We start from the raw sequence: 56,128 nt of genomic DNA on the forward strand, positions 1-56,128 counted from the left end.
GTTAAGCCCGGTGCTTACTGGCCCGCCCGCCCCAAGTGCCGGGCCGCTGCTTCCGATAAGTGCCTCAAGTTCACCAGCGTAAATTCAATCAGGTACCGGTATTTTGAATCATTCGAGTAAATGCCCTCGGCATCGATTGATATCACAGGGCCGCCCGGCCCAGATTTGACCTCGCCATCAATCAGCGGTCGATGGAAGATGGCTCGAGAAGTTCCTTCCCGTTTGGCAGGCCTGACCAGCATCCGCATTGCGTTACCCCGTTATATCTGCCCTGTGCGCCGGGCGAAGCCTGCGGACATTCCGGAAAAGCCTGCCGCTCCACTATCGTTCCAGCCTGCTTGGCGCGTCAGACCTTTGCGCCATCGTCTAGGGACCTTAGCCCTACCTGCTTGCTTGTGCGGTCAATGCCATCGCCGAAACTGAAGCCGGTAGATCAAGCGGGATGACATCATGGCACGTGTGCGCGAGAAGTTCGGTGCTGCACTCGCACATTATCGCACTTACGATCTGATCATTACGTGCACAAAGATTTCCGAAATCAGAAGCGGCGACTCGGCCGAAGTGAGAGCACAAATCCCACGACCAGACCGACAATGAGGCCCAGCGGACCGGTTATGAAGATGCCAAGCAGCGGACCCTGGTTGGCATCAGGCGTGAAAATGATTGGCCCGACGCGAACCCGCCGACAAAGCCGATGATGCCCAGGATCACGCCCCAGCGAAACATGGTGGCGATCATGGGGATGTCTTCCGCAGCCTGACCCCGCCGCCGCCGCCATTCTCAGGGATGAACTCGACGTCGGCCGCTTCTAAAGCCGCTTGCACCGCAGCCATTGAGTGGCCTGGCGCCGTGGCCTCGGTCTCGATCCTGGTGACGGTGTTCCGGTGCACGCCAGATTTCTATTGGCCAAAAATTGGACAGGTGATGGGCCAATGTCGCTAAGTAATTGAGATCTCTGGTACGCCCAAGGGGAATCGAACCCCTGTTACCGCCGTGAAAGGGCGGTGTCCTGACCGCTAGACGATGGGCGCGCTCAGATGAAAGCGGCTTATACTGGCGTTGCGCGCAACCGGCAACCCGTCAGGTGCCGCCTTGGACAACTTTTTTCCAGCCCGCCAAATCGGCGATTTCATCAGCATCGGCAAGGTGTTGATATCTGTCCGGCCGCCCGCCATGCCAAGGTCTCCGCGAAAGAACTTCGCCTGAGTGACGACTTTGCCGCTAGCCGTCGTCACCGCCGCTGCGGCGCCGGCAGCGCCAGTTCCAGTCGCGCTCGGGGCCGACGTCGACGTGGACCGATTCGGTGTGGCAGTAGGTGCCGACGCCGCCGCGGCCGGGCATCGTCCTGATGTAGCTCGCCAGTTCCCATTTGGAGACGCCGGGCACCTGGATGTCGGCGGCGGCGCAGTACATGTGCAGTGAATTCTTGGCGCCGTTGGCGCGACGGTTGCGGGCCGGGTCGCGATAGCCCGAGGTCACCATCATTCTGCGGCCGTAGTGGCCCTCGATCGTCTTCAGCACGCGCACCAGCGACGGCTTCAAGCAGGCGACGTCGACGCTTTCGTTCTGCTTCAGCAAGCCATTGGGCGCGAGCCGCGCCATGCCGGCGGCGGACGCGACTTGGTAGGAGCCGCCCGAGCCTTCGTCCTCGTTGAGATCGACGTCGCTTTCGTCGTCGATGCCGGATTTTCGCTTGATCTCGAACAGGGCGGTCTGGCGCACGCCGGGCAAGGCATCGCTGCCGGTGATGTGGCCGGCTTCATCCCCCGTGGAAGCCAATTGTATCGGTTTTGCCGTGGAATCGGCCGAGGCCAGCGTGATGATCGGCTTTGCCGCCGCCGGCGCGGGCTTGGCCTGTACGGCCGGCTGCTCGCCCGATCGCGTGTTGATCAGCGGAGGAGGCGCCGCCGAAGCGGGCGTGGCGCCGAACATCGAGGCCAGGAAGCCTTTTTTCTTGGGCGCCTCGGCTTGCGGCATTTCCCCGGCGGTCACATAGACGGGATTGTTCATCGCCGGTGCCGCGGTCGGCTTCGTCATGCCGGCATCGGCGGCGGCGATCTTCTGGGCGACAGCATCGGTCTGTTGCGCCGTCTGGGCGGGCTGCTGCAGGGCCTGCGGTGTTTGTCCCGCGATGGTTTCAACGCCGGCCGGCATCGTCAGTGGAAACGCGGCCTGGGGCTTGGCCACCGGCACGTAGGCGACCTTTTCCGGCAGCGCCGTATCGCTTTCGCTCATCACGGTCGTCTGCGTGGTCGCCATCTGAGACGACGAATCGGCGCCGGCGGCCGGTTTGCCGGAGGAGGTGTTGATGTCCGATGCGGAGGCATTGTAGCCGGGCATTCCAACCGACATCGTCTGGTCGCCGGCCGATGTGCAGGAGGCCAGGAGCACCGAGCAGAGCGCTGCCACAATGGCGCGGCGTTCTCCCTTTGCGAGGCTCCATCCTGCTGATTTCAAAGTCAAATTCCCCCTCGATGTCCGGTCGGTATGTCCTTGGCGCGGAACCAAGATATCCGCGTCGAGGTGACCTTTGTCTCCGATCCGGAAACGAGACCTGTGTCAAATCCGCAAGCCTGGAGGTATTTTTGCAGAGATCGCCGAATTACGGCCGCTTGAAGGTTGACGACACCATTTCGCCCGCTTTTACCGGGCCGTCAACTCACCACACATTACAGTCCGTTACACACGCACCTTCACATAGGTGCCGGGAGCATCGCCCAAGGTTTTCATATGCTTGCCGGGTTTGCGGGCAGGCACGCGGGTGTTGTCCTTGGCCTCTATCCAGCTTTGCCAATGCGGCCACCAGGAGCCCGGATGGTCGGTGGCGGCGGCGATCCACTGGTTGAAATCGCCCGTCGGCGGGCCGCCCGTCCAGTACTGATACTTATTGGACGCGGGCGGATTGACGACACCGGCGATATGGCCGGAGCCCGCCATCACATACTCGACCTTGCCGCCGAAATATCTCGAGCCGAGGAAGACGGACAGTGCCGGCGCGATGTGGTCTTCCCTCGAGGCGAGGTTGTAGATCGGAATGGTTACATCGCCGAGCGAGACCGTGTGGCCCGCCAGTTCCATCGTGCCGCGCGAGAGGTTGTTCTCGAGATAGCAGTTGCGCAGGTAGAAAGAGTGGTTGGCGGCCGCCATGCGGGTCGAATCGGCATTCCAGTAGAGCAGGTCGAAGGGCAGGGGATCCTTGCCGCGCATGTAGTTGTTGACGACATAGGGCCAGATCAGGTCGCCGGAGCGCAGCATGTTGAAGGCGGTCGCCATTTTGGTGCCGTCGAGATAGCCCTTTTCGTTCATCGACTTTTCCACCGCCGCGACCTGTTCTTCGTCGACGAACACTTTCAGGTCGCCGGCAAAGGTGAAATCGACCTGCGTGGTGAAGAAGGTCGCCGACTTGATGCGGTCGTCACCTTCCTTGGCCATCAGCGCCAGGGCGGCAGCCAGCAGCGTGCCGCCGACGCAATAGCCGATCGCGTTGACGTCGCGCTCGCCGGTCGCCTTCTCGATCGTGTCGAGGCCGTATTGCAGGCCTTCCCGGATATAGGCTTCCCAGCTCTTGGCGCCGTGGCGTTCGTCCGGATTGATCCAGGAGATGACGAAGACGGTGTGGCCCTGCTCGATCGCCCAGCGAATGAAGGATTTCTGCGGGTTGAGGTCGAGAATGTAGAACTTGTTGATCCAGGGCGGGCAGATCAGCAGCGGTCGTTTCAGCACCGTCTCGGTCGCCGGATCATACTGGATGATCTCGGCCACATCGCTGCGGCCGACCACCTTGCCGGGCGTGGTGGCGATGTTCCTGCCGATCTCGAAGGGCGAATAGTCTGCCTGGCGCAGCTTCAGGTCGCCCTTGCCGGCGGCGATGTCCTCGGCCAGCATCTTCATGCCGCGCACCAGGTTCTCGCCGTTCGAGGCAACGGTTTCGCGAAACAGTTCCGGGTTGGTCAGGATGAAATTCGACGGCGAGATGGCGTTGGATACCTGCTTGACGTAGAAGCTGGCCTTATGGCGGGTGTGCTCGTCCAGACCTTCGGCGTGCTCGACCAGTTCGGACGCCCAGCGCGAGGTGACGAGATAGGCCTGCTTGAGAAAATCGAAGAAGGCGTTGCGGCCCCATTCCGGATCCTGGAAACGCTTGTCGCCGCGCTCCGGCTTGACGGCATCGTCGGCGCCCTCGGCGCTGGGGCTGACGCGCTGGATGGCGTTCGCCCAAACGGTCATGTAGCCGGCGAACAGCCGCGTCTGCGCTTCGAGCGCGCGTTGCGGGTCGGCAAGCCAGTATTCGCTGAGCTTGGAGAAGGTCTTGACCATGTCGACGACGGGTTCGGCGACGTGGTCGCGCACTTCGCCCCTTTCGCGCGGTTCGGCCCAGGCGGAAGCCGCCTTGCCGGCCTGCTCGACCATGCGCGCCATATTCAACGCGAAGCGTTCCGGATCCTTCACCAGATATTGCTCGACGGTCGAAGGCTCGTCATCTTCCGCTTTGCCCGAATCGGGTGTTTTGGACATGGTTCGCGGGGTTCCTCCCGAAGCGTTTTCTTGACATATTAACATGGGACATCCGGCAGGGTCCAATCTCGCTCTACCCCGGCTGCCAAGGAAACAATATGACGATTAAGATTGGCGAGACTGTTTTTTTTGACGCCGGACGCTTTTGCCGCATCGGTGCGGCGATCGTGCTGCTGGGCATTGCCGGGTGTTCGAGCACCAACACCAGCGGACCGGTGCCGTTGGCGACGGATGCGGGCCCGAAGGATACAGGCTCCTTTCCGAACCTGAACATCAAACCGCAAGTGGCGGCCCCACAGTTCACGGAAGCGGAGAGGAACGCCAAGCTTGCCGAACTGAAGGCCGATGAGAATGCGCAGGGCGCCAAAGTCGGCGCTGCCAACGTCTCCAATCAGGCGGCGCTGTCGGACCTGGCCAAGAAACACGGCCCCCAGACGTTGAAGCAGATCGAGGGCAAATGCGATCCCGCCCTCGACCCTACCTGCAAATGAGTATATAGCGCGCGCCCAACGCCTCGGATGTCCGGGGCCCTTCGATGTCTGGAACTGCCATGGAAGAATTTCACAAGGTCCGCCGGCTTCCGCCCTACGTCTTCGAGCAGGTCAACCGGCTCAAGGCCAGCGCCCGTTCGCGCGGTGCCGACATCATCGACCTCGGCATGGGCAATCCGGACCTGCCGACGCCAAAGGCCATTGTCGACAAATTGTGCGAGGTGGTGCGCGATCCGCGCACGCATCGTTATTCCTCCTCGCGCGGCATTCCGGGCCTGCGCCGCGCCCAGGCCGCCTACTATCAGCGCCGCTTCGGCGTGAAGCTCAACCCTGACACGCAGGTGGTGGCCACGCTCGGCTCGAAGGAAGGCTTCGCCAACATGGCGCAGGCGATCACCGCGCCCGGCGACGTGATCCTGTGTCCCAATCCGACCTATCCGATCCACGCCTTCGGCTTCATCATGTCGGGCGGCGTCATCCGCTCGCTGCAGGTCGAGCCTGACGACGGCTTCATCCCGGCGGTCGAGCGCGGCATCCGCCACTCGATTCCGAAACCGCTGGCGCTGATCCTCAACTATCCGTCGAACCCGACGGCGCTGGTCGCTTCGCTCGATTTCTACAAGGACGTGGTGGCGTTCGCGAAGAAGAACGACATCATCATCCTGTCCGACCTTGCCTATTCGGAGATTTATTTCGACGGCAATCCGCCGCCTTCGGTGCTGCAGGTTCCCGGTGCCATCGATATCTGCGTCGAGTTCACCTCGATGTCGAAGACCTTCTCGATGCCCGGCTGGCGCATGGGCTTTGCCGTCGGCAACGAGCGGCTGATTTCGGCGCTGACGCGGGTGAAGTCCTATCTCGACTACGGCGCCTTCACGCCGATCCAAGTGGCGGCGGCGCACGCGCTCAACGGCGACGGCGCCGATATCGCCGAGGTCCGCGACATCTACCACAAGCGCCGCGACGTGATGGTCGATGCCTTCGGGCGCGCCGGCTGGACCATTCCGGCCCCGGCCGCCTCGATGTTCGCCTGGGCACCGATCCCGGAGCCGTTCCGCCATCTCGGCTCGCTCGAATTCTCCAAGCTGCTGATCGAGCACGCCGACGTGGCGGTGGCGCCCGGTGTCGGCTTTGGCGAACATGGCGACGATTTCGTGCGTGTCGCGCTGGTCGAGAACGAGCACCGGATCCGGCAGGCGGCGCGCAACATCAAGCGCTTCCTGTCGAGCAGTGCCAAGCAGCCCAACAATGTGGTTCCGCTTTCCGCCCACCGGTAAATACAATTCCGATCTGATTTGAGGGACGTCGCCTTCCATGGCTGAAGCATTGCGTGTTGGAATTGCCGGACTTGGCACGGTGGGCGCGTCCGTGGCGCGCGTGCTGCGCGACAAGGCGGCGGAACTGACCCGGCAATGCGGGCGCGACATCATCGTGTCAGCGGTTTCGGCGCGCGACCAGAAACGCGACCGCGGGGTCGATCTCGGTTCGGCAACTTGGTTCGACGATCCGGTCAAGATGGCGCAGACGGCCGAGATCGACGTGTTCGTCGAACTGATCGGCGGCGACGAAGGCCCGGCGCGATCGTCGGTGAAGGCCGCACTCGAAGCAGGCCGCCATGTCGTCACCGCCAACAAGGCGCTGCTCGCCAAGCATGGCGTGGCACTTGCCGAGATCGCCGAGAAGAAGGGCGTGCTGCTCAACTACGAGGCTGCGGTGGCCGGCGGCATTCCCGTCATCAAGACGATGCGCGAAGCGATGGCCGGCAATTCGGTCACCCGCGTGTTCGGCATCCTCAACGGCACCTGCAACTACATCCTGACCCGCATGGAGGCCGAGGGCATCTCGTTCGACGCCTGCCTGAAGGACGCGCAGCGGCTGGGCTATGCCGAAGCCGACCCGACCTTCGACATCGAGGGCCACGACACTGCTCACAAGCTGTCGATCCTGACCAGCCTTGCCTTCGGCACGAAGATCGCGGCCAACGACATCTACATGGAAGGGATTTCCAACATCACCCAGGCCGACATCCGCGCCGCCGGCGATCTCGGCTACCGGATCAAGCTGCTCGGCGTCGCCCAGCGGACCGAAAGCGGCATCGAGCAGCGCGTGCATCCGACCATGGTGCCGACCGCTTCGGTCATCGCGCAGGTGCATGGCGTCACCAATGCGGTGGCGATCGAGACCGACATCCTCGGCGAGCTGCTGCTTTCAGGCCCCGGCGCCGGTGGCAATGCCACCGCCTCGGCCGTCATCGGCGACATCGCCGACATTGCCAAGAGCCGGCCGGGCTTCCAGCATGGACCCGTCTTCGGCCGGCCGGCGAAGGAGTTGAGGCCCTACAAGAAGGCGCAGATGCGCAGCCATGCCGGCGGCTACTTCATCCGGCTGACCGTGCATGATCGCATCGGCGTGTTCGCCGCGATCGCCAAGCGCATGGCCGACAACGACATTTCGCTGGAATCGATCGTCCAGCAGGCGATCGGCGGCGAGGCGGTGGCACAGAAGACGGTGATCCTGGTCACCCACGAGACGACAGAGGCGGCCGTGCGCAAGGCCGTCGACGGCATTACCAAGGACGGTCACCTGACCGACAAGCCGCAGGTCATCCGCATCGAGCGGGCTGGATAGCGCCGCCTGATCGCGCTTTGCTTGGTACCGGTCGGTGCCGGAGGTGGGATTGCCGGAACCAATCCTTGCCGGCGTCGTTCTCCTGAGGTCCCCAAAACCGAAGGAACCGCAATGGCCGAAGCATCGAAATCCGATAGCCCTCAAATCGACGATGTCCAGAAGACGCTGGAAAAGCAGATCGCCGAACTGCGCAAGGAGATCACCAAGATCAACAAGAGTATCTCGGCGCGCGGCGCCGAAATGCTCGACGATGCCAGCGAGCAGGCTTCCGATTTCTACGATACGGCGGCATCCCGCGCATCACGGACGGCACAGCAGTTGCGCAGCCAGGCCCAGTCGGTTTCGGAAGTCGCGCGCGAAAATCCCGGCACGACGACCGCCGTGGTTGGCGTGATCGGCCTGCTCGGCTTTCTCGCCGGCCTGGCCGTCGGCCAGTCGATGAACGACACGTCGCGCCGCTGGTATTGACGGCGCCGGTACTCAGCCGGCGTTGCCGGCTCGTTTCCCTGCTTCAGGAAATCATTTCAAGGAGGGTACCATGGCTTCGGCCGCGCTGATCGGCATCCTGATCACGTTCCTCGTCATCATTCTCGTCCTCTATTTGGTGCAACGCCTGCCGCTCGACGCCAGGATGAGACAGATCGCCCAAATCATCGTCATCATCATAGGCATCGTTTCGCTGCTCAAATATCTCGCGGTTTTCTAGGCTGCGAAGGGCAGGGAATTTCCCGTTTCATGCCGGCTTGGTCCCTGTCGACCGGGCCGGCATTTGTTTCAAAAATGCCGTTTAATCGATTGATACTGCTGGTCTTTCGATAAAACTTCCGGCAGGTCTTGCCGTTGTCATGCTCGTTTGACAAATAAGGCTCGCCTCTGGCGGGAGGTGGCATGCGAACGAGGATTGTCCGAATGAACGTGGCCCAGAACATCGTCGCCGGCCTTGACCGGATACTCACCATGGAACTGGTGCGCGTCACCGAACGGGCCGCCGTTGCGGCCGCCAGGCTGCGCGGCCGTGGCGACGAGAAGGCGGCCGACCAGGTTGCCGTGGACGCCATGCGCCAGGAGCTCAACCGGCTCGCAATCAAGGGCACGGTGGTGATCGGCGAGGGCGAGCGGGACGAGGCGCCGATGCTCTATATCGGCGAGGAGGTCGGCACCGGCAAAGGTCCGGCGGTCGATATCGCGCTCGATCCGCTCGAGGGCACGACGATCTGCGCCAAGAACCTGCCGAACGCGCTCGCCGTCATCGCGATCGCCGAGAAGGGCAGCCTTTTGTTCGCGCCCGACGTCTATATGGACAAGATCGCCATCGGCCCGGGTTATGCCGAAGGCGTCATCGACATCGATGCGTCGCCGGCCGACAACATCGCCAGCCTCGCCAGAGCCAAGGGCGTCGCTGTCTCCGACATAACGGCCTGCATCCTCGACCGGCCGCGCCACGCCAAGCTGATCGACGCCGTGCGCGCCACCGGAGCCGCGATCCGGCTGATTGGCGACGGCGACGTTGCCGGCGTCATTCACACCACCGACGCGGAAGAAACCGGCATCGATATCTATCTCGGCATCGGGGGTGCGCCGGAAGGTGTTCTAGCCGCCGCGGCGCTGCGTTGCACCGGCGGCCAGATGCAGGGCCGGCTGATCCTCGACACGCAGGAGAAGGTCGCACGCGCGGCCAAGATGGGCATTTCCGATCCGAAGCGCGTCTATCGGGCTGAAGACATGGCGCGCGGCGATGTGCTGTTCGCGGCCACCGGCGTCACCGACGGCAACATGCTGGCGGGAGTGAAGTTCGGCCGCACCACCATCACCACCCATACGATCGTGCTGCGCTCGTCGTCCCGGACCGTGCGCGAGATCAAGGCCCGGCACCAGGATCTGGATAAGTTCTAGACCAGCTTGCGAAGCCACGTCACAGTTGCTAGCCGTTCAGGGGCCAGCCTGAAGCTGGCCGCAAGGATTTGACGATGAAGGCGTTCGACCGACACGCGGAGCCGATTTCGCGTGCCATTACGAAATCCTATCGCAACACCCAGAATGTTTGTCGCTTTCTCACCCGCGAATGCGGCGATGCGTTCAGGTTCGATTGGCCTTTCATGGCCTGGCTCAAGGACGGTCGGGGAAAGACGATGGGGGACGCCGTCGACGAATGGATCCGGCGCCAGGCTGAAAAGCGGAAAGCGTAGTTTTTCTTGAATTGTCCCGTGACGTCTGCCGGCGTGAAGCTTGGTTTTGCCGGCCTTCGGCCTATCCTGCACCGAACTATGAGTCGGCAAAGCGCATGATGGGCGAAAGGCGCCTCTTCCTCGATGTCAGGCAGTCGGCCACCGGTCTCGCCTGGGAGCACCGGCTGACCGAACGGCAGGACATGATTGCGCTCGCCATCGCGCAAGGCCATGGTGTGCCCGACATCGTCGCGCGCGTGCTGGCCGGGCGCGGCGTTACCGCCGATGAGACCGAGCGGTTTCTCGACCCGACAATCCGCGACCTGTTGCCGGATCCGGCATCGCTGACCGACATGGACAGGGCAGCGGCCCGCATCGCGGCGGCGGTGATGGCCAAGGAAAAGGTTGCGATCTTCGGTGACTACGATGTCGACGGCGCCGCCTCGTCCGCCTTGCTGAAGCGGTTCCTGACGCATTTCTCGGTGCCGTCGGAAATCTACATCCCGGATCGCATTTTCGAGGGCTATGGCCCCAATCCCGATGCCATGCGCGAACTCGTCTCGCGCGGCGCGACGCTGATCGTCACCGTCGATTGCGGCACCAACAGCGGGGTCTCGGTCGATGCGGCCAATGCGGCCGGCGCCGATGTGGTGGTGCTCGATCACCATCAGGTTGGCGGCGCCTTGCCGGCGGCGATCGCCGTCGTCAATCCCAATCGCGACGATGACCTTTCCGGGCAGGGCCATCTGTGCGCCGCCGGTGTCGTCTTCCTTGCCCTGGTGCAGACTGCAAGGGTCTTGCGCGGCCTGACCGACGCGCCGCCGCCGGACCTGCTTTCGCTGCTCGATCTCGCGGCACTTGCCACCGTGTGCGACGTGGTACCGCTCACCGGCGTCAACCGCGCTTTCGTGGTCAAGGGGTTGCAGGTTGCGCGCCAGCAGAAGAATGAGGGGCTGGCGGCACTGGCGCGGGTCTCGCGCATCGGCGAACCAATCAGCACCTTTCATCTCGCCTATCTGATCGGTCCGCGCATCAATGCCGGCGGACGCATCGGCGATGCGGCACTCGGCAGCCGGCTGCTTGCGACCGACGATCCGGTCGAGGCCCGCACCATCGCCGAGACACTCGACCGGCTCAACCAGGAGCGGCAGCTGATGGAGCAGGAGATGCTGGCGGCGGCCCGTGTCGAGGCCGATGCCGAGCTTGCCGGTGGCAGCGGTCCGGCGATCGTCGTTACCGCCAGCAACAACTGGCACCCCGGCATTGTCGGCCTGCTTGCCTCACGGCTCAAGGATCACGCGCGCCGGCCGGCTTTCGCCATCGCCTTCAATGCCGTGGGCGTCGGTACCGGTTCGGGTCGTTCGGTGTCGGGCTTCGACCTCGGCCGGCTTGTGCGCGAAGCCGCCACCGCCGGGCTGATCGTCAAGGGCGGCGGCCATGGCATGGCGGCCGGCATCACCGTGGAGCGCGCCAGGCTCGGCGAGCTCAGGGCGTTTTTCGAGGAGCGGGCGGCCGCCGACGTGTTTCGGCTGCAGGACGAGGAAAGCCTCGCGATCGACGGCGCGCTTGCCGCCGAAGGCGCGACGCTCGGCCTGCTCGATGCGCTGGAAAAGGCGGGGCCATTCGGCGCCGGCCACGTGGCGCCGGTTTTCGTGCTGCCGCGGCATCGGCTCGCCGACGCCAGGCCGGTCGGCACCAACCACATCCGCTGCGAATTGCAGTCCGACAGCGGCGGCCGCATCCAGGCGATCGCCTTTCGCGCCGTCGACACCGTGCTGGGCGAATTCCTGTTCAAGAACCGGGGCAAGACGGTGCACGTCGCCGGCTCGCTGTCGGGCAATCACTGGAACGGCAACCGCACGGTGCAGTTCCGCATTATCGACGCTGCGCGGGCGTAGTCGCGCCCGAGGCCGTCGAATTCAGCTGGCCGGCGCATAACGCAGCAGCGTCACGCCCTGGCTCAGGCTTTCCGTGCCAAGCGGTCTCAGCGTCAGCGACTGGCCGGACTGGAAGTATGGCTTGCCGCCGCCAAGCACGACGGGATGCATGTAGAGCCTGAATTCGTCGACGAGACCGGCACGTGACAGCGAGGCGGCAAGATCGGCGCCACCGAGGATGACGAGCCCATCCGTCTCGGCCTTGAGAGACCTTACGGTGGTCTCCGCATCGCCGTCCACCAACCGGGCGTTCGGTCCGACTTCTCGGAGCGTGGTCGAGAATACGATTTTTGGCGTCTCTCGCCACGCGCAGGCAAAATCCCGCTCGACCTCGGTGTCGTCGGTCTCGCGGTCAGGGCTGTCCCAGAAGCGCATCATCTCATACATCCGCCGTCCCGCGAGGACGACCGAGGCCTGTCGCATCATGTCGTTGAAATGCTGGTGCAGCTCTGCCTCGGGAACGGGCAGGGCGATGTCCCCGTCCGGTCCGGCGATGTAGCCATCCAAGGATGTCAGCATGGAATAGACGATTTTGGCCATCGGCGTGCCCCCGTTCCATCTCTTGTAAACGAGCATAACCAATTGCGTTTCGCAATCGGTTTATCTCATGGAGGCAAAATGGAATTGACGCAAAGCCGGTCGAACGAAGCATCTCCTTGGACAAGAGATGGCAGCGGCAGATGGCAGCGGCGCCTTTCAAGCGATTGACGTATTCTAAGCCAGAACCGTCTGAAGCCGGGCCAGTTCGCCGATCTGCGCCATGGTCGCCTGGTAGCCGAGCTGGATCGCCTCGTCGGCGCGGTGGAACTCGGTCAGGCCGATATGGCTAAGCTTGGGCTGCAGCGACATGTCGGGCGGATCGCCGGCGAGCCTGGCGCGCGAAATGCGGTCCTGGATGATGTTGAAAGCCTCGACCATGACGCCGGTGATGCCGAGGCGGCTTTGATGCGACTGGTGCTCCGGGTCCGAGTGGCCGAGACGCGGCGCGTCCTTTTCGACAACCAGCTCGCCGGCGCTGTGTTTTATCACGGCGGCACGGCCGAACAGGTCGTAGTGAAGGTTGACCGCCACGACCAACGGCTGCTCGTAGGCGCGGCAGACCGACACCGGGACCGGATTGACCAGCGCGCCGTCGACCAGTACGCGGCCATTGCAATTCACCGGCTCGAACACGCCAGGCAGTGCATAGGAAGCGCGCATGGCTGTGATCAGCGAGCCGCTCGACAGCCAGATTTCGTGGCCAGTGCGGATTTCGGAAGTGACGGCGACGAACGGCTTGGGCAGGTCCTCGAAGCGAACGCCCGCCACATGTTCGCGCAGGCGCGCATCGAGTTTCATGCCGCCGAACAGGCCGCTGCCGCGCAAATTGAGATCGAGCAGACCGAAGATGCGCCGCCTCGTAAGGCTGCGGGCGAACTCTTCCAGCTCATCCAATTTGCCGGCGAGATAACAGCCGCCGACCAGCGCGCCGATCGAGGTACCGGCGATCATCGACACTTCGATGCCGGCCTCATCGAGCGCGCGCAGCACGCCGATATGGGCCCAGCCTCTGGCGCAACCACCGCCAAGGGCGAGCGAAATGCCTGTTTTCCTGGGAGATTTGGCTTCGGATGCGCCACCGGGCGAGGACAGGCCGTTGGCCTCCCTGACATCTGGTCTGTTACGCAATGACGCCCACTCGAGCATCATGATCTCCCTTGTCCCATGTCCTTTGTAGCGGAAGGACGTTTGAGAATAGTGAACATGGGTGGTTTGTGAATATTGAATGGTTCACAGAGGCTTCCGATACGTCTCTTCCGCATCGAACAGCGGCTTGCTGCCATCGTCGGCAAGGGTCCCCTTGCCATCGACCAGCCCCACCGTCCGATAAAAGCAAGAACGCCGGCCCGTGTGACAGGTTGCGTCGTGGCCCAACACTTTGACGCGCAACCATATGGCGTCCTGGTCACAATCCGTGAGCATCTCGACGACATGCTGGAGATTGCCCGAGGTTTCGCCCTTTTTCCAAAGTGCGTTGCGCGACCGCGACCAGTAGTGGGCGATGCCCGTTTCCAGCGTCAGCGCCAGCGCTTGCGCGTTCATGTGCGCGACCATCAAAAGCATGCCGTCGGCGGCATCGGTGACGACGACGGTCACAAGGCCCGAGGCATCGAAGCGCGGTGAAAACACCGCGCCTTCTTCGAGAGCCTTCTTGTCTGACGGAGCTTTTGGAAATTCCAGTGCCGACATCGCCGATGTATTTTCCTGGCCGGGTTATTTTCCTGTTTGACCATGATCTCTGGACAAACGTTTTCGTTTGTCCGCGAAAACCGGTTTCCACTTTTCGGGGATCATGGTCGGGCGATGCCGGTGACGGGGCTTATATCCCGCCGCCGCGCACCATGGTGACAAAACGAACCTGCTCCTCGGGCGTGTCCTTGAAGACGCCGGTGAAGGTGGAGGTCAGCGTGGTGGAGCCTTGCTTGCGGATGCCGCGCATGGCCATGCACATGTGCTCGGCCTCGATCATGACGGCGACGCCGCGAGGATTGAGCACGTCCTGGATGACGCCGGCGATCTGCGCGGTCAGGGCTTCCTGCGTCTGCAGGCGATGGGCAAAGATATCGACGACGCGCGCGATCTTGGACAGGCCGACGACCTTGCCGTCCGGCAGATAGCCGACATGCGCCTTGCCGATGATCGGCACCATGTGGTGCTCGCAATGCGAATGGAACTGGATATCCTTGACGATGACGAGATCATCATAGCCAGCGACTTCCTCGAAGGTGCGGCCGAGTTCCTCCGCGGGGCACATGTCGTAGCCGCCGAACATTTCGCGATAGGCCTTGGCCACGCGCTTGGGCGTGTCGACCAGTCCCTCGCGATCCGGATTGTCGCCGGTCCAGCGCAGCAATGTGCGCACGGCGGCTTCGACTTCGGCTTCGCTCGGCCGGTCGGTGACCGGCTTTTCCATGTAGGCGGACTGGGGCATGAGTTTCTTGATGACGGCATCCATAAAAAGGCGTCTCCCGTAGTTCCTCTCACAGGAGGAACGAGTTGAACGGACCACGACCTTTCGGTGTCGGAAACTCGCCCCGTTTCCAGCCCCGTAAGCGGCGTGAACTTCCCGGCAAGGACATTGGCTTGCGCAGCCTTGTCGATACCGATCTGCCAGCATTATATAAGGTCATGGCGAGCGAAAGGAAGACACGGCAGCGGCAATCGCTGTTCGCTTGGCGGCGACGGATTGGAAAATAATGATCAACGATGTCTACAATGCGAAAATTCTCGGTTTTGCCGGAAATATCGCGCGCATCGGCCGGCTCGATCACCCCGACGCGACCGCAAAAGCCCATTCCAAGCTGTGTGGGTCGACTGTCACCGTCGACCTCAAGATGCAAGACGGCGTGGTCACCGACTTCGCCCATGACGTGAAGGCGTGCGCGCTCGGCCAGGCCTCGTCCTCGATCATGGCGCAGCATGTCGTCGGGGCGAATGCCGAGGAATTGCGCGCGGTGCGCGAGACCATGCTGAAGATGTTGAAGGAAAATGGCGAGCCGCCCGACGGGCGCTTTGCCGACCTGAAGTATCTGGAACCGGTGCGCGACTACAAGGCACGCCATGCCTCGACCATGCTGACCTTCGACGCCGTGGTCGACGCCATCGGCCAGATCGAGAAGAAGCGCGCCGAAGAAGCGGCTTAGGTCTCGCTGGAAGCGCGCCTGCTTTCGGCGAATTCGCTTCTAACCCAGTCGGCGAAGGCCAAGGCCGGCTCCGAGAGATCACGCAGACTTCTGGCCACCAGCCAATAGGCGCCTGACGCGACGTCGATGTCGAATGGCTTGATCAGTGCGCCGGATGCGACTTCTCCACCGATCTGCAAGAGATCGCCGAGCGCTACGCCATGTCCAAGCAAGGCGGCCTGCTTTGAAAGCGATGCGTCCGCCAGCATGGGGCCTCGCGCGGGTACGGCATCGGGCGGCACGCCGGCTGCCTCGAACCAGCGTGTCCATCCCTGGCGATTTTCCTCATGCAAAAGTGTGTAGTTGGCAAGGTCGATCGGCTTCTCAAGAGGAGGGCCTGAGGCAAGCAGAGCCGGCGACAGGACTGGGGAGTCAACCGTCGAGGCAAGCCGCTCGGCCTGGCTGCGGGGCCACGAGGAAGCGTAGGCGCTGAAGCGAAGGGCGAGTTCAGGCTGACCGCTGCGGAATTCGATCAGTCTGGGATCGACTTCGAGGGAAACGTCGATATCGGGCCGCATCAGACGAAACCGGTTGAGCCGTGGGACCAGCCACACCGATGCCAGCGACGGCTCGACGCTGACACGAACCACGGACTGCGCCGGAATCGCGACCAATTCCGAAAGCAATTTGTCGATGTCGTCGAAACTCCTGACCAATTGGGAAAGCAGCCGCCGGCCTGCATCCGTCAGTTCGACGCGGCGGTGATGGCGTTCGAACAGGGGCTGGTGCAGGAAGGTTTCGAGCTCGCGGATCTGTCGGCTGATCGCCGCCTGCGAAACGAAAAGTTCTTCGGCCGCGCGGCTGAAGCTCAAAAGACGGCCGGCAGCCTCGAAACTCCTCAGTGCCGTCAGGGGAAGTCGTCCGCGCTTCATTCGTATAATCTCAAGTTATCCGAAGTGGAAATTATACTCGTTTGAAGGCGAAGGCCAGCGGCGGTCTAATCCATGTCGAAGGAGACACGGGTCATGATCCAGTTCCTGAGCATCTTCGGCGATGTCATGCGGATCGCAACGTTTCAGTGGCGCGAGGAGAGGCAGCACGCAAAGCGATGTGAAGAGCCGGCCAGCCTTGACCGGTGGACAGCTGCGGCCGACCGGCAGCCATGTCGCCGTTTCCGTTCGTGACAGCAAGGCGGTGGGATTGCGTTCTCCCGCACGAGCCCACATCTATCGCGTGGAAACGCGATACGGAGACAGCAGTGGGCGACCGGCACGGGCATGTGCATCCAGCGGAACCGCCGAGTCGCGGCCGCAATTGGCCCGGCCCGTGGCGCAAGACGCCTGGCCGTCTCCTCGGCACGTCGATCGTACGCCTCTACCAGCTGACGCTGTCCGGCTTTGTCGGCAACTCCTGCCGCCATCTGCCGACCTGTTCGGAATACGCGCATGAGGCGATCGCCAGGCATGGCCTGTGGGCCGGCGGCTGGATGGGATTTTTCCGGGTGCTGCGCTGTGGGCCATTCGGCACGCATGGCGTCGACCTCGTGCCGAAAGTGCTGGCGGATCGTTATGTCTGGTTCATGCCCTGGCGGTACTGGCGGATCGGCAAGAAACGCCGGGAAGTGCAGGGGTGATTGTGCCGATGCGCCAATGGGCCGTTTTTACGATCCGGTAGGGTTAACGCAAGCCTGCACAAAGACTGCGCATTTGAGACAAAATCGAGACAAGAGACCTCGCTAAGCCGCTCCCGAACATCCTTCTGGAGCGAGCAGCACATGCGCAATTTCGACCGTCTTCCCTTCATCTTCGCCGGCATCCTTTTCCTGCTTGCCTGGCTGCTGGGATTTCCGATGCGCGCGCAATCGGCGCCACTTGGCGATGTGCAGTGCACGCTGATCGCCGATGCGGCGAGCGGCAAGACGCTTTACCAGGATGGCATCTGCGATCAGCGGTTCAGCCCGGCCTCGACATTCAAGGTGCCGCTCTCGCTGATCGGCTACGATGCCGGGATCCTGAGCGGCGAGCACACGCCGGCCTGGGACTACAAGCCCGAATTCAAAGCGGTGAAACGGGATCAAAAGACCGTCGATCCGGTGATCTGGGAGCGGGACTCGATCATCTGGTACTCGCGGGAGATCACCCGCCGGCTCGGCAACGAGAAATTTGCCGGCTATGTCTCGAAACTCGGTTACGGCAACAGCGACGTGTCCGGCAATCCCGGCAAGGACGATGGCTTGACCCATTCCTGGGTGAACTCCTCGCTCAAGATCACGCCGGTCGAGCAGGTCGATTTCCTGCGCAAGCTGCTTGCCCGCCAGCTGCCGGTGTCGGCCAAGGCGTATGACATGACATCGGCAATCATCCCGACGTTCCAGGCCGGCGGCTGGACCGTGCAGGGCAAGACCGGCAGCACCAGGCTTGGCGGTGACGCGGACAAGGACAAGCGCTCGCTGGGCTGGTTCGTCGGCTGGGCGAAAAAGGACGGCCGCCAGATTGTCTTCGCGCGGCTGGTCGTCGATGCCACCCGCACCGACATGCCCAAGGGACTGAAGACCCGGACCGCGTTCCTGAAGGATCTGCCGCTGCTGGTGAAATAGATCGGTCAGGTGCTCCGGCGCGCACGGATGATGTGGCCGCCGGAGTTGGCTGTCCTTTCCATCGGAGTTCCGGAAAGGCGAGCGGCGATATCGCTGCTCTCGAGATCCTCGGTCTCGTCGAAGCCGAGGCCGCGGAGAGATTGTGCCAGTTCACCGGGAACGAAGAAGCTGATCCATGGCTCCCCAACAGCGGCAACGCGTGCCGCGTGGAAAGCCAGGGCAGCCTGGCCCGCCGCATCGCGGTTCTCGGCCGGTTCGCTGTAGTCGAACACCACCTCCGAGCCAGGAATACCGGCTATCCAGGACAGCGTCTTGAAGATCGCTTCCTTCGTCAGGTAGGGGACGACCCCCAACCAGATGAAGAAGCTCGGTTCGGTCGACTGCAAACCGGCCGCGGCCAATTCCGCTGACAGGCTCTGCCGCTCGAAATCGACCGGCACGAATGTTGTGGCGGATGGTTCGGCAAGACCAGCATTGGCAATGCATTTGCGTTTCCAGGCCTGCGTCGCCGGGTGGTCGACTTCGAACACGCTGAGATCCGGATACGGATTGCGCAGCGAAAACGTGTCGAGGCCGGCGCCAAGCACGACAAGTTGCCGAACGCCGCGACGAACCGCCGCCGCCAGCCAGTCCTCGGCGAACCGGGCGCGCGCGCTCACGAACAGGCGCATGCGCCGGCGGCGCTCGTCTTCCTGCTCAAGCTCCTGTGCCGTGGGAGCCGCTTCACCCAGTATCGCGATCGCGTAGGGATCGCGAAACAGCCCCGCCTGCGGTGAAAACTGATGGAGGGCCCTCATGCGTGCGACGCCAAGGGCGGTTCGGCTGGGTGTAGCGTCTTCCATGCTAATGATTCCAGTTGGTGTCGTGCCTTTTCGCAAGGCTCTGCGACATCTGTAGCGACGTTTCCTGACGGTTGCGCCAATTGCCGCTCTTTACCTGACGCGGCACTGCCTCTAAAACCCGCCCGCTGCCGGTTGTCCATGTGATTTGGCGCATCCGGCTTTACCCACGACCACCCGCGCTCGTTTGCGGGACTGGATAGGAGATACCCATGCTGAATTCCGTTTCCCTGACATTTCCCGATGGCTCCGTCCGCGACTACGACGCGGCGATGACCGGTGCGGGCCTTGCCGAATCGATCTCGAAGTCGCTGGCCAAGAAGGCCGTCGCCTACGCCATCGACGGCACTGTGCGCGACCTCAGCGATCCGCTCGGCAAGTCCGGCAAGGTTGAGATCATCACTCGCGAGGATCCGCGCGCGCTGGAATTGATCCGCCATGACACCGCCCACGTGCTGGCGGAAGCCGTGCAGGAATTGTGGCCGGGGACGCAGGTGACGATCGGGCCGGTGATCGAGAACGGATTCTATTACGACTTCGCCCGCAACGAGCCGTTCACCCCCGACGATTTCCCGGTGATCGAGAAGAAGATGCGCGAGATCATTGCGCGCAACAAGCCGTTTACCAAGGAAGTCTGGTCGCGCGAGCAGGCGAAAAAAGTGTTTGCCGACAAGGGCGAGCGCTACAAGCTCGAGCTGATCGACGCCATTCCCGAAGACCAGGATCTGAAGATCTACGCGCAGGGCGACTGGTTCGATCTATGCCGCGGTCCGCACATGGCCTCGACCGGCCAGATCGGCAACGCCTTCAAACTGATGAAGGTGGCCGGTGCCTATTGGCGCGGCGACTCGAACAACCCCATGCTGACCCGCATCTACGGCACGGCTTGGGCCGACCAGGCGCAGCTCGATGCCTACCAGACGATGCTGGAGGAAGCCGAGAAGCGCGACCACCGCAAGCTCGGCCGTGAGATGGACCTGTTCCATTTCCAGGAAGAGGGGCCAGGCGTCGTCTTCTGGCACGCCAAGGGCTGGAAGATGTTCCAGAACCTGGTCAACTACATGCGCCGCCGCCTCGACGAGCAGGGCTATCAGGAGGTCAACGCCCCGCAAGTGCTTGACAAGAGCCTGTGGGAGACGTCGGGCCACTGGGGCTGGTATCGCGACGCGATGTTCAAGGTGACGGTCGCCGGTGACGACACCGACGACGACCGCGTCTTCGCGCTGAAGCCGATGAACTGCCCGGGCCACGTGCAGATTTTCAAGCATGGGTTGAAGTCATACCGCGATCTGCCCGTAAAACTTGCGGAATTCGGCAATGTGCATCGCTACGAACCGTCAGGTGCGCTGCACGGGCTGATGCGCGTGCGCGGCTTCACGCAGGACGATGCGCATATCTTCTGCACCGAGGAACAGCTCGCGGCGGAATGCCTGCGCATCAACGACCTGATCCTGTCGACCTACGCCGATTTCGGTTTTGAAGAGGTCAGCGTGAAGCTGTCGACGCGGCCAGACAAGCGCGTCGGAACGGATGAGGCCTGGGATCATGCCGAGGCGATCATGGGCAATGTTCTGGAGACGATCAGGACGCGCTCCGGCAACCGCATCAAGACCTCGATCAATCCGGGCGAGGGTGCCTTCTACGGGCCGAAGTTCGAATATGTGCTCAAGGATGCCATCGGCCGCGAATGGCAGTGCGGCACCACGCAGGTCGACTTCAACCTGCCGGAGCGTTTCGGCGCCTTCTATATCGGCTCGGATTCCGAGAAGAAGCAGCCCGTCATGGTGCACCGTGCGATCTGCGGTTCGATGGAGCGTTTTCTCGGCATCCTGATCGAGAACTACTCCGGCCATTTCCCGCTGTGGTTCGCGCCGCTGCAGGTGGTGGTGGCGACGATCACGTCGGAGGCGGACGGCTATGCGACCGAAGTGGTGGCAAAGCTGAAGGCGGCCGGACTTCTGGCGGAGGCCGACCTGCGCAACGAGAAGATCAACTACAAGGTCCGCGAACATTCGCTGGCCAAGGTCCCGGTCATTCTCGTCTGCGGCAAGCGCGAGGCGGAGGAACAGACGGTCAATATCCGCCGGCTCGGCTCGCGCGACCAGCAATCGCTTGGCCTTGCCGAGGCGATCGCACAGCTGGCCGAGGAAGCGATCACGCCCGATCGCCGCCGCAAGCGCGCGGCCTGATCTGAACAGTCTTTCCGGTCATGGCGGTGGAGCGATCCACCGCCATTTTCATATCCCTGTCACGGCGACCCTGTAACGAGCCCCCATGCTCAAGCTGAAATTGCGCGAACGGCCCTTTCCCGAACTTTCCTACGCCAACCCGCGCCAGCCGGCGCTGGCGCGTTGGTTCATTCATTCGGTCGAAGGCCTGTCGGGCCGCGATCGTTTCGCGGCCCTCTATGATTTCTGGCGCCGCCAGGTGGTGCCAAGCGGCGAGCGGGTGTTCAGCCGCATGCTGGAACTGATCGAAGTCGGTGTGCGGACCGCCGATCAATGGCCGCCGGCGCAATTGCCCGACACACCGCTCGTGATCGTCGCCAACCATCCGTTCGGCATCGGCGACGGCATTGCCGTGCTGTCGCTGGCCGAGCAGTTGGGGCGGCCGTTCCGGGTGATGATCCACAAGGATTTGCTCAAGATCCGCGAGATGGAGCCTTATTCGCTGCCGATCGACTTTTCCGAAACCAAGGACGCGCTGAAGAACAACATGGCCGTGCGCCATGAGGCAGTGCGGCTGCTCAGGGAAGGCGTCACCATCGTGGTGTTTCCGGCCGGCGGCGTCGCCACGGCGCCAAAGGGGTTTGGCCGGGCGCGCGACCTGCCGTGGAAGATGTTTCCGGCGCGTCTCATTCAGGAGGCGAAAGCGTCGGTCATTCCAATGCATTTTTCCGGGCAGAACGGCAGGCTGTTCCATCTGGTCAGCGGGCCGATGAACATGGCCGAGCGCGATGGCCGTGTGGCCAAATTCGTCGGCAAGGCGTCGCTGACCTTGCGCACGTCGCTGCTGATCCGCGAGTTCGCACGGCTGTCGGGCAAGGCGATCGACGTACGCGTTGGCGATGTGCTGCGCTGGAGCGAGTTGGAGCCTTTGCGCGACCGCAAGCTGCTGCTCGAGCGCCTCTATCGCGGCGTCTTCGACCTGGCGCCGACACAGCCGCGCCGCCGGATTCCGTTCCTGCCGGCGCGAACGAAGCTGGCGGCCTAAGGCTAATCCGCGCCTTCTTCAGGATCCATCGCCGCGGCTTCGGTGGCGAGAACCTCGATCTCCTGGTTCTGACCGGCGACGACCGTGAAATCCTTCTGGTAGATGCGGTCGCGGTTCTTGGCGATGATGGTGTAGTCGCCTTCAGCAAGCACCATCGAGGCGAAGGCGCCGACGGTCTCCTTGATCGGATCGCCAGATTCGTTGAGCAGCGACCACGAGGTGTCGGCGATTGCCTCGCCGCCCGATTCGCGCACCAGCTTCATCGTGATCTCGGCGGCATGGTGCTCGACGGTGGCCTCGGTCAGCTTGCCGGCCTCGACGCGGATGTCGGAGCGGATGACCGCGTTGACCGCGCCGTAGGTCGAGACGACATGGTAGATGCCGGCGTTAAGCCGCACGACGCTGTTGGGCTCGACGTCGGGGATGATCAGCGCACGGTCGCCATTGGCCTCCGCCGTGCCCTCGTAGATCGAAAAGCGCAGCTTTTTCGGGGGAATGCGCACGCCGCCGGAGAGAACCGCGTCAAGCTTCAAGCCGCCGGCGTCGAGCACCAGGCTTTCGCGCTTGGCTTCCTTGCCGACCGTGATGCGCTTGGTGGCGCCGGCCCGGCCGTAGGACGCATGGACCAGATAGCTGCCCGGTTCGAGCTGGAAGACGGCGTTGCCGCCATGCGCGGAAGCGACCATCGGCAATTTGCCGTTGACGGCTTCAGGCTTGAAGACGCGCCAGACCAGACCACGGGTGATGTCGGCGCCTTTGTCGGTCAACTGGGCCGACAGAGTGATCGCGCCACCGCCGCCAAGCGCCAGCGGGGTTTCGCTCTTGGGCGTCGCATAGCTCGAAATTCCGGGAAGTTTCAGGTCGCTGACGCCGTCCTTTTCCTGTGCGGCAACCATGGTGACCGGCAGCAGGAACAGCGCGGCGCAGAGCCGGACCAGGAAAAGACGCAGTCGCCCCTCAAACATGCCTTGCGTTGAAGCCCATGGCGGTGGCAATTTCAAGGCTTAAGAGTCCGATCCACGACTCTTCAGTCCGGCGCTTGCGCGCCTGTGCCCGAGCCGCCCGACTTCCCGATGGTGCGCTTCAGCTCAAAACCGAGTGTCTAGGAGACTTGCGCCCATGGCGTCGCCGATCATCGACTTCCTGCTCACCCGAAATTCAGCGCCGATTCCGGAGCTCAAGGAGCCAGCGCCGAGCGACGCCGATATCGCAACGATGATCGCTGCCGCCACGCGCGTGCCCGATCATGGCCGGCTCGAACCCTGGCGCTTCATCCTCTACCGCGGCGATGTCCGTATCGAGATCGGCAAGAAGTTGGCCGACCTTGCCGAGCAGCGGGAAGGGCCGTTGCCCGAAGGCCGCCGCAACCAGGAACTGGCGCGATTCTCGCGGGCGCCGCTGGTGATCGGCGTGGTATCGGCGCCGAAGGAGAATCCGAAAATCCCGCAATGGGAGATGTTCCTGTCGGGCGGCATGGCGGCGATGAACCTGATGATTGCGGCCAATGCGCTGGGCTATGGCACCAACATGATCAGCAACTGGTATTCCGATGTCCCGGAGGGCAGGGCGATCCTCGGACTGGCGCCGCAGGAGCGTGTCGTCGGCTTCGTCCACATCGGCTCTTATGCCGGCCCGGCGCCGGAGCGGCCTCGGCCCGATCCCGCAAAGCTCTATGCCGATTACTCAGGGCCTTGGGCGGGCTGAATGTTCTACGAGCCATCGAAGGGGCACGGACTGCCGCACGATCCCTCCAAGGCGATCGTGGCGCCGCGCCCGATCGGCTGGATATCGACGCTAAACAAAGCGGGCGAGATCAATCTCGCGCCATACTCTTTCTTCAATGCGTTTTCGACGCGGCCGTTCATCGTCTGGTTTTCCTCGGAGGGAGAGAAGGACAGCGCCTCCTTCGCTCAGGAAACCGGCGAGTTCGTCGCCAATCTCGTCGGCCGCGATCTCGCGGAGAAGATGAATTACACCTCCGTCAACGCGCCGCGCGGCGTCAACGAGTTCGTCTATGCCGACCTTGCAATGGCGCCTTGCCGTCTTGTCGCGCCGCCGCGCGTGGCAGCAGCACCCGCCGCGCTGGAATGCCGGGTGACGGAAGTCTTTCGGCCGCGGGCGCTGGATGGATCGCCGACGAGCGCTGTCGTCGTCGCCGGCGAAGTGGTCGGCGTGCACATCGACGATGCCTTCTTGAAGGACGGCCTGTTCGACATCACCAAGGCCGGCAATGTCGCTCGTCTCGGCTACATGGACTATGCCAGCGTCGACGAAGTCTTTTCGATGCGCCGGCCGCGCTGGGGCCAGGAATAAGAGCCTTCCAACTTGTTTGCTACCGCGCCTTGCCGGCATTCGTTCGCCGCCTGGCCGTCATGACAGCCCGCACATAACCGGGCTCTCCGATGCGAATGCTTCCGTCGGGGAGGCCAAGTATGCGGTCCAGGGCGATCTCGTAGAGCCTGACGCGTTTCTCCAGGGTTTCGATCGCGATATCCATGTCGGCGTCGCTGCCGCCGGCGAATGCCTTGGCGACCACGTCATGCGTGGCCATGCCGAACTGCATGACGATGTCGGCGACCCCTTCCGGATCGAAGGTCCTGAAGGTGCCGACTTCGACACCTTGCCGGATGATCCTGACCAGCAGGGGCGAAAACGACGCGCTGGCGGCCAGATTGATGCGGTCGTAGCGTACAGGCGAAAACGCCTACCACTCGCGGTCCGCCATCGCGGCGGCTTTCTTGGTCGCGAGCGCGCGAAAAGCGATTTCCCTTCATTTGAACACAGGCTAAGAGAACGGCTTCGGCGATGCGTTGGGGTTGGCGCATCGACCTTGGGGATAGTGCGGGGCACCGGCAACATGAAGAAGCGAGACACGCTGGGGACCCGGCTGCGCTACGGGTTTGACAAGAGCATGGCCGCAGGACCGATCGCGCTGATCGGTTGGCTCGCAGTCGTTTCCCTGCTGATCATCATCGCCGCCGCAGCTTTGCTTGCGGTGACCCGCATCGCACCGGAGGGCGGCGAGCCGCTGAACTTTTTCGAAGCGTTCTGGGAATCGCTGATGCGCACACTCGATTCCGGCACGATGGGCGGTGATAGCGGCTGGGCTTTCCGTCTCGTCATGCTGGTCGTCACGCTAGCCGGCATCTTTGTCGTGTCGGCCCTCATCGGCGTGCTCAGCGCCGGCGTCGACGGCAAGCTCGATGAATTGCGCAAGGGCCGTTCGCGCGTGCTGGAGGCCGATCACACCATTATCCTCAACTGGTCGCCGTCGATCTTCGACGTCATCTCCGAACTGGTCATTGCCAATGCCAGCCGGCGCCGTCCACGCATCGTCGTCATGGCCAATATGGACAAGGTCGCGATGGAGGACGAAATCGCGGTCAAGGTCGGCAAACTGGGCAACACGCGCATCATCTGCCGCAGCGGCGATCCGACCGATCTCTACGACCTGGCCATCGTCAACCCGCAGACCTCGCGGTCGGTCATCGTGCTGTCGCCGGAAGGCGATGATCCGGATTCGCAAGTCATCAAGACGGTGCTGGCGCTGGTCAACGACCCGAACCGCCGCACCGACCCCTACAACATCGCCGCCGAGATCCGCGATGGCAAGAACGCCGAGGTCGCCCGCGTCGTCGGCGGAGCCGAGGTGCAACTCGTGCTGGCCGACCAGCTGATCTCACGCATCGTCGTGCATTCAAGCCGGCAATCGGGTCTCAGCGGCGTCTATTCGGAGCTGCTCGATTTCGACGGCTGCGAAATCTACACGACCGGGCAGCCGGAGCTTACCGGCAAGACCTTCGGCGAAGCGGTGATGGCGTATGAGCACTGTGCGCTCATTGGCCTTTGCGACCCGCAGGGGCGCGTCGATCTCAACCCGCCGTCGGATCTGGTGATCGGCAAGGACATGCGCGCCATCATCATCGCCGAGGACGATGCCGCGATAAAGCTGGGAGGTACCGGGATCAAGATCGACGCGGCGGCGATCCACGGTCCTCGGCCGATCGAGACGAAGCCGGAGCGCATGCTGATCCTCGGCTGGAACCGGCGCGGTCCGATCATCACCTATGAACTGTCGCGCTACGTCGCGCCTGGTTCGATCCTGACCATCGCCGCCGATGCGCCCGGGCTCGAGCAGGAAGTTGCCGGACTGACGGTCGCCAGCGGCAATCTGTCGGTCAAGTGCAGCGTCACCGACACCTCGAGCAGCGCAGCACTCGCGAGCTTGGACGTGCCTTCCTACGATCACGTGCTCGTCCTCGGTTACAGCGAAACCATGGCGGCGCAGCCGGCCGACACGCGCACGCTGGTGACGCTGCTGCATCTGCGCAAGATCGCCGATGATGCCGGCCTGCACATCTCCATCGTCAGCGAGATGATCGACGTGCGCAACCGGGAGCTCGCTGCGGTGACCAAGGCCGATGACTTCGTCGTCAGCAACCGGCTGGTCAGCCTGATGCTGGCGCAGGCATCCGAAAACCAACACCTCGCCGCGATCTTCGATGATTTGCTCGACGAGAAGGGCTCCGAAATCTACATGCGCCCGGTCGCGGATTATGTCGCAATCGACCAGCCGCTGACCTTCTGGACGATCGCGGAATCGGCGCGGTTGCGCGGCGAGATTGCCATCGGCTACCGGCGCATCCGCACTGGAGATGCCGACCAGCGAGCGCTGGGTGGCGTCATCGTCAACCCGCTGAAGTCGGAAGCGCTAGCCTACCAGCCGGAGGACCGGATCATCGTGCTGGCGCGGGACTGAGAGCAATTCCAGGAAGACTGTGAAACGGATTAAGCGGAAATCCCTGCCGCCCTTGCGCGTGCCAGAAGCCGTTCGGCCAGCCGCAGGTGCGGGCGGTCGAACATTTTGCCGTCGATGCCGACGACGCCGGGATCTCCCGCCGCCGCGAACGCCTCGACGATTGCCCGGGAGTGTTTCACAGCCTCCGTCGACGGCGTGAAGGCGGCGTTGATGACAGGCACCTGGTCTGGGTGGATCGCCATCTTGCCGGTGAAACCGTCGCGCTCGGCCTCGGCGCATTCCTCGGCGAAGGCCGCCACGTCGCGAAAATTCGGGAAAACCGTGTCGATCGCTGCGACTTCCGCCGCACCGGCGGCGAGGATGGTCATGGTGCGGGCGAAGCGGAATAGATCGGTGTAGCGGCCGCTGTCGTCGCGCGCCGATCGCGCGCCGATCGCCGCCGACAGGTCTTCCGCGCCCCAGGTGAGGCCGGCCAGCCGCGCGCTTGCGCCGGCATAGGTCGCGGCCGCGAGCACACTGGCCGGGGTTTCGGTGATGATCGGCAGGATTTTGATCGCCCCGTCCGCGAGGCCGTTCTCGGCCTCGCGAACCCTGAGCTTTGCCGAGAGCTGCTGCACATCCTGGCCGCTGTTCGACTTGGGCAGCATGATGCCATCCGGCTTCGCCGGCACGAGCGCGGCAAGATCGTCATCCGTCAGCCCGGTCGACAGGTCGTTGATCCTGACATAGATCGCCGAGCTGGTTTGCCCCCGGCGTCCGGCGATGAAGCGTGCCGCGATCGCGCGCGCCGTCGCCTTGTTCTGCGGCGCCACGGAGTCCTCAAGGTCGACGATGACCACATCGGCGCCGACGCCAAAACCCTTTTCCAGCTTCCGTTCGGAATCGCCGGGAACGAACAGCAGCGAACGCATCAGCCCGCCTTCTTCAGCATCATTGCTTGCCTGATACATTTGGCGACAAGGTCACCATGCTGGTTGTAGGCGCGGTGCTCGAATTCGACGATGCCGCGATCGGGCTTCGATTTCGATTCCCGCACCGAGACGACCGTGGTCTCGACGCGGATGGTGTCGCCATGGAAGACCGGGTGCGGAAACACGGTTTCCTTCATGCCGAGATTGGCGACCGTCGTGCCGACCGTGATGTCGTTGACCGAGATGCCGATCATCAGGCCGAGCGTGAACAGTGAGTTGACCAGCGGCTTGCCCCATTCGCTCTTGGCGGCGAAATCGAAGTCGATGTGCAGCGGCTGCGGGTTCAATGTCATCACCGAAAACAGCATGTTGTCGCTTTCGGTGATGGTCTTGCGCAGCGTGTGCTGGAAGACGTGGCCGACGACGAACTCCTGGAGATAAAGCCCGGCCATTTTCTGTCTCCTTCGCTGCTGACGGTTGATAAGCGCTGCAAATCGGCCCCGCAAGCCAGTTAATGAACATGGTGAACCGTTCGTAAACCATTTGTGCCTACGGTCATGACCGGGGCCAGAAACCTTCTGGCTAGGGGCGTAAGCAGACGGCATGGTTGTTGTTTCGCATTTCCTGAAGTGGATCTACACGGCCAGGGTGTCCGAGCGGGCCGCCGCGGCAAGCGCGCTGGCCCGTGCCTATATCAATTCCGAATTGCCGTTCGAGGACCGCTGCGCCGCCGAGGCCGCGCTGACGCTGCTGCTCGACGATGCCTCATCGAAGGTGCGGCTGGCGATGGCGGAGGCGCTGTCGATGAGCCATCACGCGCCGCTGCAGATTATCAGCGCACTGGCCTCCGACCAGCCGGAGGTTGCCGGCGTGGTGCTGGCACGCTCACCGCTGCTCACCGACGCCGACCTGATCAACCGCGTGGCGGCAAGCCAGAAGGCAACACAGACGCTGATTGCCGATCGGCCGCTGGTCTCAATGGCGCTGTCGGCGGCCATCGCCGAGATTGGCGAGGCGGAAGCCTGCGCTGTGCTGCTGGCCAACAGCGGCGCCGATATAGCGTCGCTCAGTTTCCGCCGCATGGCTGAGCGCCATGGGCATCTGCCCCTGGTGCGCGAGGCGCTGATATCGGATATCCGCCTGCCTGCCGACTGCCGGCACATGCTGCTCATCAAGCTCGGCGAGACATTGAAAACATCACCGCTGGTCATGGCGCTGATGGGCGCCGCACGTGCCGAACGCGTCATGCGCGACGCTTGCATCAAGGCCTCGGTGACGTTGATAGAAGGCACGCGCCAGGAAGAACACGCAGCACTCATCGAGCATTTGCGCCTGCGCGGCGATCTCACCGCAAGCTTCCTCATCCGCACCATCGCGCACGGTAAGGTGGATTTCTTCGGCTCCACGCTGGTCGCGCTCAGCCAACAGTCCGAACAAAGGGTGAGAGCGCTGCTCGCCGGCGGGCACGATGTCGCCCTGCAGGCGCTGTTCCGCAGCGCTGGCCTCGCCGCCGCCACGCATACGATCATCCTGCGGGCGCTGAAAATCTGGCGGGAGGTCGCCAATGGCAAGCGCGTCGCCGGCGTCCAGGAGGTCAGCTGGCTGATGCTCAAGGAATTGGGCGGCCAATCCGCGGATGGCGACCTCGCCATCCTGGTCAAGTCGATCCATCTCAATGCGCTGCGCGAGAACGCGCGCGGTCATGCGCTGGCGATCGCCGCGGCCTGAAGTCGGCGCATTCGGCCACTTAGCTTCGATCCCTGGCGAAAAAATCCGGGAAATCCTCCATTGCCGCGGCGATGATGCGCAGTGACGCCGCGATCTGCAGCATGTCGCCGGTGGCGTTTTTCTGGGCGATGGCCGCCGCATATTGGCGGGCGACGGCGATGGTCGCCGTCTGCGGATCGCCTGGGGCGCGGAAGAGCAGTTCGCGTGCCAAGCCTCTCAGGAAGTTGGCGATCGAGAGCGCGGTTTCGGGCGCAATGGCATGGTTTTGGCTCGTAGCGCGCAGCCTCAGGATCTCGAGGCCGACCGTGACGGCGACGACGCCGCCACCCAGAACGGCATCGCCCTTCCTGCCCGAATTCTGCACCAGCGGCATCAACTGGTTGATGCGGTCATAGGCGAGGCTTTCGAAAGCCGAACGCCTCGGCACACGCTCGTGCAGGCAAAGCCGCGCCAGATCCTCGCGCATGGCGCGCACGATGCGGTTGGCCGCGAGCCACGGATCGGCGGGCAGCACGACGAGGAAGACGCCGATCGCCAGCAGGATGCCGACCAGCACCGACGCCGAGCCGGCGAAGAACGGGCCGGGATCATAGGTCATCGCCTGATGCGGACTGAGGAAGGCGAGGAAGTTGATGGCGAAGGCCGTGGCTACGCCGACATAGCGCGGATTGGCCATGCCCAGCGCCGTCGGCACCAGGATTGGCACGACAAACAGCACGAACCAGCCGAAGCCGGGCAGGGCAGGCAGTGCGATCTGGCCGACGAGAAAGGCAAAAGGCAAAGCCAACAGCGTTCCCTTGAAGAAACCCCAGGATACCTGCACGGGATCAGGGCGGGCAGCAAACAGGCTCGACACGACGGCAACGAGAATGACGGTGCCGGCCGCTTCCGACCATTTCGTCGTCAGCCAGAAGGCCGCGACCAGCAGTGTCGCAAGGGCCGCGCGCACGGCGTTGCGCGCCGCGCCGGGATAATCGCGGTGTACCACGAGGGCTGGCTGCTGGCTGGCGGGACCTGGGCGACGCGTGACCGGCGCGCGCAAGGCATCGAGCCCGCGCAGCACCTGCTTCAGCGCCTCGGCGAAATCGGCGGCGATGGTGAGGCGGGTGATGGTGCCGAGCTTGTCGTCCTGCTGGTCGGCCGGGGCATCGGGCATCCGCCGGGCCCTGGCCGAGATCGCGTCGAGCCGCGCCACCCAAGGCGCGGTGTCATCCAGCGCGCCGGGTTTGGTCGCCAGTTCGCCGACAAGCAGCTGCAACTCCGAGCGCACCGGAATGAGCGCTGCGTTCTTCGGCGCGGCGTGCGAATGCAGCGCACGCGCGGCCGAGAGTGCCGACAGCAATTGCCCGATGGTGCGCCGCACGGGGTGGGCGCGCGGCGCGAAGCTCGCTGCCTCGAGCCTGGCATAGGCGCGCATCTCGCCAAGTGTCTGGGTGTCGGCGACCAGCTTCCTGTGCAGGCCGGAAAGCGTTGCCGGATCGCCGCTGGAGAACGCACCGCCGGCATAGGTCGCAAGATCGATGATGCAGCGCTTCAGCCGCGAGATGATGGCGTCACTGGCCAGCTTGGGCAGGATCAGCCGGCTTGTCAGGCCGGCGCAGACAATGCCGAGCACGATTTCGGCACAACGCGCGACCGCGAGGTCCACGACCAGATGCGGCTGCCCGAAAGCGGGCAGGCCGATGATCATCGCCGTATAGCCGGCAAGTGCCGCACCATAGGCTTCGGGATTGCGCAGCAGCGACGAGACGAAGGTGCAGATGCCGATCCAGACCGCGAGCGCTGTCACCAGCAACCAGGGGCCGGTGCCGAACGCCGTGGTGATGCCGATCGCCGCGACGCCGCCCACAAGCGTGCCGAGCAGCCTGTAAAAGCCCTTTGCCAGCACCATGCCGGCGACCGGCTGGGCAACGATGAACACCGTCATCATCGCCCATTGCGGGTGGTCGAGCTTCAGCGCATAGGCGACCAGAAGCGCGATCAGGCCGGCCGACACGGTGCGCAGGGCGAAAATCCAGTCCGAACGCGTCGGCTGCGTCAGCCCGGCCAGATTGGTGTCGAAATAGTCCTTCAGCCGCGCCCAGATCACATGCTGGTCTCCGTACCTGCACGGACAAGGTAGAGCAGTGGGCGGCTAGATATCCAGCACTTCCGCCTCGGCAAATTCGGCACGTTCTTGGATGAAGCGGAAGCGGGCCTCGGGCTTGGTGCCCATCAATGCGTCGACCGCGTCCTTGGTCGCGGCTTCGGCGTCAATGACGTCGACCCGCAGAAGCGTCCGCTTTTTCGGGTCCATCGTCGTCTCCTTGAGCTGCGCGGCCATCATCTCGCCCAGGCCCTTGAAGCGGCCAAGCTCGACCTTGCCGCGCCCGGTGAATTCGGTGCGCAGCAGTTCGTCCTTGTGGGCGTCGTCGCGGGCGTAGGCGACCTTGCCGCCTTGCCTGATCGAGTACAGCGGCGGCACCGCCAGATAGAGGTGTCCACCGCGCACCAGCGCCGGCATCTCCTGGTAGAAGAAGGTGATCAGCAGCGAGGCGATGTGGGCGCCGTCGACGTCGGCGTCGGTCATGATGATGACGCGGTCGTAGCGCAAATCCTCATCGCGGTACTTCGATCGCGTGCCGCAGCCGAGCGCCTGGATCAGGTCCGATATCTGCTGGTTGGCGGCCAGCTTGTCATTGCCGGCGCTGGCGACGTTGAGGATTTTGCCGCGCAGCGGCAGCACCGCCTGGCTGGCGCGGTCGCGTGCCTGCTTGGCCGAGCCGCCGGCCGAGTCACCTTCGACGATGAAGAGTTCGGCACCGGCGGCGGCGTTCTGGGTGCAGTCGGCCAGCTTGCCTGGCAGGCGCAGCTTGCGCACCGCGCTCTTGCGCGACACTTCCTTTTCCTGGCGCCGGCGCACCCGTTCGTCGGCGCGCGCGATCACCCATTCGAGCAGCTTGGAGGCTTCCTGCGGATTGTCGGCCAGCCAATGGTCGAATGGATCGCGGATCGCGGTCTCGACAATACGAATGGCCTCGATTGTCGCCAGCCTGTCCTTGGTCTGGCCGACGAATTCCGGCTCGCGGATGAACACCGACAGCATGCCCGCCGCCGAAATCATGACGTCTTCCGAGGTGACGATCGAGGCGCGCTTGTTGCCGACGAGCTCGGCATAGGCGCGCAGGCCCCGCGTCAGCACATTGCGGAAACCGGCCTCGTGCGTGCCGCCTTCACCGGTCGGGATGGTATTGCAGTAAGAATTGACGAAGCCGTCGCCGCCGAACCAGGTCACCGCCCATTCGAGCGAGCCATGGCCGCCTTGCTTGTCGCTCTTACCGGCGAAGATTTCACGCGTCACCTGGAAATCGTCGCCCAGCGATGCCTTGAGATAGTCCTTCAAACCACCGGGAAAATGAAATTCCGCCTTGGCCGGCGTCTGGTCCTTTTCCTTGATCAGCGACGGATCGCAGGTCCAGCGGATCTCGACACCACCGAAAAGATAGGCCTTCGAACGCGTCATGCGGTAAAGCCGCGCCGGCTCGAACGCGGCGCCCTTGCCGAAGATCTGCTCGTCGGGGTGGAAGCGGATCTTGGTGCCGCGCCGGTTGTGGACTTCGCCAAGATGCTCGAGGCCGCTGACCGGGACGCCGCGCGAGAATCTCTGCCGATAAAGCTGGCGGCCACGCGCGACTTCGACCTCGAGATGGTCCGACAGCGCGTTGACCACGGACACGCCGACGCCGTGCAGGCCGCCTGAAGTCTCGTAGACCTTGGAATCGAACTTGCCGCCCGAATGCAGCGTCGTCATGATCACTTCGAGCGCCGGCTTCTTGAACTTCGGGTGTGGATCGACCGGAATGCCGCGGCCATTGTCGGTGACGGAGAGATAGCCGTCGGCCGAAAGCTCGACATCGATAAAGGTGGCGTGGCCGGCAACCGCTTCGTCCATCGAATTGTCGATGACCTCGGCGAACAGATGGTGCATCGCCTTGTCGTCGGTGCCGCCGATATACATGCCCGGCCGGCGCCGCACCGGCTCCAGGCCTTCGAGCACCTCGATGTCGGCGGCGCTGTAGCCCTCCGAACCGTCGCGGCTTGCCGCCGGACGCTTGGCCGCCGCCTGCACCAGCGGATCCGCCGGGCGCGCGGGTGTGCGAACCGGCTGCGGTTGCTTGTCCAGATCGCCGAAAAGGTCGTTGTTGTCGTCCATGCCTGCCATAGGTCCGGTGCTGCGAATCACCCGCCGATACTGCCACGCTTTTCAGCGCCAAGCGACGGAGGTTCCTGTTACGTTCGGGGATCCGGCCCGTCTTATCCTAAAACCATTCGATAACCAAGCGGGCGGAAATAGGTCGAATGCCGTCGTTCTGCGTTCCTGATTCTTTAACAATGCCACGTAGCGTGAGCCCAACATAACAAGAAACTACGGGCATCAGGGGTTTGGGCGTGAGGGGCAAGGCCATAACGATGATCGGTATCGCCGCCGTTTTCGGCGCGATCTCGATCTTTGCCGCGGATTTCTGGGTCAAAAGCCAGGCCGATGCCCAGGAGAAGACAGCCTCGATCGTCGCGCCGGCCCCGCCCAAGATCGAATTCAAGACCATCGTGGTGGCCAACGCTCCGTTGCGCTACGGCATGGAACTCGACCGCACGAAGCTCATCGAAATTCCCTGGCCGCAGGATTCGCTGCCGCAAGGCGCCTTTGCCACGATCGATGGGCTGCTCGGCGAAGGCGGCCGCGTCGTGCTGTCGCCGATCGAGGTCAACGAGCCGGTGCTGCTGACCAAGCTATCGGGGCCGAACGGCCGCGCGACGCTTTCCAACATGCTGACGCCCGGGATGCGGGCGGTCACCATCCGCACCGATGAGATCGCCGGTGTCGGCGGCTTCGTCACGCCGGGCGACCGCGTCGATGTCGTGCTGACGCGCGATGCCGGTGAAATCCAGGAGGTCGCCAAGAACGCGCAAGGGGCGGCCGGTTCGACCATCACTTCCGAAATCGTCGTCGCCGACGCCAAGGTGCTGAGCGTCGGCCAGGGCGCCGACGAGCGCCAGACAGCGCCGCAGATCGCCAATTCCGTGACTCTCGAGGTGACGACCGAGGGCGCCCAGAAAGTGGCGCTTGCCCGCACCGTCGGCACGCTGTCTCTGTCGCTTCGCTCGGCCAGCGAAGGCGGCGACGGCAAGAACGGCGTCACCACCATCTCCTCCTTTGGCGGATCGGTGGCGTCCAAGGCGCAGGCCACGGCCGGCTCGTTATTCGATGCCATGACCAAGGAGCCGGAGAAGCCGAAATTCAAGACGGTCATCGTGACGCGTGGCACGAAGGCCGAGGAATACCAGGTTCCGGCGCGGGACCAGAAGTAAAAGGCCGGTGGGGACCGGGTGGGACGGGACAATGCTGATGCGTACCCTATATGGAATGACGGGCCGGACGTGCTTCGTGCGCGCCCTGGCGATGGCGGTTTCGCTGGCCGCGGGCGCGATGCTCGCCTTCGCCAGCGCGGCCAGGGCGGACAATGACATCGTCTATGTCTCGGCGACCAAGAATGCGTCGATCAAAGTCGCCAAGGGCAAGCCCAAGACGATCATCACGAGCGCGGCTTTCTACCAGATCGTCATCGGCGATCCCGAGATCGCCAACGTCAATCCGCTGACCGATAAATCCTTCTATGTGCTGGGCAACAATCTCGGTACCACCGGCATCGCGCTGTTCGACGACAAAAAGCAGCTTGTCGGGACCGTCGACATCGAGGTGACGCTCGACACCGACGAACTGGCGAACACCATCCGCGCCAGCGTGCCGGACGCCAAGATCAAGGTCGGCTCGGCCAATGGCCGCGTGGTGCTGTCGGGCGAGGCGGACGATGCTGTCGCCGCCGAGAAGGCAAACAAGATCGCCACCCGCTTTTCCGGCAACGAGGAGGTGATCAACTCGGTCAACATCTCGTCGTCGCAGCAAGTCCAGCTCAATGTCCGCTTCGTCGAGATCAACCGCCAGGCGGGTCAGGATCTGGGTGCAAAATACAGCGCCAATTTCGCCTACGGCTTCGGCGGACGCGATGTTTCGCTCGATCCCGGCACGGTGCCGGCGGCGGGAACCGGTGAAATCATCGGCCGGCTACTATCCAATGGCGTCTCCATCGATATCGCCATCAAGGCGCTGGAAGAGCGCGGCCTTGCCCGGCGGCTGGCGGAACCGAACCTCATCGCCCGTTCCGGCGAGACGGCGAGCTTCCTGGCCGGCGGCGAATTCCCGATTCCGGTTTCGGAGGACAATGGCAAGATCTCCGTCAGTTACAAGAAATACGGCGTCAGCCTGGATTTCAAGCCGACCGTGCTCAAGGACGGATTGGTCAGCCTGGACATCGCGCCGGAAGTCTCTTCGATCGACGCGTCGGCGTCCTACAACATCGGCAACATTTCGGTGCCGGGTTTCATTGTGCGCCGTGCCAGGACGTCGGTCGACCTGAAGAACGGCCAGAGCTTCATGATCGCGGGGCTGCTGCAGTCGCAGAACGACATCACCACTTCGCGCATTCCCGGTCTCGGCAAGATGCCGGTGCTTGGAGCGCTGTTCTCGTCGAAATCCTACCAGCGGCGCGAGACCGATCTGGTCATCATCGTCACGCCCTATCTGGTCAAGCCGGTCGATCCGTCGAAGAAAATGGCCGTGCCGACCGACGGCACGCAACCGGCCAGCAACGCCGACTACTTCCTCAACAACACGGAGGAAGTGAAAGGGTCGGATACCAACCGCGCCCTGGCTATGGCTGACGGCGGCGCCGCACGGGCCGCTCCCGCCACCACGGTCGGGCATTTCCTCGACCTGCCGAAGGACTGAAGCCATGCGTCTGATCCTGAGATCGAGCGTCGCCTTGCTGCTTGCCGGTTTCGCCGGCGGCTGCACCAGTGACGACTATGTGCGCAGCGAAGGCGTGACGTCAGGCGCCGGCGACGCCCAGGCCGCCAACACCGTCATGCAGATGGTCGACCCGTGGAAGTACGGTGTCCAGAACACCAGGCTTCTGGTGCCTGCGAAGCGTGGCGATGCCGCACCCGTCACGCCCGATCAGGCGGCGGGCGCGAAGGCAGCGCAAACAAGCACAAGCGACTGAATAAAAAGACAATCGACCAAGGCGATCGACCTACAGGCGGCAAGAATGGCAAACGGCATCAAGACCAAGAAGATCCTGCTCGTTTCGACGGACAGGACCTTCGTGCAGGACACGCGGACCGCGTTCGCCGCTTCCGAGATCATCCAGCTCTCGACGGTGGACAAGAGTGTCACCGAACTGCGCGGCGAGGTCCAGGAGACCGACTTCGGCGTCATCATCGTCGACATGGACGCGGCGAGGCTGGAGGAGGTCGAGTCGCTGCAGCGCATCATGCGCCGGCTGGAAGGCAAGGCGCCGGTGGTCGTGGTCACCCAGGAGTTCAACGCCGCCGCCGTGCGCATCCTGGTGCAGCTCAAGGTCGCCGACTTCCTGGTCAAGCCGATCACCACCGCCGACCTGGTGCGCTCGGTCGTGCGTGCCCTGCAAGGGCCGGGGCGCGAGGAGAACACCGAGTCGCAGATTTACACTTTCATGCCGGCCGCGGGCGGCGTCGGCACCACGACGCTGGCGCTGCAGACGGCTTTCCAGCTGCATCACTCGGTGACGCGCGGTGCCTCGACCTGCGTGGTCGACCTCAATTTCCAGCAAGGCGCCTGCGCCGAATATCTCGACCTCGAGCCGCGTTTCGACATCACCGAGATCGAGAACCAGCCCGAACGCCTCGACCGGCAACTGCTCGACGTGATGCTGTCGAAGCATGCGAGCGGGCTTTGCGTGCTGGCGGCGCCGACGCATCCCTCGGAAATGCGCTCATTCAAGACCGATGTCGTGGTGCGCATGCTCGATCTCGTGTCGGCCTACTTCGACAATGTCGTCATCGACATGCCGCGGACCTGGTTCCCCTGGACGGAAACCGTGCTGCTTGGCTCCAACAAGCTCTACATCGTCGCCGAGATGACGGTGCCATGCCTGCGCCACACACAAAGGCTGATCCAGGCGGTCTACGAGACGGTGGGCAAGGAAGTGAAGCCGAACGTCATCGTCAACCGTTTCGAGCAGAAGATGTTCGACAACGGCATCAAGCAGGCGGACGTCCAGGAAATCCTGGGCGAGCATTTCGTCGGCGGCATCGCCAACAACTACCGGCTGGTGCGCGAGGCGGTCGACCGCGGCGTACCGCTGCACGAGATCGATCCGAACGCCAATGTCGTCAACGACCTGAAGCGGATCATCCTTCCGGAAGAGGCTGTCGCGATCGGAGCCAAGTCGAAATCGCTGTTCGGCTTCGGCAGAGGCCTGTTGAAGAGGAAGGCCGGATGACCAGCCGTTTTTCCACCCTGCAGAACCGCGATGCGCGCCCACAGCGCCCGGCGGAATCAGCCCCGGTCGCGCATCATGCGGTCGTCATCCCGACCAGTCGAAAAGCTTTGCCGGCAAAGCCGGAGACGGCACCTGCAAAGAATGCCAACAAGGTGCTCGACGCCCGCGTGCGCATCCACAGGATGCTGTTGGAGGAGATCAACCTTGTCGCGCTGGAGCGTTTGCCCCGCGACGAGATGCGCCGGCAGGTGCATGATTTCGTTTCGGAAAAAACCCGCCAGGAGCGGATGGCGATCAACACCGCCGAACTCGACGCACTGGTCGACGACATCGTCGACGAGATGGTCGGCCTCGGTCCGCTGGAGCCGCTGCTCAAGGATCCCGACATCAACGATATCCTGATCAACGGCCACCAGAACTGCTTCGTCGAAAAGAAGGGCAAGCTGCAGCAGGTCCACATCCCGTTCAAGGATGAGGCGCATCTCCTGCGGATCATCAACAAAATCGTCGCGGCCGTCGGCCGTCGCGTCGATGAATCGCAGCCGATGGTCGATGCGCGCATGCTGGACGGCTCGCGCTTCAACGCGGCCATCCGCCCGGTTGGTGTCGACGGGCCGCTGGTGTCGATCCGCAAATTCTCCAAGAACAAGCTCGGCCTGCACAAGCTGGTCGAATTCGGCGCCATCACCCAGAACATGGCCGAAGTGCTGGCGGCGGCGGTTCACGCCCGCAAGACGACGATCATTTCGGGCGGCACCGGCACCGGCAAGACGACGATGCTCAACGCGCTGTCGGCCTTCATTCCGGAAGACGAGCGGCTGATCACCATCGAGGACGCGGCCGAACTCCAGCTGCAGCAGCCGCACGTCGCGCGCATGGAGACGCGCCCCGCCAACATCGAGGGCCATGGCGAGTTGAAGCAGCGCGATCTCGTCAAGAACGCGCTGCGCATGCGCCCCGATCGCGTCATCCTCGGCGAGTGCCGCGGCGAGGAAGCCTTCGACATGCTGCAGGCGATGAACACCGGCCATGAAGGGTCGATGGCGACCATCCATGCCAACACGCCGCGCGATGCCATTTCGCGTCTCGAACAGATGCTGGGCATGACCGGCATGCCGATGACGGTGCAGTCGATCCGCAGCCAGATCGCCAGCGCCATCGACCTCATCGTCCAGCTGACCCGGCTTTCCGACGGCAAGCGCAAGGTGACGAGCGTTGCCGAGGTGACGGGCATGGAAGGCGACGTCATCCAGATGCAGGAGATATTCCGCTTCGTGCGCACCGGGATGGACGCCGACGGCAGCATTCTCGGCTATTTCGAGGCGACCGGCATTCGGCCGCGCTTCCTCGAGGATCTGCGCGCGATGGGCATCGAGTTTCCCGGACGATATTTCGAACCCGGCCGGCCGCAGGAGTAGATGGGGTGTTCGACGGACTGAGCGCGATCTATGTCGTCTATGCCGGGGCCGCGCTGACCGGCATCATGATCGCCGAGGCCTGTTATCTTCTCTATGCCGGCCGCAGCGACAAGCGCACCGCCATCAACCGGCGCATGAAGCTGCAGGAAAACAAGATCAGCCAGGAACAGGTGCTGATCCAGCTGCGCAAGGAGCGTGGCCTCGATGCCGGCACCTCGCTGTTCTCGCCGGATCGGTTCCGGGCGCTACGCACGCAGTCAGGCATGATCATGCCGCTGTCGAAATTCCTGATGATCACCTCCGGTGTGGCCATGGCCATGGCGCTGTTCGCCATCTGGTATGGGTTGCCGCTCTTGATGGGGCTTGTCCTGTTCCTCGTTCTGGTGCCGCTGGTGCCGGTGATGGTGATGCGCTTCATGCGCAAGCGCCGGCTCAAGCGTTTCGGCATGCAACTGCCGGAGGCCCTGGAACTGATCACGCGCGGCCTCAAGGCCGGTCATCCGGTGCCGGTGGCCATTGCCATGGTGTCGCGCGAAATGCCCGACCCGATCGGCACCGAATTCGGCGTCATCGCCGATGAGGTGACCTATGGTTCCGATCTGGTCTCGGCATTGAATTCGCTGTTCGACAGGGTCGGCCACGAAGACCTGCCGCTGTTCATGACCGCGGTCTCGATCCAGTCCAGTTCGGGCGGCAATCTGCGCGAGATTCTCGATGGCCTGGCGTTGACGATCCGCGAGCGGGGCAAGCTGCGCCGCAAGGTGCGAGCCATCTCGACCGAGGGCCGCCTGTCGGCCTACATCCTGACGGCGATACCGGCGCTGCTGTTCGCCGGCATCATGGCCATGATGCCGGGCTTCTACCGCGATGTCTGGGACGAGCCTAAAACCTGGTACTTGATCGGCGGGTCGGTCACCTGGCTGATGCTGGGCAATCTGATGATGTTCAAGATGTCGAATTTCAGGTTCTGACATGCGGGGCTTCATCGAATTCCTCGCCTCGCTTGCACCGACCTCATTGATGCCGGTGGCCATCCTGCTCCTGGCGTTGGGCACCGTGGCGGTCGGCTGGCCGATGGTTGCGGCGAAGGGCGACCGCAACGATGTGAAGCGCCGGCTCAAGGTCGACCATGGTCCCGTGGCCGCAAGACCCGAGCCGGTGCAGAAGAAGAACGCCAACGTCGTGCGCGAGAAGGCGGTGAAGCGGGCGCAGGAATTCTATGCCAAGAGCGATCCGGAAAATGTCGCCCGGCTGCGCATGAAGCTGATTCAGGCGGGCTATATGGAGCCGCGCGCCGTCGGCATGTTCTTCATCATCCGCTTCTCGGCGCTGATCGGCGGCGCGATTGGCGCTTTCGTCCTCAACCATTGGCTGGCCAGTGCCGATGCGACGATGACCAGCCGCTGGGCGTTCATCGTCCTGTCGGGTGTGGCCGGCTACTTTCTGCCCGGTCTGGTGCTCTCCCAGAAGACGCGGGAGAAGATGCGCGAATACCGCAATGGTTTTCCCGACTTCATGGACCTGATGATCGTCTGTTCGGATGCCGGCATGAGCATGGAGGCCGGCATCGAGCGCGTCTCGAAGGAACTCGCCAGGACCTATCCGGCGCTCAGCCAGAACCTGCAGCTGGTGTCGCTGGAACTGAGGGCGGGCCGCGGCCTCGACGATGCGCTGAAGGCACTCGCCGACCGCCTCAGCCTGGACGAGGTCCGTTCCTTCGCCACGCTGCTGCAGCAGTCGAAGGAACTCGGCACCAGCCTGTCGGGAGCGCTGCGCGTCTTCTCCGACGAGATGCGTCACAAGCGCATGTCGCTGGCCGAGGAAAAGGCGCATGCCTTGCCGGCCAAGATGTCGATACCGGTGACCGTGTGCATCCTGCCGGTGGTGCTGATGATCGCGATCATTCCGATCATCGTTAAGATGACGGGTACGCATTAGGACCTGTCCTATTCCGAAGGAGCAGGATTTCGAACAGTACTGCATCGGGATCTGCAAAGTCAGCAAATGAGAGTCGACAAATGCAGAGCCGGGGCTGACAACCCATCATCCTGTCCGAACGCGGCCCTGCGATGCGAGGACTCATGCGAATTCTTCTGTGTACTCTCTCTGTCTCTCTCGCTCTCGCCGCCGCCAGCTTTTGGACCGCCCAGGCCGCGGCCGACGATTGCGGCGATGCCGCCGCCCTGGTGCAGCAGGCCTATCCCAAGGCTCGAAAGAGCGCCGACGGCGCCTCGTTCACGCTCGACCCCCATACCAGCATTGTCCTGCTCCCGCAGGATGATACACCGGGCGTGGTCTGCAAGGTCTGGCCCGCTCATGACGATCTGCTGCTGGCCTCCGTGCCGCTGATGGATAGCGCCAAATCCAGCGACGACGAGCATTATGGCGATATCGAGCTTCTGGTCGTCGACAGGAAGACCCTGCAGGTGCGCCAGCGCCTGCTTCAGCCCAGGCTGATGAACGATGATGCTATTGCGATCCGCAAGATCGAATTCGATACTGGCCGCTATGTCCTGGCGCCCGGCGTCACCGCCTTTGGGCTGCGTATCGACATGGCAAATCACTCGCAGCCCAATCCGTTCAGCGAGACCGATCTGCGGCTCTACGCCATTGCCGGTGGCGCCCTTCATGCGGTGCTCGACGGCCTTGTGGTGGCCAACTATGGCGGTGAAGGCGACACCAATTGCGCTGGATCCTTTCATTCGAGCCAGGTCAGCCTGACGATGAGCCCGGCGAGCCACCATGGCTATCACGACATTGTCGTGGTCGAGCGGTCGGATACGGACGACCCATCTGTCGACAAGAATGGCGAGTGCCAGTCCCATCCCGGCAAGCCTGTGAACCGCACCTACCGGCTGCGCTATGACGGCGGCCGCTATCCGGTTCCGGACGAGCTCAAGGCCCTGACGCCGTGAGAATGCACTTGCGTCTGCCGGATGGAGGTGTTGCCGCCCATTGGTTAACGGCTGGTATCCCCGAAACCAAATCTTAGATGCATTTCGGCACCGAAGCTTAACCGCCGTGCTGTAGTGTCCTTGCTGAAGAACGACCCGGCAAATCGGGCGACGGGGCAGGGCATGCGTCAGACAAAATTTGCGGCGGTCGCCACGATGGCGGCTGTCCTGATGATCACCGGGTGCACGACGAACAACAACGTCGACACGACCAAGACCACGGCCATCCAGCCGGCGGCAAAGGCCGTCGACAGCACCGATCTGGCGGAAGGCAAGGCGCAGTTTCGCGATGCCAATTATGGTCTCGCCGAACAGCATTTCCGCAAGGCCGTCGAGCTGAAGGCCGACAATGCCGAGGCCTGGATGGGGCTCGCCGCTTCCTATGACGAACTCGGCCGTTTCGACTTCGCCGACCGCGCCTATGGCCAGCTCCTGAAGGTTGCCGGCCGCAAGCCGCAGATCGTCAACAATATGGGCTATTCGCAACTGTTGCGCGGCAACAAGAGGAAGGCCAGGGCGCTGCTGCTCGAAGCCAAGGCCGGCATGGCCGACCCCACGGTCGTCGACGCCAATCTCGCCTTGCTGAACAAGGGGTGATGTTTCCTGCTCCGCGCCCGGCGTGGTGCGGTTTCGGGACAGATCACATCGACGGTTTGTAAACCCTATCCGCAGGTTGGATCGAGAGATCGGCTGAAAACCATGTCGGAGGGCTGCCGCTGACCTAGAATGCGGCACAACCGCCGACGCTCGAGAGGCCTCCACCCGAATGCTGGACTTCAGTTCGCTCCTGCTCGCAGCCGCGCTGTCGGGCACTTGCCTCAGCGTCACCATGTTCGCGATCTGGTTTACCGCGCCGCGGGCCAGCTTCGTCCTGACGGTGGCGTGCGGCATTCTCGTGCTCGTCGCGCATGTGATCCTGTTCTGGCAGTACACCAGGGATCCCGATCCGGTGCTCTGCCAGACCGCCCTGGCGCTGCTCAGCCTGGGGTTCCTGATCATCTGCCTGTCGGCCATGCAATATCTCGGCGTGTCAGACTACGGACGTGCCGTCGTGCCGACGCTCTGCGCCATGGCAGTCTGCGCGGCGGTGACCTTCCTCGGTCTTGACGGCATCGGCTTCGTCATCACCTACGCGACGGTGACGGTGCTGCTCTCGGCGATCGGGGCCATGTTCTGGATCAACGGCAGCCACGACCGGCGGATCCTGCTGGTGGTCTCGTTCCTGAGCGGCACCTGTGCGGTGTCGTTTGCTCTTTGCGGCATGGTCTTGTTGGGCAAGGGGCAGTGGACGCTGGGGGCGGCGCCCGACAACTGGGCCGAACGTCTGAATTCCGTCGTCGCAGTGGCCTGCATGACCGGCCTCGGCGCCTTGACGCTTTCCCTTCACCATCTGCAGGCGCAGATCGAGCTGAAGGCCGAGACGATGACCGATCCGCTGACCAGGCTGATGAACCGCCGCGGGTTGACGTCACTCTATGGCGAGCGGACTTTCGGTCCGTTCATGGCGATCGTCATGTTCGACCTCGATCACTTCAAGAGGACGAACGATGTCTATGGGCACCCGGTCGGCGACCAGGTGCTGTGCCGGTTCGCCGCCGTCATAAACAAGTATGCCAGGACTGGCGTCGATGCCTTTCGCCTGGGTGGCGAGGAGTTCGTAATCGTCATGTCGCGGATGACGGAAGAGCGGGCCTATGACCTCGCCAGCAGGATCGGCGTCGCCTTCGGCACCGAGGTCGTTCCCACTCCGCTCGGTCCGTTGCGCAGCACGGTCAGCGGGGGCATCGGCTTTGGCGGGGCTGACGGCAGGTCGCTCGATGACGTGCTGGCCGAGGCGGACGCCGCGCTTTACGCCGCCAAGCGCGCCGGCCGCAATTGTGTCGTCACCCGCAAAGCGATGGGCAAGGCCGAGCCGGTCGAGCCGGCCTTGCGCTCCGCGTAGAGCCTGTTCCATCCCGATGGAATCGGGATGGGGCTCTACTTGTTTGTCTGAGCATAATCTCTGGACAAACGGTTTCCGTTTGTCCGGGAAAACCGGTGCCCACTTTTCGGGATCATGCTTTGGCTATTCGGCCGCCCCCAGGTAGTCCAACAACGGCGGGCAGGAGCAGACCAGGTTGCGATCGCCGGCGACATTGTCGATGCGCGATACTGGTGGCCAGTACTTTGCCGCGGTGTCGGCGTCGCCCGCGGGATAAGCCGCTTCCAGCCGCGAATAGGGATGGGTCCACTGACTGGCCAGCGCCTCGGCGGCGGTGTGCGGCGCGTTGACCAGCGGATTGTCGGTCAGCGGCCATTCGCCCTTCGCCACTTTCGCTGCCTCGCCGGCGATGGCGATCATCGCCTCGCAGAAGCGGTCGAGTTCCCGCTTGGGCTCGGACTCCGTCGGCTCGACCATCAGCGTGCCGGCGACCGGGAACGACATGGTCGGCGCATGGAAACCATAGTCGATCAGCCGCTTGGCGATATCGTCGACGCTGATGCCGGCGCTGTCCTTGAGCACGCGCGTGTCGAGGATGCACTCATGCGCGATGCGATCGTGCCGGCCCTTGTAGAGCAGCGGGTAATACGGCGCGAGCCGTGTCGCCACATAGTTGGCCGAGATGATGGCGGTCTCCGTCGCCTGCTTGAGGCCAGCGGCGCCCATCATTCGGATATACATCCAGGTGATCGGCAGGATGGAAGCGCTGCCGAACGGCGCGGCCGACACGGCGTGCGCCGAACCCTCGGTGACGTGGCCCGGCAGATGGGGCTGCAAATGCGCCTTGACGCCGATCGGGCCGATGCCCGGGCCGCCGCCGCCATGCGGGATGCAGAACGTCTTGTGCAGGTTCATGTGGCAGACGTCGGCGCCGATGTCGGCGGGGCGGGCCAGCGCGACCAGCGCGTTGAGGTTGGCGCCGTCGAAATAGACCTGGCCACCATGTTCGTGGATGAGGGCGCAGAGATGGCGCGCGCCTTCTTCATAGACGCCATGCGTCGAGGGATAGGTGAACATCAGCGCGGCGAGATTTTTGGAATGCTCGTTGGCCTTGGCCCGCATATCGTCCATGTCGATGTTGCCGTCCTCAAGACAGCGCACGACGACAACGCTCATGCCGGCCATCGCCGCGCTGGCAGGATTGGTGCCATGCGCGGAGGAAGGGATCAGGCAGACGGTGCGATGGCCTTCGCCGCGCGAGCGGTGATAGGCGCGGATGGCGAGCAGGCCGGCATATTCGCCCTGGCTGCCGGCATTGGGCTGCAGGCTGACGGCGTCGAAGCCGGTGATCTCGGAGAGCCACCCCTCCAGCTCGCCGATCATGGCGCGATAGCCGACCGAATGGCTGGCCGGCGCGAAGGGATGCAGATTGGCGATTTCGGGCCAGCTCACCGGCATCATTTCGGCCGCCGCGTTGAGCTTCATGGTGCAGGAACCGAGCGGGATCATGCTGCGGTCGAGCGCCAGGTCCTTGTCGGCCAGCCGGCGCAGCAAGCGCATCATGTCGGTCTCGGAGCGGTTCTCCTGGAAAACCGGCTGGGTGAGGAACTCCTTGCCGCGCGGCTTGCCGGGCATCGAGCCGGCTTGGGCAGCGCCTGGCTTGGCTCCGAACAGGGCCGCGATCGCCTCGAGGTCCGCCTCGGTCGAGGTTTCGTCGAAGGCGATACCGATGTGGTCGGCATCGATGACGCGCAGCAGCCGGCCACCCTTTTCAGCGGCAGCCGCGATCGAGCCTGCCTCGCCCGTCACCTCCACCGTCACCGTGTCGAAGCGGCTGGAGCCGAGCACGGAGATGTTCGCTGCCTTGAGACCTGCGGCGAGACGGTTGGCGAGCCCATGGATCCTTTCCGCGATCGCACGCAGCCCGGCGGGGCCGTGCCAGATGGCATAGGCGGTCGCCATGTTGGCGAGCAGCGCCTGCGCGGTGCAGATGTTGGAGGTCGCCTTGTCGCGGCGGATATGCTGTTCGCGCGTTTGCAGGGCAAGGCGGTAGCCGGGCCGCCCCTTGCTGTCGGTCGACTGGCCGACCAGGCGGCCGGGCATCAAGCGGGTCAGCTTGTCGGAGACAGCGCAATAGGCGGCGTGCGGCCCGCCAAAACCCATCGGCACGCCAAAGCGCTGCATCGGACCAACGGCAATGTCGGCGCCAAGCTTGGCTGGCGCGTCGGTCAGCGTCAGGCCGAGCGGATCGGCGATGAAGACGACGATGGTGCCCATGGCACGGGCCTTTTCGATCGCAGCCTTGTGGTCGCCATAGACGCCCAATGTGTCCGGCCAGGAGACGAGCAAGGCGGCTGTGTTGTCGTCGATCGTCTCGCCGTCGATCTCGATGCCGAGCGGTTCGGCGCGGGTGCGCACGACATCCAGCGTCTGCGGGTGCGGGGTGCCGGCCAGCGCCACCTTGGTGCGCTTGTCGCGGTGGTGGCGCAATGCGATGCCCACCGCTTCGGCCACCGCCGTCGCCTCATCGAGCAGCGAAGCCGACGCCACCGGCAGGCCGGTCAATTCGGTGACCAGGGTCTGGAAATTGAACAGCATTTCCAGCCGGCCCTGGCTGATCTCGGCCTGGTAGGGCGTATACGCGGTGTACCAGGCCGGATTCTCGAACAAATTGCGCTGGATGACCGGCGGCACGTGCACGCCATGATAACCGGCGCCGATGAAGCTTTTCAGCACCGTATTCCTGGCCATGGTCGTCGACAATTCGGCCAGCGCTTCGGCCTCGCTGGCCGGTGGGGGCAGGGTCAGCGGCAGGTCGAGGCGGATCGACTGCGGCACGGCCTGGCTGATCAGCGTCTCGACGGAGGGAACGCCGATCACGGCAAGCATGGCTCTGACATCGTTGACATCAGGACCGATATGGCGGGCCGAGAAGGGGGTGAGTGCTGTGGTCATGGCAATACGTCCTGATATCAACCGATATGAGCTTTGTAGGCGGCCTCATCCATGAGGCTCTCGAGTTGGCCTTCGTCGGCGAGCTTCATCTTCCACAGCCAGCCCGCGCCAGTCGCCGCCGAATTGACCAGCGACGGGTCGGACGACAGCGTGCCGTTGGCCTCGGTGATCTCGCCATCGACCGGCGCGTAGACGTCGGAGGCCGCCTTGACGGATTCGACCACCACGGCGGTGTCGCCCTTGGCGAGCTTGCGGCCGGCCTCGGGCAGTTCGACGAAAACGAGATCGCCGAGTTGCTCCTGCGCATAGTCGGTGATGCCGACGGTGGCGATGCCGCCTTCGACGCGGAGCCATTCGTGATCGGTGGTGAAATAGGTCGTTGCCATCGGGGTCATCCTTTGCGGTAGCGATGAGGGGTGAAGGGCAGGGAACTGATATCGACAGGGATTTTCGTGCCGCGCACGTCGGCGAAAACCCGTGTCCCGGGCTTTGCCAGCGGTGTCGAGACATAGCCCATGGCGACGGGATGGCCGGCCGAGGGGCCGAAGCCACCTGACGTGACATGCCCGGCCGGATTGCCGTCGGCGTCGAAGAGTGCGGCGCCGGCGCGCACCGGCTGGCGGCCTTCCGGCTTCAGGCCGACGCGCTTTTGCGCGGGGCCTCGCTCCACTGCGGCGCGCAAGGCGTCGGCGCCGATGAAGGCGCCGGTTGCGCGGATGTCCTTGGGGATTGCCCACATCAGCGCCGCTGCGGCCGGGTCTGTCTCCGGCGTTATGTCCTGGCCATGCAGGCAAAGACCGGCTTCCAGCCGCAGGCTGTCGCGGGCGGCAAGACCGATCCACAGCACACGCTCGTCCTCCAGCAGCTTCGCGACAAGGTCGCGCGCATCGGCCGCCGGCAGGCCGATCTCGAAACCGTCCTCGCCGGTATAGCCCGACCGGCTCATGAACCAGTTCTTGCGCGGTTCGACGCCGTGCATGAACAGCAGCGAGCCGGTCTCGATGCCGGCACGCGACAGCACGGCCCAGGCCTCGGGCCCCTGGATAGCCAGGAAGACACGGTCGAGCGGCTCGACCGTCGCATCGAAATCCCTGGCAAGGTCACGCAGGTGCTTTTCATCGGCGATGGCATTGCCGGCATTGGCGACCACCATGAACCTGGCATCGCTGAGCCTGGTGACGATCAGATCGTCCAGAATGCCGCCGGCCTCGTTGAGGAAAAAGGACAATTTGGACTGCGAGATCTCGAGCGCGCCGGCATCCAGCGGGCACGCACGGTCGAGCAGCGCCACCGCTTGCGGCCCGCCGACCTCGAACAGCTTCATGTGCGAGATGTCGAAGAGGCCGGCATGCTCGCGGGTGTGAAGATGCTCCTTCATGACGCCGGCCGGATAGGTCAGCGGCATCGACCAGCCGGCAAAGGCGCCAAAGCGCGCACCGGCCGCTGCATGGATGTCTTCGAGGGGAAGGTGTCTGCTGTCGTCGCCCGTCATGTCATCTCCAGAGTCGCACGCAATCGGCCGCGAATGGCGACCAGTCCGTGCCCCTCTGTCTGAAGCCTGAGAGACTCGCGCAGCCGGAACTCTGTCAGCGGCGCTTACACCTTCGGCGCGGGGGCAAGCCCCGACTTTCCAGAGTGTCTTTCCCGTCTACGGTTCTTTTGCCTGAGAGATTTCGGGCGATTTCCCCTTCGGCGGCAGCTCTCGCTGCTCTCTCCCGCAAACAGGTAGGACTCGAAACCTGAGCCCTCGACGCGCCATCCATAGCCCGTCGGCGACACCTTGTCACCTCCTAGCGACATCAAAGGTGCGTTGATATTCAGATGATGCCGGCCTGACCTGAATCCCAACACACCGAAAGTGCGCTGCGCCGACAAGTCTTCGCTAACCACGCCGTTTGCCGGTTTTTCAAGACACTCCTGATATACGGACGGAATGGGCCGGCTTCTTCTGCCGATGGACGGGGACGACAGATGGGCGAATTGATCATGAGCGCGCCGGTGGCGGGGCTGACTTCGAAAAGTCGCATCACCGCGGAAGATGTAGCCATGCTGCGCCACGAAGTGTTCGCCGATGGTGTGGTGACGCGGGGCGAGGCCGAGGCACTCTTCGCGCTCGATGCGACGGCGAAGGACAAATGCCGGGAATGGCCCGAATTCTTCGTCGAGGCGGTCACCGACTACATCGTTCATCAGGAAAAGCCTGCTGGTTACATCTCGCAGGAGAATGCCGATTGGCTGGTCCGCACGATCTCGCGTGACGGCATGGTCGACAGCCGGACGGAACTCGAATTGCTGGTCCATGTGCTGGAAGCGGCGAAATCGTCGCCGAGCCGGCTTTGCGTCTATGCGCTGGAACAGGTCGCGCATGCCGTCATCGACGGCAAGGGGCCGCTGATGCTGGGCGGCGCGCTGGTTCCCGGATTGATCGCCAAGGCGGAAGTCGAGCTGTTGCGCCGTATCCTCCATGCCCATGGCGGCGACGGCAACATCGCCATCACCCGCGCCGAGGCCGAGGTGCTGTTGCGGATCAACGAGCGCACTGCCCAGGCCAACAACGATCCCTCCTGGAACGATTTGTTCGTCAAGGCGATCGCCAATTTCGTCATGTGCTCGGCCGGCTACGAAGCCCCAACCCGTGACGTGGCGCTGCGCCAGGAAAATTTCCTCGACCACGCCGATCCACAGATCGGCGGCTTCTTCAGCCGCATGGTCTCCGGCGGCCTTGCCGGCATCATCGAGGCCTATCGCTCGCCGGATGACGTCGAGACCGAGTGGGAAGCCAGGAACAGGGCAGCCGAAGCACTCGCCCGCCGTGCCGAGACGATCGATGCCGGCGAAGCCAGATGGCTGGTCGAGCATATCGGCACCAACAGGCCTCTGTACGAGAATGAACGCGCGCTTCTGGCCCTGATCAAGCACGCCTCGCCAGAGATCCATCCGGCGTTGAAGCCGCTGCTCGACAAGGTGGCTTAGGCTGGGCCGTTCGCTGCGATCGTTTTGCAGAGGATGATGTTGGAATGGCCTTCAGGCCATCCTGCAAACTCAGCCATGCGCTCGAAGCCGGCCTTTTCGTACAGGCCCGGCGCCTGGAAATCGTGGCTTGATACCCATATCCGTCGGGCGCCGCGACGGGCAGCCTCCGCGACAAAAGCATTGATCAACTGCGTGGCGTAGCCGCGGCCTCGATGGGCCTCATCGATCCACATCAACTCGAGTTCCGACGTGCCTGCCCAGGAATAGCCGGCCGCGACACCTATTGTTCGTCCGGCATCCTCGCGAATGACAAAGGCCAGTCCGCGGTCATCGTCACGGCCTGTGAGCCGCCGGTTCTCGTTGTGCAGATGGTGTTCCAGTGCACTCCATTCGGCGGACGACAGGTCGTGCTCCGCCTCCATCCGAGTGGCCATCAAATCCCGCCATACCAGTCATAGCCATTGTCTTCCCAATAACCGCCGAGCCCGCCGCCGACATTGGCGAAGCCGTCGACCAGTTCGATCTTGTAGAGATATTTCGGCATTTTGTAGCCGAGCTGGCGCTCGACGCGGACGCGCAGCGGTGCGCCATTCTCGACCGGCAGCGGCTTACCGTTGAGGCCATAGGCGAGGATCGTCTGCGGGTGCCGGGCATCGATGAGATCGATCGTGCCATAATATTTGATGTCTCCGGAGAGGCTGCGGTCGATCGTGTCGAGGCAATGGAACATGACGTAGCGCGCCTGCGGCTTGACCACGGCCTGGTCCAGCACCAGCGAAAGCGGCGTGCCGGTCCATTTGGCGATGCAGCTCCAGCCCTCGACGCAGTCATGGCGGGTGATCTGGGTGCGGCTCGGCATGTTTTGAAGTTGCTCGCGAGTGAGCGACAGCGGCTTTTCGACGAGGCCTGTCACTTCCAAACGCCAGTCGGCGAAATTGTTGGCGAGCAGGCCCTTGTAGGTGTCGTCGTCCGGCGCCGTGACACCGTTCGGCCGTTGCGGCTGGCGGATGTCGGCCTCGGTGAATTCCGGCGCCAGCGCGTCGCGGCCGGCGAGCAGGCGCTGTGCGCGGTATGTCAGGCCATTGGCATTTTCGAGGAAGCTGCGCAGGCCGCCGCCGATGCTCAGCTGGCTGTCGAAGGCATCGCAACCGGACAGCAGGATGCCGGAGGCGGCAAGACTGCCCGCGGTCAGGAACTTACGGCGGCTGATTTCGAATTTCGGCATGTCACGCGCTCCTCTCGGTGGTTTTGTCGTCATGCGCCGGAGGGTCGGTGCGGTACCAGCCGGTGATGATCGAGCGCAATTCGTTGATCGGGCCGGCAGCCAGGATCATCAGGATATGGACGACGAAGAAGCCGACCAGCAGAACCATGACGGTGAAATGGATGGTGCGCGCCGTCTGCCGGCCGCCGAGCAGGTCGTTGAGGAAGGGCAGCACCGAATTCATACTGGGCGACATCGCCAGGCCGGTGATGATCATCAGCGGCAACAGCACGAACAGCACGCCGCCATAGGCCATTTTCTGCAAGGTGTTGTATTCACGGGTGTGGTGGAATTTCAGCTTGGCGTGGTCGACGATGTCCTGCGGCAGGCGCTTCAAATCATCAAGACGCGGCGCGAGATCGCGGCGGATGTGGCCGTTGACGATGCTGGCGACCAGCCACACGATCAAGGTCGTGGTCAGTATCCAGGCAAAGAAGAAATGGACGACGCGGGCGGTGCCGAGATCATAGTAGGACGGGATGGTCGCCCAGGACGGAAAGCCGCGTGCCGTCTCGTTGCCTGCTGGACCCGACCAGCCGAGCACGCCGGTCGTGTCGAAGCGATGCCCGAAGATTTCGGTGTAGCCTCGCGGGCCGGCGTTCGTGTTCTCTGCGCCGATTTCAAAGATGGTGTTGTCGTAGCCAAAGCCCGACTGCTTGCCGATATAGAGCTGCGGGCGGGCATTGAAGATCTGCAGGCCGGAAAGCAGCATAAAAAACAGGGAGATGGCCCACAGCCAGTGCGTCAGCCGCGTCCAGCGCGACTGACGATAGATCAGTGTCTTTTCGCTGGACACGGGGGCGTCCGGCCCGGTGGCGGATTGGCTTCTGGCAACCGATTCCATCTTCGTCTCGTCTCCCGGCCTCGCGGCTTGGCGCGCGTGTCATTGTCCTCCTGATACGTCGCGATCCAAACCAATGTTTCATCCGATCACGGATTTATTACGGGCCGCCCAGGCTGACGGCGAGGTTGACGGCGGCTGCGACGATAACGGTGTTGAAGAAGAACGACAGGATCGAATGGACAAGCACGACACGGCGCATATGCGTCGTCGAGATGTTGGTGTCGGCGGTCTGTGCCGTCATGCCGATAACCGTTGAGAAGTAGAGAAAGTCCCAGCCTTCGGGTCGCTTGTCGCCTGGAAACAGCAGACCGCCGACCGGAATCTTCTTCTTGGTGCCGGCATCGACCTCGTCGCCGTCCATCCAGTAGACATGGGCGTAGTGGAGCGCTGCCATGGCGTGGATGGTGAACCAGCCCAATGGGATCGACAGCAGCGCGAAAGCGAGTTCGATCGAGTGGCCTCCGTCCTTCTGATTGATCAACAGGAACAATGAGATAATGGCTACAATAACGACGATGAGCGTTACAGCGAAGATGACCAGTACGGGCTGGTCGGTGTCGCGCGCATTCTTGCTCAGATACCTGCCGGTGAACTTTGGCATCTGGGAAACGACGAGAATGACGTAAGCGGCAAAGAATGCGTTGGCGCCGATCGAATAAGCGAGCTGGGCATGAAGTAGCAACGCCACGAGGAGCGCGAAGACACCGAAACACGCCGACGCCGCGAACAGCATGTGACGGTGGATGGGTTTCTCGACCGGGGTTTGGGCGTCCATGGCGGTCTCCACCTGGATTGCGCTTTGTTGCTAGCCCGGTGTGGCGGATTTCAGGGCTCGCCGCAAGATACGGTCGAGTTCGCCGAGGAAGCGCGAACGGTCCTGCGGCGCGAAACCGGCATTGTAGCCCTTGCTTTCACCGGTCTCGCGCAAATGCTGCTTGAGGTCGCGCATCGCCACCGCCATGCCAATGGTTTCCGGCGTGAATGGGCGCCCGGTAGGCCCCAGCACATGGGCGCCGAGCGCCACGGCGCGGGCGGCAAGCGGAATGTCGGCAGTGATCACGATGTCGTTGGCGCGCGCATTTTCGACGATCCAGTCGTCGGCGGCGTCGGCGCCCTTGGAGACCACGACGTTGCGGATCATCGGATCCCGAGAGGGCCGCAAACCGCCATTGGAGACGTGAGTGACCATGATTCCAAGCCGGTCGGCGACCTTCTCCACCTCGGCCTTGACCGGGCAGGCGTCTGCGTCGACGTAGATAGCGGGCGCTGGCATTGTCTCTCCGAAATGAACAGGGGCCGGAAGCGTGTCCGGCCCCTGCCTGAAATCTTATAGCGTTCAGGCCGGCAGAGCGCCGGACTTCTTGGCCGTCCAGGTTGCCATATAGTCCATCAGTCCGGGATTGAGGCAGTCATAGGGTTCGAGCCCGATCGACTTCAACTGGCCGCGAATGCCGTCCATGCGGCTCGGGTCGACGCCGGATTCGATTATCGAAGACACAAACGCGGTGAAGCCCGGCGGCGACCAGCCATCCTCCTGGAAACGCTCGGGATGGATGAAGGACAGGCCCTTGAACGGATGGTCGCGCTCGACCGGTCCATGCATGTGGACACCGCAGCCGGTGCAGGCATGGCGCTGGATGAGCGCCGAGGGATCGATCACTTTCAGCTTGTCGCCGTTCTCGGTGACGGTGACATCGCCGGTGCCGGCAACGGCAACCACCGAGAACACCGCGCCCTCCGGCTTCCAGCATTTGGTGCAGCCGCAGGCATGGTTGTGGGCGATCTGGCCCTTGACCTTCACCTTGACCGGATTGCTGGTGCAGGCGCAGACCAGCGTGCCGCCGGCAAAGGCAGCGCTTTCCTTGGGCAAGCCATTGTCGATCTTCGGATGCAGTTTTTCAGGCATTTTATTCCTCCCTTGTTGAACCCGTGCAACTTCAGTCGCTGGCCCTTCGGTCGGCGGCTTTCTTCTCCTCAGTAAACGACGACGCTGCGGATCGACTTGCCCTCATGCATGAGGTCAAAACCCTTGTTGATGTCTTCCAGCTTCAGCGTGTGGGTGATCATCGGGTCGATCTGGATCTTGCCGTCCATGTACCAGTCGACGATTTTTGGCACGTCAGTGCGGCCCCGCGCGCCGCCGAAGGCGGTGCCCATCCAGGTGCGGCCGGTGACCAGTTGGAATGGCCGGGTCGAGATCTCCTGGCCGGCGCCGGCGACGCCGATGACCACCGACTTGCCCCAGCCGCGATGCGAGGCTTCCAGTGCCTGACGCATCACCTTGGTGTTGCCGGTGCAGTCGAAGGTGTAGTCGGCGCCACCGATCTGGTCGGCGCCGCGCTTGGTCATGTTGACGAGGTGAGGGACGATGTCGCCGTCGATCTCCTTCGGATTGACGAAATGCGTCATGCCGAAGCGCTCGCCCCACTCCTTCTTGTCGTTGTTCAGGTCGACGCCGATGATCATGTCGGCGCCGGCCAGTTTCAGGCCCTGGATGACATTCAAACCGATGCCGCCGAGGCCGAAGACTATCGCCGTGGCGCCTTGCTCGACCTTGGCCGTGTTGATCACAGCACCGATGCCTGTCGTCACCCCGCAGCCGATGTAGCAGATCTTGTCGAAGGGAGCGTCCGGATTGACTTTTGCCACCGCGATCTCGGGCAAGACCGTGAAATTGGAGAAGGTCGAGCAGCCCATATAGTGGAAGAGCTTGTCCTTGCCGAGCGAGAAACGCGACGAGCCGTCCGGCATCAATCCTTGCCCCTGCGTGGCGCGGATGGCGGTGCACAGATTGGTTTTCCTCGACAGGCAGGACGGGCACTGGCGGCATTCGGGCGTATAGAGCGGGATGACGTGGTCACCCTTCTTGACCGAGGTGACGCCTTTGCCGACATCGACCACGACGCCGGCGCCTTCATGGCCGAGGATGGCCGGAAACAGGCCTTCGGGATCGGCGCCCGACAGCGTGAACTCGTCGGTGTGGCAAATGCCGGTCGCCTTGATCTCGACCAGCACCTCGCCCTCGCGCGGACCGTCGAGGTCGACCTCCATGATCTCCAGCGGCTTTCCGGCGGCAACAGCGACTGCGGCGCGCGTTTTCATGGGGCAGCTCCTCCAATGCGAATTTTGCGCCCAAGCTTTCAGGTTTTGGCCTGCTCATCAACTGTCAGATGAGACGAAATGTCGGCTTTCATGACGCAGACAGCACATCCGTGAGCGCCCCGACGCAACGCTGGAGGGCTTCGAGTGCGCGACCTGCGTGTCGCCCACCCCGGCACTTGAGAGATGGCCACATAATCCATAGAACTGAACCTTCGTCCGGAGGGGAATGTCGCGCGCATGTTCACGAAGATCCTGATCGCCAACCGCGGCGAGATTGCCTGCCGCGTCATCAAGACGGCGCGCAAGATGGGCATTGCCACGGTCGCCGTCTATTCCGATGCCGATCGCGACGCCGTGCATGTCGAGATGGCAGACGAGGCGGTGCATATCGGGCCGTCACCCGCCGCGCAAAGCTATCTCGTGCCTGAAAAGATCATCGCCGCCTGCAAGGAAACGGGCGCTCAGGCCGTGCATCCCGGCTACGGTTTCCTCTCGGAACGCGCTGCATTCTGCGAGGCGCTGGAAGCGGAAGGCATCGTCTTCATCGGCCCGAAACCCAAAGCCATCAAGGCGATGGGCGACAAGATCGAATCAAAGAAGTTCGCCAACGCCGCCAAGGTTTCGACGGTCCCCGGCTGGCTCGGCGTCATCGAGAATGCCGACCATGCAGAAAAAATCGCCGGCGAGATCGGCTATCCCGTGATGATCAAGGCCTCGGCCGGCGGCGGCGGCAAGGGTATGCGCATCGCCTGGGACCGGTCGGAAGTGCGCGATGGTTTTGACCGGGCACGTTCGGAGGCCAAGAGTTCGTTCGGCGACGACCGCGTGTTCATCGAAAAATTCGTCGTCGATCCGCGCCACATCGAGATCCAGGTGCTGGCCGACGCGCATGG

Annotated in this window: 56 protein-coding genes, 1 tRNA gene and 1 riboswitch (1 of these 58 cut by a window edge); of the genes, 30 read left to right on the plus strand and 27 right to left on the minus strand. The window is 63.3% G+C overall.

The genetic code is table 11. From position 1 onward, the window contains the following. Positions 1 to 612 precede the first annotated feature (612 nt). The 5 genes from LB577_RS33170 to phaC all read right to left on the minus strand — a co-directional run bounded on the left by LB577_RS33170 (position 613) and on the right by phaC (position 4,515). Entirely contained in the window at positions 613 to 738 is a 126-nt protein-coding gene (locus LB577_RS33170) for a hypothetical protein (protein WP_263496195.1), read from the minus strand. A 218-nt stretch (positions 739 to 956) separates the two neighbouring features. Continuing rightward, positions 957 to 1,031 (minus strand) — tRNA-Glu (locus tag LB577_RS22185). Then, positions 1,017 to 1,175 (minus strand): hypothetical protein, encoded by a 159-nt coding sequence (locus tag LB577_RS22190; protein WP_224688398.1) that lies wholly within the window; start codon positions 1,173 to 1,175, stop codon positions 1,017 to 1,019. Before LB577_RS22190 ends, LB577_RS22185 begins: the two co-directional genes overlap by 15 nt. 46 nt (positions 1,176 to 1,221) lie before the next feature. After that, positions 1,222 to 2,463, minus strand: coding sequence for a YcbK family protein (locus LB577_RS22195; protein ID WP_224688400.1), 1,242 nt, complete (start codon positions 2,461 to 2,463; stop codon positions 1,222 to 1,224). 216 nt (positions 2,464 to 2,679) lie between these two features. Continuing rightward, positions 2,680 to 4,515: a class I poly(R)-hydroxyalkanoic acid synthase gene (gene phaC, locus LB577_RS22200; protein WP_224688402.1), complete on the minus strand. Its 1,836-nt coding sequence runs from the start codon at positions 4,513 to 4,515 to the stop codon at positions 2,680 to 2,682. Positions 4,516 to 4,613: 98 nt separating this feature from the next. Between phaC and LB577_RS22205 the strand changes: the two genes are divergently transcribed. The 8 genes from LB577_RS22205 (at position 4,614) to recJ (ending at position 11,697) form a co-directional block, all read left to right on the plus strand. Next, positions 4,614 to 5,006, plus strand: coding sequence for a hypothetical protein (locus LB577_RS22205; RefSeq protein ID WP_224688405.1), 393 nt, complete (start codon positions 4,614 to 4,616; stop codon positions 5,004 to 5,006). Positions 5,007 to 5,065: 59 nt separating this feature from the next. Continuing rightward, a complete protein-coding gene (locus LB577_RS22210; protein ID WP_023763574.1) occupies positions 5,066 to 6,283 on the plus strand; it encodes an LL-diaminopimelate aminotransferase in 1,218 nt (405 codons plus the stop codon). A 37-nt stretch (positions 6,284 to 6,320) separates the two neighbouring features. Continuing rightward, entirely contained in the window at positions 6,321 to 7,634 is a 1,314-nt protein-coding gene (locus LB577_RS22215; RefSeq protein WP_023763575.1) for a homoserine dehydrogenase, read from the plus strand. A gap of 111 nt (positions 7,635 to 7,745) precedes the next feature. After that, positions 7,746 to 8,102 carry a hypothetical protein gene (locus LB577_RS22220; RefSeq protein ID WP_023763576.1) on the plus strand — a complete coding sequence of 119 codons (357 nt, stop codon included), beginning with the start codon at positions 7,746 to 7,748 and terminating at the stop codon, positions 8,100 to 8,102. A 70-nt stretch (positions 8,103 to 8,172) separates the two neighbouring features. Next, on the plus strand, positions 8,173 to 8,340 hold the full coding sequence (locus LB577_RS22225; RefSeq protein WP_224688406.1) for a Thivi_2564 family membrane protein: 168 nt from the start codon (positions 8,173 to 8,175) through the stop codon (positions 8,338 to 8,340). Between the two features lie 203 nt (positions 8,341 to 8,543). Next, positions 8,544 to 9,527, plus strand: coding sequence for a class II fructose-bisphosphatase (gene glpX, locus LB577_RS22230; protein WP_023763578.1), 984 nt, complete (start codon positions 8,544 to 8,546; stop codon positions 9,525 to 9,527). A 74-nt stretch (positions 9,528 to 9,601) separates the two neighbouring features. Beyond that, positions 9,602 to 9,820, plus strand: coding sequence for a DUF6434 domain-containing protein (locus LB577_RS22235; protein WP_224688407.1), 219 nt, complete (start codon positions 9,602 to 9,604; stop codon positions 9,818 to 9,820). 95 nt (positions 9,821 to 9,915) lie between these two features. Next, on the plus strand, positions 9,916 to 11,697 hold the full coding sequence (gene recJ / locus LB577_RS22240; RefSeq protein WP_224688408.1) for a single-stranded-DNA-specific exonuclease RecJ: 1,782 nt from the start codon (positions 9,916 to 9,918) through the stop codon (positions 11,695 to 11,697). A gap of 21 nt (positions 11,698 to 11,718) precedes the next feature. Here recJ and LB577_RS22245 read toward each other — a convergent pair whose 3' ends face one another. From LB577_RS22245 to folE, 4 genes are all read right to left on the minus strand, one after another. Next, positions 11,719 to 12,276 (minus strand): dihydrofolate reductase family protein, encoded by a 558-nt coding sequence (locus tag LB577_RS22245; protein ID WP_224688409.1) that lies wholly within the window; start codon positions 12,274 to 12,276, stop codon positions 11,719 to 11,721. A 174-nt stretch (positions 12,277 to 12,450) separates the two neighbouring features. Beyond that, entirely contained in the window at positions 12,451 to 13,425 is a 975-nt protein-coding gene (locus LB577_RS22250) for a patatin family protein (RefSeq protein ID WP_411969319.1), read from the minus strand. 81 nt (positions 13,426 to 13,506) lie between these two features. Then, positions 13,507 to 13,965: a phosphoribosyl-AMP cyclohydrolase gene (gene hisI, locus LB577_RS22255; RefSeq protein ID WP_041164852.1), complete on the minus strand. Its 459-nt coding sequence runs from the start codon at positions 13,963 to 13,965 to the stop codon at positions 13,507 to 13,509. A gap of 130 nt (positions 13,966 to 14,095) precedes the next feature. Beyond that, complete coding sequence (gene folE, locus LB577_RS22260) at positions 14,096 to 14,731, minus strand: GTP cyclohydrolase I FolE (RefSeq protein WP_013895157.1); 636 nt, start codon at positions 14,729 to 14,731, stop codon at positions 14,096 to 14,098. Between the two features lie 241 nt (positions 14,732 to 14,972). Here folE and LB577_RS22265 point away from each other — a divergent pair, with 241 nt between their 5' ends. Further along, positions 14,973 to 15,419 carry an iron-sulfur cluster assembly scaffold protein gene (locus tag LB577_RS22265; RefSeq protein ID WP_140573716.1) on the plus strand — a complete coding sequence of 149 codons (447 nt, stop codon included), beginning with the start codon at positions 14,973 to 14,975 and terminating at the stop codon, positions 15,417 to 15,419. Here LB577_RS22265 and LB577_RS22270 read toward each other — a convergent pair. Beyond that, positions 15,416 to 16,330: a LysR substrate-binding domain-containing protein gene (locus LB577_RS22270; RefSeq protein ID WP_224688411.1), complete on the minus strand. Its 915-nt coding sequence runs from the start codon at positions 16,328 to 16,330 to the stop codon at positions 15,416 to 15,418. The genes LB577_RS22265 and LB577_RS22270 overlap by 4 nt on opposite strands. A 93-nt stretch (positions 16,331 to 16,423) precedes the next feature. On the opposite strand from LB577_RS22270, the gene LB577_RS22275 reads away from it, so the two are divergent. The 3 genes from LB577_RS22275 to blaOXA all read left to right on the plus strand — a co-directional run bounded on the left by LB577_RS22275 (position 16,424) and on the right by blaOXA (position 17,994). Then, positions 16,424 to 16,582 (plus strand): hypothetical protein, encoded by a 159-nt coding sequence (locus tag LB577_RS22275; RefSeq protein WP_224688412.1) that lies wholly within the window; start codon positions 16,424 to 16,426, stop codon positions 16,580 to 16,582. 74 nt (positions 16,583 to 16,656) lie between these two features. Continuing rightward, a complete protein-coding gene (gene yidD, locus LB577_RS22280) occupies positions 16,657 to 17,031 on the plus strand; it encodes a membrane protein insertion efficiency factor YidD (RefSeq protein WP_224688414.1) in 375 nt (124 codons plus the stop codon). 141 nt (positions 17,032 to 17,172) lie between these two features. Continuing rightward, positions 17,173 to 17,994, plus strand: a complete 822-nt coding sequence (gene blaOXA / locus LB577_RS22285) for a class D beta-lactamase (protein ID WP_224688416.1) — start codon at positions 17,173 to 17,175, stop codon at positions 17,992 to 17,994. 5 nt (positions 17,995 to 17,999) lie between these two features. Here blaOXA and LB577_RS22290 read toward each other — a convergent pair whose 3' ends face one another. Further along, positions 18,000 to 18,872, minus strand: coding sequence for an SAM-dependent methyltransferase (locus tag LB577_RS22290; RefSeq protein ID WP_224688418.1), 873 nt, complete (start codon positions 18,870 to 18,872; stop codon positions 18,000 to 18,002). A gap of 173 nt (positions 18,873 to 19,045) precedes the next feature. Between LB577_RS22290 and thrS the strand changes: the two genes are divergently transcribed. Both thrS and LB577_RS22300 read left to right on the plus strand, forming a co-directional pair. Further along, entirely contained in the window at positions 19,046 to 21,022 is a 1,977-nt protein-coding gene (gene thrS, locus LB577_RS22295; protein WP_224688420.1) for a threonine--tRNA ligase, read from the plus strand. An 85-nt stretch (positions 21,023 to 21,107) separates the two neighbouring features. Beyond that, positions 21,108 to 22,046, plus strand: a complete 939-nt coding sequence (locus LB577_RS22300; RefSeq protein ID WP_224688422.1) for a lysophospholipid acyltransferase family protein — start codon at positions 21,108 to 21,110, stop codon at positions 22,044 to 22,046. A gap of 2 nt (positions 22,047 to 22,048) precedes the next feature. Here the strand turns inward: LB577_RS22300 and LB577_RS22305 are convergent, their stop codons facing one another. After that, complete coding sequence (locus LB577_RS22305) at positions 22,049 to 23,011, minus strand: hypothetical protein (protein ID WP_224688424.1); 963 nt, start codon at positions 23,009 to 23,011, stop codon at positions 22,049 to 22,051. 154 nt (positions 23,012 to 23,165) lie between these two features. Here LB577_RS22305 and LB577_RS22310 point away from each other — a divergent pair, with 154 nt between their 5' ends. Both LB577_RS22310 and LB577_RS22315 read left to right on the plus strand, forming a co-directional pair. After that, a complete protein-coding gene (locus LB577_RS22310) occupies positions 23,166 to 23,750 on the plus strand; it encodes a nitroreductase (protein ID WP_224688426.1) in 585 nt (194 codons plus the stop codon). Further along, a complete protein-coding gene (locus tag LB577_RS22315; protein ID WP_224688428.1) occupies positions 23,751 to 24,359 on the plus strand; it encodes a flavin reductase family protein in 609 nt (202 codons plus the stop codon). 19 nt (positions 24,360 to 24,378) lie between these two features. On the opposite strand, the gene LB577_RS22320 is transcribed toward LB577_RS22315, so the two are convergent. After that, the gene (locus LB577_RS22320) at positions 24,379 to 24,609 is read right to left on the minus strand and encodes a hypothetical protein (RefSeq protein WP_224688429.1); all 231 of its coding nucleotides are present in this window, start codon (positions 24,607 to 24,609) and stop codon (positions 24,379 to 24,381) included. A gap of 294 nt (positions 24,610 to 24,903) precedes the next feature. Here LB577_RS22320 and LB577_RS22325 point away from each other — a divergent pair, with 294 nt between their 5' ends. Further along, complete coding sequence (locus tag LB577_RS22325; protein ID WP_224688432.1) at positions 24,904 to 26,805, plus strand: CASTOR/POLLUX-related putative ion channel; 1,902 nt, start codon at positions 24,904 to 24,906, stop codon at positions 26,803 to 26,805. Between the two features lie 29 nt (positions 26,806 to 26,834). On the opposite strand, the gene LB577_RS22330 is transcribed toward LB577_RS22325, so the two are convergent. Continuing rightward, positions 26,835 to 27,716, minus strand: a complete 882-nt coding sequence (locus LB577_RS22330; RefSeq protein ID WP_224688434.1) for an HpcH/HpaI aldolase/citrate lyase family protein — start codon at positions 27,714 to 27,716, stop codon at positions 26,835 to 26,837. Further along, positions 27,716 to 28,168, minus strand: coding sequence for a MaoC family dehydratase (locus tag LB577_RS22335; RefSeq protein WP_023778782.1), 453 nt, complete (start codon positions 28,166 to 28,168; stop codon positions 27,716 to 27,718). The genes LB577_RS22330 and LB577_RS22335 overlap by 1 nt, the downstream gene beginning before the upstream one ends. A gap of 151 nt (positions 28,169 to 28,319) precedes the next feature. Here LB577_RS22335 and LB577_RS22340 point away from each other — a divergent pair, with 151 nt between their 5' ends. After that, positions 28,320 to 29,444: a DUF2336 domain-containing protein gene (locus tag LB577_RS22340; protein WP_224688436.1), complete on the plus strand. Its 1,125-nt coding sequence runs from the start codon at positions 28,320 to 28,322 to the stop codon at positions 29,442 to 29,444. Between the two features lie 19 nt (positions 29,445 to 29,463). On the opposite strand, the gene LB577_RS22345 is transcribed toward LB577_RS22340, so the two are convergent. Both LB577_RS22345 and parE read right to left on the minus strand, forming a co-directional pair. Continuing rightward, the gene (locus tag LB577_RS22345) at positions 29,464 to 31,533 is read right to left on the minus strand and encodes an FUSC family protein (RefSeq protein ID WP_224688438.1); all 2,070 of its coding nucleotides are present in this window, start codon (positions 31,531 to 31,533) and stop codon (positions 29,464 to 29,466) included. Positions 31,534 to 31,578: 45 nt separating this feature from the next. Next, the gene (gene parE / locus LB577_RS22350) at positions 31,579 to 33,636 is read right to left on the minus strand and encodes a DNA topoisomerase IV subunit B (protein ID WP_224688440.1); all 2,058 of its coding nucleotides are present in this window, start codon (positions 33,634 to 33,636) and stop codon (positions 31,579 to 31,581) included. 236 nt (positions 33,637 to 33,872) lie between these two features. Between parE and cpaB the strand changes: the two genes are divergently transcribed. From cpaB to LB577_RS22400, 10 genes are all read left to right on the plus strand, one after another. Continuing rightward, the gene (gene cpaB / locus LB577_RS22355) at positions 33,873 to 34,793 is read left to right on the plus strand and encodes a Flp pilus assembly protein CpaB (RefSeq protein ID WP_245272743.1); all 921 of its coding nucleotides are present in this window, start codon (positions 33,873 to 33,875) and stop codon (positions 34,791 to 34,793) included. 31 nt (positions 34,794 to 34,824) lie between these two features. Beyond that, positions 34,825 to 36,270, plus strand: a complete 1,446-nt coding sequence (locus LB577_RS22360) for a type II and III secretion system protein family protein (protein WP_224688442.1) — start codon at positions 34,825 to 34,827, stop codon at positions 36,268 to 36,270. Positions 36,271 to 36,274: 4 nt separating this feature from the next. After that, positions 36,275 to 36,544, plus strand: a complete 270-nt coding sequence (locus LB577_RS22365; RefSeq protein WP_224688444.1) for a hypothetical protein — start codon at positions 36,275 to 36,277, stop codon at positions 36,542 to 36,544. Between the two features lie 45 nt (positions 36,545 to 36,589). Then, positions 36,590 to 37,804, plus strand: coding sequence for a CpaE family protein (locus tag LB577_RS22370; protein ID WP_224688446.1), 1,215 nt, complete (start codon positions 36,590 to 36,592; stop codon positions 37,802 to 37,804). Beyond that, positions 37,801 to 39,222 (plus strand): CpaF family protein, encoded by a 1,422-nt coding sequence (locus tag LB577_RS22375; protein ID WP_023763600.1) that lies wholly within the window; start codon positions 37,801 to 37,803, stop codon positions 39,220 to 39,222. The genes LB577_RS22370 and LB577_RS22375 overlap by 4 nt, the downstream gene beginning before the upstream one ends. Positions 39,223 to 39,227: 5 nt before the next feature. After that, a complete protein-coding gene (locus tag LB577_RS22380; protein WP_023778793.1) occupies positions 39,228 to 40,193 on the plus strand; it encodes a type II secretion system F family protein in 966 nt (321 codons plus the stop codon). A 1-nt stretch (position 40,194) separates the two neighbouring features. Continuing rightward, a complete protein-coding gene (locus LB577_RS22385) occupies positions 40,195 to 41,160 on the plus strand; it encodes a type II secretion system F family protein (protein WP_224688448.1) in 966 nt (321 codons plus the stop codon). 143 nt (positions 41,161 to 41,303) lie between these two features. Continuing rightward, positions 41,304 to 42,137, plus strand: coding sequence for a hypothetical protein (locus LB577_RS22390; protein ID WP_224688450.1), 834 nt, complete (start codon positions 41,304 to 41,306; stop codon positions 42,135 to 42,137). Positions 42,138 to 42,299: 162 nt separating this feature from the next. Continuing rightward, positions 42,300 to 42,773 (plus strand): hypothetical protein, encoded by a 474-nt coding sequence (locus LB577_RS22395; RefSeq protein ID WP_224688452.1) that lies wholly within the window; start codon positions 42,300 to 42,302, stop codon positions 42,771 to 42,773. Between the two features lie 169 nt (positions 42,774 to 42,942). Beyond that, positions 42,943 to 44,118 (plus strand): GGDEF domain-containing protein, encoded by a 1,176-nt coding sequence (locus tag LB577_RS22400; protein ID WP_224688454.1) that lies wholly within the window; start codon positions 42,943 to 42,945, stop codon positions 44,116 to 44,118. A 123-nt stretch (positions 44,119 to 44,241) separates the two neighbouring features. Here the strand turns inward: LB577_RS22400 and gcvP are convergent, their stop codons facing one another. From gcvP to gcvT, 3 genes are read right to left on the minus strand one after another with little or no spacing between them, the layout of a single operon-like run. Continuing rightward, on the minus strand, positions 44,242 to 47,052 hold the full coding sequence (gene gcvP / locus LB577_RS22405) for an aminomethyl-transferring glycine dehydrogenase (protein ID WP_224688457.1): 2,811 nt from the start codon (positions 47,050 to 47,052) through the stop codon (positions 44,242 to 44,244). Between the two features lie 17 nt (positions 47,053 to 47,069). Next, positions 47,070 to 47,438 carry a glycine cleavage system protein GcvH gene (gene gcvH, locus LB577_RS22410; protein WP_224688459.1) on the minus strand — a complete coding sequence of 123 codons (369 nt, stop codon included), beginning with the start codon at positions 47,436 to 47,438 and terminating at the stop codon, positions 47,070 to 47,072. Positions 47,439 to 47,443: 5 nt separating this feature from the next. Beyond that, positions 47,444 to 48,544, minus strand: a complete 1,101-nt coding sequence (gcvT, locus tag LB577_RS22415; RefSeq protein WP_224688461.1) for a glycine cleavage system aminomethyltransferase GcvT — start codon at positions 48,542 to 48,544, stop codon at positions 47,444 to 47,446. A 149-nt stretch (positions 48,545 to 48,693) separates the two neighbouring features. Beyond that, positions 48,694 to 48,780: riboswitch (glycine riboswitch) on the minus strand. Positions 48,781 to 49,023: 243 nt separating this feature from the next. Here gcvT and LB577_RS22420 point away from each other — a divergent pair. Beyond that, entirely contained in the window at positions 49,024 to 50,025 is a 1,002-nt protein-coding gene (locus tag LB577_RS22420; RefSeq protein ID WP_224688463.1) for a hypothetical protein, read from the plus strand. On the opposite strand, the gene LB577_RS22425 is transcribed toward LB577_RS22420, so the two are convergent. The 7 genes from LB577_RS22425 to LB577_RS22455 all read right to left on the minus strand — a co-directional run bounded on the left by LB577_RS22425 (position 50,022) and on the right by LB577_RS22455 (position 55,235). Then, entirely contained in the window at positions 50,022 to 50,459 is a 438-nt protein-coding gene (locus LB577_RS22425) for a GNAT family N-acetyltransferase (protein WP_224688465.1), read from the minus strand. The two genes, LB577_RS22420 and LB577_RS22425, sit on opposite strands and share 4 nt — an antisense overlap. Continuing rightward, a complete protein-coding gene (locus tag LB577_RS22430) occupies positions 50,459 to 51,250 on the minus strand; it encodes a molybdopterin-binding protein (protein ID WP_224688467.1) in 792 nt (263 codons plus the stop codon). The genes LB577_RS22425 and LB577_RS22430 overlap by 1 nt, the downstream gene beginning before the upstream one ends. A 1-nt stretch (position 51,251) precedes the next feature. After that, entirely contained in the window at positions 51,252 to 52,133 is an 882-nt protein-coding gene (locus LB577_RS22435; RefSeq protein WP_224688469.1) for a cytochrome b/b6 domain-containing protein, read from the minus strand. Between the two features lie 97 nt (positions 52,134 to 52,230). Continuing rightward, positions 52,231 to 52,908 (minus strand): DUF1345 domain-containing protein, encoded by a 678-nt coding sequence (locus tag LB577_RS22440; protein ID WP_224688472.1) that lies wholly within the window; start codon positions 52,906 to 52,908, stop codon positions 52,231 to 52,233. Between the two features lie 30 nt (positions 52,909 to 52,938). Beyond that, positions 52,939 to 53,406: a YaiI/YqxD family protein gene (locus tag LB577_RS22445; protein WP_224688474.1), complete on the minus strand. Its 468-nt coding sequence runs from the start codon at positions 53,404 to 53,406 to the stop codon at positions 52,939 to 52,941. 63 nt (positions 53,407 to 53,469) lie between these two features. Continuing rightward, positions 53,470 to 54,039 (minus strand): S-(hydroxymethyl)glutathione synthase, encoded by a 570-nt coding sequence (gene gfa / locus LB577_RS22450; protein WP_023763615.1) that lies wholly within the window; start codon positions 54,037 to 54,039, stop codon positions 53,470 to 53,472. A 68-nt stretch (positions 54,040 to 54,107) separates the two neighbouring features. Then, a complete protein-coding gene (locus LB577_RS22455; protein WP_224688476.1) occupies positions 54,108 to 55,235 on the minus strand; it encodes an S-(hydroxymethyl)glutathione dehydrogenase/class III alcohol dehydrogenase in 1,128 nt (375 codons plus the stop codon). 237 nt (positions 55,236 to 55,472) lie between these two features. On the opposite strand from LB577_RS22455, the gene LB577_RS22460 reads away from it, so the two are divergent. Further along, on the plus strand, positions 55,473 to 56,128 hold the 5' end (the start) of the coding sequence (locus LB577_RS22460) for an acetyl/propionyl/methylcrotonyl-CoA carboxylase subunit alpha (RefSeq protein WP_224688478.1). Its footprint extends 1,357 nt past the window's final position; 656 of the gene's 2,013 nt are visible here — the first part of the coding sequence; it begins with the start codon at positions 55,473 to 55,475; its stop codon lies off the right edge, out of view.

Origin of the sequence: Mesorhizobium sp. B283B1A, assembly GCF_020165735.1 — a bacterium.
In the GTDB taxonomy this organism is placed as follows: Bacteria; Pseudomonadota; Alphaproteobacteria; order Rhizobiales; family Rhizobiaceae; genus Mesorhizobium; species Mesorhizobium opportunistum.

Coding starts and splice junctions, on each gene's coding strand:
- LB577_RS33170 (WP_263496195.1), bottom strand. CDS start 738: ATGATCGCCACCATGTTTCGCTGGGGCGTGATCCTGGGCATCATCGGC.
- LB577_RS22190 (WP_224688398.1), bottom strand. CDS start 1,175: ATGGCGGGCGGCCGGACAGATATCAACACCTTGCCGATGCTGATGAAA.
- phaC (WP_224688402.1), bottom strand. CDS start 4,515: ATGTCCAAAACACCCGATTCGGGCAAAGCGGAAGATGACGAGCCTTCG.
- LB577_RS22205 (WP_224688405.1), top strand. CDS start 4,614: ATGACGATTAAGATTGGCGAGACTGTTTTTTTTGACGCCGGACGCTTT.
- LB577_RS22210 (WP_023763574.1), top strand. CDS start 5,066: ATGGAAGAATTTCACAAGGTCCGCCGGCTTCCGCCCTACGTCTTCGAG.
- LB577_RS22215 (WP_023763575.1), top strand. CDS start 6,321: ATGGCTGAAGCATTGCGTGTTGGAATTGCCGGACTTGGCACGGTGGGC.
- LB577_RS22220 (WP_023763576.1), top strand. CDS start 7,746: ATGGCCGAAGCATCGAAATCCGATAGCCCTCAAATCGACGATGTCCAG.
- LB577_RS22225 (WP_224688406.1), top strand. CDS start 8,173: ATGGCTTCGGCCGCGCTGATCGGCATCCTGATCACGTTCCTCGTCATC.
- glpX (WP_023763578.1), top strand. CDS start 8,544: ATGAACGTGGCCCAGAACATCGTCGCCGGCCTTGACCGGATACTCACC.
- LB577_RS22235 (WP_224688407.1), top strand. CDS start 9,602: ATGAAGGCGTTCGACCGACACGCGGAGCCGATTTCGCGTGCCATTACG.
- recJ (WP_224688408.1), top strand. CDS start 9,916: ATGATGGGCGAAAGGCGCCTCTTCCTCGATGTCAGGCAGTCGGCCACC.
- LB577_RS22245 (WP_224688409.1), bottom strand. CDS start 12,276: ATGGCCAAAATCGTCTATTCCATGCTGACATCCTTGGATGGCTACATC.
- LB577_RS22250 (WP_411969319.1), bottom strand. CDS start 13,425: ATGATGCTCGAGTGGGCGTCATTGCGTAACAGACCAGATGTCAGGGAG.
- hisI (WP_041164852.1), bottom strand. CDS start 13,965: ATGTCGGCACTGGAATTTCCAAAAGCTCCGTCAGACAAGAAGGCTCTC.
- folE (WP_013895157.1), bottom strand. CDS start 14,731: ATGGATGCCGTCATCAAGAAACTCATGCCCCAGTCCGCCTACATGGAA.
- LB577_RS22265 (WP_140573716.1), top strand. CDS start 14,973: ATGATCAACGATGTCTACAATGCGAAAATTCTCGGTTTTGCCGGAAAT.
- LB577_RS22270 (WP_224688411.1), bottom strand. CDS start 16,330: ATGAAGCGCGGACGACTTCCCCTGACGGCACTGAGGAGTTTCGAGGCT.
- LB577_RS22275 (WP_224688412.1), top strand. CDS start 16,424: ATGATCCAGTTCCTGAGCATCTTCGGCGATGTCATGCGGATCGCAACG.
- blaOXA (WP_224688416.1), top strand. CDS start 17,173: ATGCGCAATTTCGACCGTCTTCCCTTCATCTTCGCCGGCATCCTTTTC.
- thrS (WP_224688420.1), top strand. CDS start 19,046: ATGCTGAATTCCGTTTCCCTGACATTTCCCGATGGCTCCGTCCGCGAC.
- LB577_RS22300 (WP_224688422.1), top strand. CDS start 21,108: ATGCTCAAGCTGAAATTGCGCGAACGGCCCTTTCCCGAACTTTCCTAC.
- LB577_RS22305 (WP_224688424.1), bottom strand. CDS start 23,011: ATGTTTGAGGGGCGACTGCGTCTTTTCCTGGTCCGGCTCTGCGCCGCG.
- LB577_RS22310 (WP_224688426.1), top strand. CDS start 23,166: ATGGCGTCGCCGATCATCGACTTCCTGCTCACCCGAAATTCAGCGCCG.
- LB577_RS22315 (WP_224688428.1), top strand. CDS start 23,751: ATGTTCTACGAGCCATCGAAGGGGCACGGACTGCCGCACGATCCCTCC.
- LB577_RS22320 (WP_224688429.1), bottom strand. CDS start 24,609: ATGCAGTTCGGCATGGCCACGCATGACGTGGTCGCCAAGGCATTCGCC.
- LB577_RS22325 (WP_224688432.1), top strand. CDS start 24,904: ATGAAGAAGCGAGACACGCTGGGGACCCGGCTGCGCTACGGGTTTGAC.
- LB577_RS22330 (WP_224688434.1), bottom strand. CDS start 27,716: ATGCGTTCGCTGCTGTTCGTTCCCGGCGATTCCGAACGGAAGCTGGAA.
- LB577_RS22335 (WP_023778782.1), bottom strand. CDS start 28,168: ATGGCCGGGCTTTATCTCCAGGAGTTCGTCGTCGGCCACGTCTTCCAG.
- LB577_RS22340 (WP_224688436.1), top strand. CDS start 28,320: ATGGTTGTTGTTTCGCATTTCCTGAAGTGGATCTACACGGCCAGGGTG.
- parE (WP_224688440.1), bottom strand. CDS start 33,636: ATGGACGACAACAACGACCTTTTCGGCGATCTGGACAAGCAACCGCAG.
- LB577_RS22360 (WP_224688442.1), top strand. CDS start 34,825: ATGCTGATGCGTACCCTATATGGAATGACGGGCCGGACGTGCTTCGTG.
- LB577_RS22365 (WP_224688444.1), top strand. CDS start 36,275: ATGCGTCTGATCCTGAGATCGAGCGTCGCCTTGCTGCTTGCCGGTTTC.
- LB577_RS22370 (WP_224688446.1), top strand. CDS start 36,590: ATGGCAAACGGCATCAAGACCAAGAAGATCCTGCTCGTTTCGACGGAC.
- LB577_RS22375 (WP_023763600.1), top strand. CDS start 37,801: ATGACCAGCCGTTTTTCCACCCTGCAGAACCGCGATGCGCGCCCACAG.
- LB577_RS22385 (WP_224688448.1), top strand. CDS start 40,195: ATGCGGGGCTTCATCGAATTCCTCGCCTCGCTTGCACCGACCTCATTG.
- LB577_RS22390 (WP_224688450.1), top strand. CDS start 41,304: ATGCGAATTCTTCTGTGTACTCTCTCTGTCTCTCTCGCTCTCGCCGCC.
- LB577_RS22395 (WP_224688452.1), top strand. CDS start 42,300: ATGCGTCAGACAAAATTTGCGGCGGTCGCCACGATGGCGGCTGTCCTG.
- LB577_RS22400 (WP_224688454.1), top strand. CDS start 42,943: ATGCTGGACTTCAGTTCGCTCCTGCTCGCAGCCGCGCTGTCGGGCACT.
- gcvP (WP_224688457.1), bottom strand. CDS start 47,052: ATGACCACAGCACTCACCCCCTTCTCGGCCCGCCATATCGGTCCTGAT.
- gcvH (WP_224688459.1), bottom strand. CDS start 47,438: ATGGCAACGACCTATTTCACCACCGATCACGAATGGCTCCGCGTCGAA.
- gcvT (WP_224688461.1), bottom strand. CDS start 48,544: ATGACGGGCGACGACAGCAGACACCTTCCCCTCGAAGACATCCATGCA.
- LB577_RS22420 (WP_224688463.1), top strand. CDS start 49,024: ATGGGCGAATTGATCATGAGCGCGCCGGTGGCGGGGCTGACTTCGAAA.
- LB577_RS22425 (WP_224688465.1), bottom strand. CDS start 50,459: ATGGCCACTCGGATGGAGGCGGAGCACGACCTGTCGTCCGCCGAATGG.
- LB577_RS22430 (WP_224688467.1), bottom strand. CDS start 51,250: ATGCCGAAATTCGAAATCAGCCGCCGTAAGTTCCTGACCGCGGGCAGT.
- LB577_RS22435 (WP_224688469.1), bottom strand. CDS start 52,133: ATGGAATCGGTTGCCAGAAGCCAATCCGCCACCGGGCCGGACGCCCCC.
- LB577_RS22440 (WP_224688472.1), bottom strand. CDS start 52,908: ATGGACGCCCAAACCCCGGTCGAGAAACCCATCCACCGTCACATGCTG.
- LB577_RS22445 (WP_224688474.1), bottom strand. CDS start 53,406: ATGCCAGCGCCCGCTATCTACGTCGACGCAGACGCCTGCCCGGTCAAG.
- gfa (WP_023763615.1), bottom strand. CDS start 54,039: ATGCCTGAAAAACTGCATCCGAAGATCGACAATGGCTTGCCCAAGGAA.
- LB577_RS22455 (WP_224688476.1), bottom strand. CDS start 55,235: ATGAAAACGCGCGCCGCAGTCGCTGTTGCCGCCGGAAAGCCGCTGGAG.